Genomic DNA, 54,343 nt, shown 5'->3' on the forward strand with positions numbered 1-54,343 from the left:
ACTCAACGACCAGACGGGGGTCGTACCGCTCCCCCATCGCGGCCCGGAATCCGGCCAGGCGGTCCTGGCCCGAGTCGCGGTCAAGGGCGCTGGCGATCATGCCGACGCGCCGGCGCCCGGTGCCGAGCAGCCTGCTCGTGATCGCGCGTGCCGCCTCGACGTTGTCAATCGCGGCGTACGGCAGGTCGGGGGTGCCGTCGGGATGCCCGACAAAGGCGGCCGGCAGCCCGATATCGGCGACGGCGGCGGCGATGGGATCCGAGGCGCGGGCCGACACGATGACGGCGCCGTCGATCAGGCCCCCGCGCAGGTGGTCGGCGACCCGGTGGCTGTCGCGGTCGGAGTCGATAATGAGGGTCACCAGCTGGTAGTCGGCCTTGGAGAGCGCCTCGTTGGCCCCCAGCAGGATCGAGCCGATGTTCGGGTCCTCGAACAGGAGCGAATGCGGCTCGTGGATGATCAGGCCGATCGCCCTGGACTCCTGGGTGACCAGGTTCCGGGCCGCCGTATTGCGCACATAGCCCACCTGGGCGATCGCCGCCTCGACGGCCGTCCGAGCCTCCGCCGAGACGTATTTCTCCCCGTTGACCACCCGGGAGACGGTGCCCCGGGACAGCCCCGCGGCGTCGGCGACGTCGTTGATCGTGGCGCGCCGTGCTCGCATTCGGGTAAGGGACATATCTGTACTGTAGCCGAGCCTCCGACTACTCGGAGGTAGCTCAGCCGTTGACAGCTTTCGGGGCCATTGCTACGCTGTGAACGCTCCCAGAGATTGCAGAGGACTTCGGTTCCGCGGTTTCTGGGAGCGTTCACAGAGCGTTCAAGGCAACGAGGCCCTCCTCGTCTTGCACGTGCAGAGCAAGCCGAAGGAGCAGGGTTGAACCTGAACAAATATCCAGTCACGGAGCTGTCCGGAAACGGAAAGCTCGTCTATGGCTGCGACTACAACCCCGAGCAGTGGAGCCGTGAGGTCTGGCAGGAAGACGTCCAGCTGATGAAGCAGGCCGGCGTGAACCTCGTGGCCATCAACATCTTCGGCTGGGCCGAGCTTGAAAGTTCGCCCGGGAACTACTCCTTCGAACGCCTCGATGAAATCCTCGACCTGCTCCACGAGCACGGAATCGGCGTCAACCTCGGCACCGGCACCTCCTCCACTCCGGCCTGGCTGACCACCCTGCACCCCGAGATCCTCCCCCAGTCCGCCGACGGAGTCCGGGCCTGGCCCGGCGGACGGCAGGCCTGGTGTCCAAGCTCCCCGGTCTACCGCGAGCACGCCCTGCGCCTGGTCGAGCAGGTCTCCCGCCGCTACGGCGCCCACCCCGCCGTCCGGCTCTGGCACGTCTCCAACGAACTCGGCTGCCACAACGCCCTGTGCTACTGCGACGTCTCCGCGTCCGCGTTCCGCGGCTGGCTCCGCAGCCGCTATGAGAGCCTCGACGCGCTCAACGCCGTCTGGGGCACCACCTTCTGGTCGCAGCGCTACTCCGGGTGGGACCAGGTCCTTCCTCCGCGCACCACCATCTCCGCGTACAACCCCACCCAGGTCCTGGACTTCCACCGCTTCAGCTCCGATGAACTGCTCGGCTACTACTCGGCCGAAGCGGAGATCCTGCGGCAGCACAGCACCGTGCCGGTCACCACCAACTTCATGGTCACGGCCCACATCCGCACCCAGGACTACTGGTCCTGGGCGCCGCACATGGACGTCATCGCCAACGACCACTACCTCGACCACCGGCTCGAGGCACCGACCATGGAACTGGCCTTCGCCGCCGACGCCACGCGCGGACTCGCCCAGGGCTCGCCCTGGCTGCTGATGGAACACTCCACCTCGGCCGTGAACTGGCAGCCGCGCAACATCGCCAAGGCACCCGGGGAAATGATCCGGAACTCCCTCACCCACCTCGCCCGCGGGGCCGACGGCCTGTGCTTCTTCCAGTGGCGCGCCTCCGTCCAGGGCAGCGAGAAGTTCCACTCCGCGATGCTCCCCCACGCCGGAACCGACTCGCGGGTCTGGAAGGAAGTCGTCGAACTGGGCGGAATCCTCGAACGCCTCACCGAGGTCGGCGGCAGCACCGTGACCGCCGAGGCCGCCCTGGTCTTCAGCTGGGAAGCCTGGTGGGCCTACGACCGGGAGTCCCACCCGTCCTCGGATATTGCCTACCTCGATCAGGTCCACGCCGCCTACAAGGCCCTGTGGGAGGCAGGCATCACCGTCGACATCGTCGCCCCGGGTGCCGACCTCTCCGCCTATAAGCTCGCCGTCGTGCCCGGCCTGTACCTGGTGCGGGACAGCGACGCCGCGGCGCTGGCCGACTACGTTGCCGGCGGCGGCCACGCGCTCGTGACCTTCTTCAGCGGCATCGTCGACGAAAACGAGAAGGTCCGCACCGGCGGCTACCCCGGGGCGTACCGCGAACTGCTCGGTATCCGCACCGAGGAATTCCGTCCCCTGGCCCCCGGCGACACGCCGGCCCTGGACAACGGCTCCGCGGCGTCGCTGTGGAGCGAGGCACTGCGCCTCGAAGGAGCCGAGGCAATGGTCTCCTTCACCGGCGGCCACCTCGCCGGCACCGCCGCCGTCACCCGCAACCGGCACGGCGCCGGCACCGCCTGGTACCTCGCCACCGCGCTCGAGGCGGCGGCGCTGCGCGAAACCCTCACCCAGGCCGCCGCCGACGCCGGGATCACCGTCGCGTCCTCCCCCGAGGGCCTGGAGACGGTCGTCCGCTCCAGCGGGGACCGGAGTTACGTCTTCCTGATCAACCACTCGCACGAAGAACACAAACACGCAATCCAGGGCCAGGAACTGATTGTCGGTGAGGAAGTCGCCGACGTCGTCGTGATCCCCGCAGGCGCCGTCCGGGTTGTCCGCACCTCCACCCCCGCCCACCCAACCAATGGCCTCCCCACAGGCTCAAAGGATGTTGAAAGTGACTAGTTCAAGCATTTCTCCGGCACTGGCCAAGGGGGCGCAGAAACCCCGGAGAACCAAGACCTTCGCGGCCCAGCGCCGCGCTGTCCTCCTCTTCATCGCGCCGTTCGCCGTCCTGTTCCTGGCGTTCTACGCCATCCCGATCGTCTTCGCCGTGGTTCAGTCGCTCCTGACGGTGGAGCGGGAGGGCACCTTCGGGGCACCGCAGGAGGTCTTCGGCGGTTTCGTCCAGTACCAGCAGGTGTTCCAGAACACCGAGTTCTGGCGGTCCGTGGGACGGGTGGTCCTCTTCGGCGTCGTCCAGGTTCCGATCATGCTCGGCCTGGCCCTGCTGTTCGCCCTGCTGCTGGACTCCCCGCTGCTGAAGGGCAAGAAGTTCTTCCGCCTCGCGTTCTTCGCCCCCTACGCCGTTCCCGGTGTCATCGCCGCGATCATGTGGGGTTTCCTCTACTCGCCGACGCTCTCTCCGTTCGGGCTGATCACCTCGGAGGTCAACGTCCTCTCCGCGGAGCTCGTGCTGTGGGCCATCGCCAACGTCGTGACGTGGGTGTACGTGGGCTACAACATGCTGATCATTTACTCCTCGCTGCTGGCCATCCCCACCGAAATCTATGAGGCGGCCAAGCTCGACGGCGCCAGCAACATCCAGATCGCCTGGCGCATCAAGATCCCCCTGGTCGTGCCGGCCATCATCCTCACCGGGGTGTTCTCGATCATCGGTACGCTCCAGCTCCTCGCCGAACCCCAGACGCTTCGCAGCTTCAGCTCGGCCATCAGCAGCACCTTCACCCCGAACCTCGCGGTGTACACCACGGCGTCGGTTCCCAACTACCACCTTGCCGCAGCGTTCTCCGTAGTGCTGGCCCTGGCAACGTTTATCCTCTCCTTCGTCTTCCTCAAGGCAACCCAGCGGAAGGTCAGCCAGTGAGCGCAGCAGCAGCGGCCCCAGTTTCAACCCGAAAGTCGATGCGCAGGGGAAACACCCCCCGCGGGCCCCGGCACAGCATCATGTCCCGCACCGCGGCGATGCTCATCATGGGCGTCTTCACCCTGTACTTCCTCACCCCCATCTGGTGGCTGCTGGTCTCCTCGACCAAGACCGGCGGCCAGATCACCGGCACGGCGCCGCTGTGGTTCACCATGGAGTCGATCCCGACGTTCTTCAGTAACATCGGCCGGCTCTTCACCTACAGCGACGGCGTGTTCGGGCGCTGGCTGCTCAACAGCGCGATCTACGCCGGTCTGGGCGCGCTCCTTGGCACCATCATCGCCGCCATGTGCGGCTACGCCCTGGCCAAGTACGAGTTCAAGGGCCGCGAGGCCATCTTCAACATCGTGCTCAGCGGTGTGCTGGTGCCGGCCACGGCCCTGGCCCTGCCGCTGTTCCTGATCTTCAGCGAGGTCAAGCTCACCAACACCCTGTGGGCCGTGTTCCTCCCGAGCCTGGTCAGCCCGTTCGGCGTGTACCTCGCCCGCATCTACGCGGCGGCCAGCGTCCCCGGCGAACTGCTTGAGGCCGCCCGGCTGGACGGCTCCGGGGAGATCCGGACGTTCTTCACCGTGTCCACCCGCCTGATGGCGCCGGCCCTGGTGACGATCTTCCTGTTCCAGTTCGTCGCGATCTGGAACAACTTCTTCCTGCCCCTGATCATGCTCCGCGACCAGACCCTGTTCCCCGTGACCCTGGGCCTCTACGCGTGGAACAGCCAGATCAGCCAGATTCCCGAACTGAGGGTCCTCGTGATCGTTGGAGCCCTCGTCTCGATCCTCCCGCTCATTGCAGCCTTCCTTGCGCTTCAGCGCTTCTGGAGCAGCGGGCTCGGTGCCGGAAGCGTCAAGTAGCTTCCAGCACCAACACCTCCACCAACCTGCCCCGCGGCAACCGCCGCGGGGCACCCCCCACCGATAGGAAAAGAAAATGCGCGCGCATTACGGAAAAGCCACCGCAGCCTTTGCCATGGTCTCAGCGCTCACCCTCGCCGGCTGCGCAGGCGGCGGCGGCGACTCCACAGCCGGCGGTGAAGGCGGCAGCTCGTGCGAGCCGTCGTCCGGCCCCGTCGACCTGACCTTCACCACCTGGGTTCCGGGTATGGACAAGGTTGTCGACCTGTGGAACAAGGAAAACCCCGACATCCAGGTCAAGGTGCAGACCGGGCCGAACGGCAACTCGGGCACCTACCAGAACTTCTTCAACCAGCTGCAGGCCGGCAATGCGCCGGACCTCGGCCAGATCGAATACGACGCCCTGCCGAACTTCCGCGTCCAGGACGGCCTCGAGAACATCGCGGCCTGCGAGAACGTCTCCGACGCCGAGGACCAGTTCGTTGACTGGACCTGGGGCCAGGTGACCTTCGGTGAGGACGACGCGGTCTACGCGGTGCCCCAGGACAGCGGCCCGATGGCCATGTTCTACCGCAAGGACCTCTTCGAGCAGGCCGGCATCGAGGTTCCCACCACCTGGGAGGAATACGCCGCCGCAGCCGAGGAGATCAAGGCCCAGGGCTCCTACATCACCAACTTCCCCCGCGGTGACGTGAACTGGTTCGCCGGCAATGTGTGGCAGGCCGGCGGTCAGTGGTTCTCCAACGACGACGAGGGCTGGGATGTGAACCTCACGGGTGAGGAGTCCGAGCAAGTCGCCAACTACTGGCAGGGCCTGCTCGAGAAGGACCAGGTTTCGACCCTGCCCTCCTTCTCGGACGAGTGGAACGCTTCCTTCAACGAGGGTGACCAGTGGACCTGGATCTCCGCGGTGTGGGGTGCCTCGACACTGGCCACCGGCGCCCCCGACACCTCGGGCAAGTGGGCCGTTGCGCCCATGCCGCAGTGGGAAGACGGCGGATCGGCCGCAGGCAACTGGGGCGGATCCTCCACCGCGGTCCTGAAGGGCTCGGAGCACCCGTATGAGGCGGCGCAGTTCGCCCTGTGGCTCAACACCGACCCCGAAGCCCTGGCCCTGGCGAACGAACTCGGCGGGCTCTACCCCGCCGCGAAGTCGGCCACGGACCTCGAGGCCTTCAGCGGTGGCGTTGAGTACTTCGGCGGACAGAAGATCTACGACGTGTTTGCAGAGGCCTCCTCGAACGTCGACCCCAACTTCACCTGGGGCCCGACGATGACCCAGACCTACACCGACGTCTCGGACGGGTTCGGCAAGGCCATCGGCGGCGACGGCACCCTCATGGATGCCCTCGCCTCCGGCGAGGAAGCGACCGTCGAGTCCCTGAAGTCGCAGTCCATCCCCGTCAAGGAGTAACGACCGGCCGCCCCGCGGCCAGCTCGGCAGGCAGGCCCCGCTCCCGGGGCCTTCCACCCACCCGGATCACCACCTCCGCCGCACCGGCGGGGGTGGTGATCTTTTTTCCCGGCAGGTTCCCTGCCGAAACCTTTCCCCGCGGCCCTGCCCTATCGGGAGCACCTCCCCTAAACTGACATCTGTGGTGACGCGCCGCGATTTTCTTCTGGGGGCCGGCCAGTGTGCGCTGCTGACAGCGGTTTTTGGATGCGGACCTCCGGGAGGAAGCGTGCAGAATCAGGAAAACCCGGCGCTGCTTTCAGCGCGGCCCGACCCGGATGCGCAGCACGACCGGACGATGAAGGGGGTCCACCCCCTGGGGCTTGAGCCACGGCGTGATCCACTCGTGTACGTGCCCGAAGGCCTGCAGGCCGACCGGCCCGCTCCGCTGCTTCTCGCCCTGCACGGCGCGGGGGGCGACGCCGCCGGCGGGCTGGCGCTGCTGCGCCGCATCGCGGACCAGTACAACATTGTGATCCTCTCCCCCGCCTCCCGGGGCTCCACCTGGGACGCCATCCGAGACACCTACGGGCCCGACGTCGATGTGATCAACCGGTCCCTTGAAGAGGTTTTCGACCTGGTCGCCATCGACCCGTCGATGGTCGGGATCGGCGGCTTTTCCGACGGCGCCTCCTACGCCCTGGGGCTGGGCCTGGCCAACGGCGACCTGTTCCGGCGCATCGTCGCCTTCTCCCCCGGCGTCATCCCGCCGGCCCCGCGCAGCGGCGAACCGGCGATGTTCATTTCGCACGGCACGGGCGATACGGTGCTGCCGATTTCATCGACGAGCCGTCGGGTTGTCCCCACCCTCGAGCGGGAGGGATACGAGGTGGTGTACCGCGAGTTCGACGGACCCCACACCGTCCCGGCGAATATCACCCAGGAAGCCGCCTCCTGGCTCAACTGGCGCCAGCGCGTCTAGTGGGATCAGGGACGTCATAAAGTTCTACTGCGGCAGGGAGGCAAGGCCATGAGCGGGGATCAGCGGCTTGAAGCTGTCGTTTCCGGTGAGGTGCAGGCGGTGGGCTTCCGATACTGGACACGGCTCCAGGCGGAGCAGCTCGGCCTCGTCGGCACTGCGGTGAACCGCGACGACGGCTCCGTTGACATTGTCGCCGAAGGACCGGAACCGGCGCTTCGGGAGCTGCTGCGCCGGCTGCGCTCGGGGAGCACCCCGGGCCGGGTGGCCGGCGTCGACGCGGTGGTCACCGCCCCCTCCGGGGGACTGACCGGATTCCGGGGATCCTGACCGGCAGCTATCGCCCGCACGCCCACCGTCATTCCACGCCCGCCCGATCAGTCGTCCGCCGAGCCCTCCGGCCTATCGGCCTGCCCGGCCACGGGAGCGGGCCGGTGCAGCGCCCGCACCAGGGAGAGGAAGCGTTCGTTCTCGGCCAGTTCATCAAGCAGGACGGCCCGGCCCCCGGCGTCGGCCAGCGGGATGCGCCAGTTGGGGTATTCATTGTTGGTTCCCGGCTGGTTCTGCGTGCGGCGTTCCCCGACAGCGTCGGCGAGCGCCACGCCGAGCAGTGCCGACGGTGACTGCGCGATGAACGCGTGGAGCGCCTCAACGGTCTCCTGGACCGATGCCTCCCCACGGGGCAGCAGTCCCCGCTCGCGGAGCAGGGCCAGGAAACTCTTCTGGACCGCCTGATCCGCGGCGCGCTCCTCCTCGACCGGGCGGCTGAGCAGCCCGAGGGACTCGCGCAGCACGACGTGCTCACCGACCAGGTAACCGGCCGACGGCGGGAGGTCGTGGGTGGTCACGGTGGTGAGGCAGGCCCTGCGGTACTCCTCGGGGTGCCGCGGCCCGCTGCCGGTCTGCTCGAACCACAGGATGGAGGTGCCGAAAATGCCGCGCTCGGCCAGGTACTCCTGGACGCCGGGCTCGAACACGCCGAGGTCCTCCCCGACAACGAGCGCCCCCGCCCGCTCCGCCTCCAGGGCGAGGATCCCGATCAGGGCCTCGTGGTCGTAGTACACATAGGCTCCGCCGCCGGGTGCGGCACCGGCCGGGATCCACCAGAGGCGGAACAGGCCGAGGATATGGTCGACCCTGATCCCTCCGGCATGCCGGAGGATATTGCGCAGCATGTCGCGGAACGCGGCGTAACCGGATTCGGCCAGCCGCTCGGGGTGCCACGGCGGCTGGCTCCAGTCCTGCCCGTGCTGATTGAACATGTCCGGCGGAGCCCCGACGCTGATCCCCTGGGCCAGCACGTCCCGCAGCGCCCACGCATCGGCGCCGCTGGGGTGCACCCCGACGGCGAGGTCGTGGACAATTCCGATCTCCATCCCCGCATCGGTGGCCTCCAGCTGGGCCTCCTGCAGCTGCTCGTCGCACAGCCACTGGAGCCATTCGTGGAACTCCACCCGGGCCGCCAGCCGCTCCCGGGCCCGGCGGGCCGCCGGGGAGCCCGGCCGGCCCGCGTCCTCCCACTCGGGTGCCCCTGGTTCGAGGGTTTCGGCCAGGGCGGACCAGAGCGCGAAGTCCTCGAGCCCCTGGTCTTGCCCGGCACAGTAGTCCTCGAAGTCGGACTGCCGCTGGGCGGGCCGTTCCACCGCGAAGATCAGCTCGAGCGCCGTGAGCTTCGCCGTGAAGGACGCGTCGCGGTCCAGCAGGTCAGTGGTGGTGTTCGCGGCTCGGAATCCGGCCGCGAGCCCGTCCACGATCGGGCGCGATTCCGCGTCCAGCCGCGCGTACTCGGGGATGGCCTCGATGCGCAGGTACATCGGATGGAAGAACCGCCGGGTGGTCGGCAGGTAGGGCGAGGGTTCGACCGGCGGCGCGGGCTCGGCGGCGTGAAGCGGGTTCACCAACACGAAGCCGGCGCCCTGTTCGGCAGCCACCCCGGCGAGTTGGCCCAGGTCCGCCAGGTCGCCGATCCCCCAGGAGGTTGAGGACCGAACGGAATACAGCTGCGCCATCAGGCCCCAGTTCCGTGAGTTCAGCAGCGCGGCGGTTCTCGACAGCCGGTCGGGTGTGACCACCAGCGTGCAGGTTCCGGTGCGTTCGCCGGCCCGGGCGTGGAGGGTGTGCCAGCCGAGCGGCAGCGAGTGCGGGAGGGTGGCGTTGACCCGCTCAAGGGGGACGCCGTCGAGCGTGCGGAACCCGGCAGCGCCGCCCTCCACGCTGCCGGTGTAGCGGAGCCCGTCCTCGGCGTCGACCCACACCTCGACGTCGGCGCCGGCCGGGATGGAGAGGGGAACAGGCTCGACGGCGCTGGCAGGGACGACGACGACCGGGGGCAGGAGCCTGCGCCAGGGCGCGTCCTCAGCCTCGGCGAGTGAGGCGTCGACAGCCTCGGGGGTGTTGGCGGCAACCCCGAGCGCGGCAAGGACCGCCACGAGGGTTTCGGGCTGGACCTGCTGAAGCGTCCCGTCCCAGCCCTGGAACGTGGCTCCCACCCGGTGCGCTTCGGCCAGTCGCTGCAGTGGGGTGGGTGAAGGCAGGGGGACCGTTTCGGATGGACTCATTGTCCCAATGTAGGCGGGCGGACCCGGCCTGCTCCAGCCGACACAGGAGTTTCATCAGTCGACTTAGCATTTTCCAATACACTTCCCTAGTGACCATTTCTGAGCTACGCAGCGACACCCCACTCAAGCGCGCCGTGACCGGGCGGCTCCTCTTCTTCTTCATCCTGGGGGACATCCTCGGCGCCGGCGTGTATGCCCTCGTAGGGGTGATTTCCAAGGAGGTGGGTGGAGCTCTCTGGGTGCCGCTGATGGCCGCACTGGGCCTTGCACTGCTCACGGCAGGCTCCTATGCGGAGCTTGTGACCAAGTACCCCCGTGCCGGCGGAGCGGCCGTGTTCGCCGAGCGGGCTTTCCGCCGGCCGCTCATCTCCTATCTGGTCGGATTCTGCATGCTCGCGGCCGGGGTCACGAGCGCAGCCGGTCTTGCCCTGGCGTTCACGGGGGACTACCTCGCCGCCTTCGTAGATGTCCCGGCGGCGCCGGCCGCCCTCGTGTTCCTCGCACTCCTGGGGTTGCTGAACGCCCGCGGGATCCGGGAATCGGTGAGGAGCAACCTTGTCATGACGGTCATTGAGGTGTCCGGACTCCTCCTGGTGATCGGCCTGGTGGCGTTCTTCGTCCTGGCCGGCGGCGGCGATGTCTCCCGCGTGAGCGAGTTCACCCCGGGCGTCAATCCGGCAGCAGCGGTGCTTGGGGCATCGCTCATTGCGTACTACTCGTTCGTCGGGTTCGAGGTGTCGGCCAACGTGGCCGAGGAGGTGCGCGGGATCAGCCGCGTGTATCCCCGGGCCCTCTTTGGCGCCTTGCTCACCGCCGGGGTCGTCTACCTCCTGATTGGCCTTGCGGCCTCCGCCGCCCTGCCGGCCAAAGACCTCGCAGGGTCCTCCTCGCCCCTGCTCGACGTCGTCGCCGCCACCGGGGCGGGCATCCCGCCATGGCTCTTCGGCCTCGTGGCGCTTGTCGCTGTCACCAACGGCGCGCTGCTCGCGCTTGTCATGGCCAGCCGCCTCACCTACGGAATGGCCGGGCAGGGCCTGCTTCCTTCCGTGCTGGGACGGATCCTGCCGAACCGGCGGACCCCTTGGGTCGCGATCCTCGTCACCACGGGCGCTGCCATGGCACTCACGCTTACGGGAGATCTCGCCTCCCTTGCCGAAACGGTGGTGCTGCTGCTCCTGTTCGTCTTCCTCTCCACCAATATCGCCGTCCTGGTGCTCAAACGCGACCGGGTGGAGCACGGCCATTTCAGCATCCCGGCCGTCATCCCCTACCTCGCCATCGGCTCCTGCCTCCTGCTGCTGAGCCAGCAGGACGGCGCGATCTGGCTGCGTGCGGCCATTCTGCTGGCGGTCGGGCTGGTGCTGTACGCCGCCGGGCGCCTCGTCCGGAACCGCCGCAACCTCCCCGCCTGACCGCCCGGGTGGATGCGGTTGTAACCAGCACGGGCCGCATCCCTACCCGGCGGTAACTTATCGGCCCAGGTCCTTGCTAAGTTACTACCCAGTAGTTTACAAATGTAACTTGAATCACATTGGTTCACCGTGAACGTCACCGGCCCCCGGTTCGGGACGTGCATGGACCGCTCAATGACGAGCGCACCCGGCACACGATCCATCCGTCCGCGCCTCGTCATCGGCTCTCCCGATTCGAGAACGGACTTGTCGCACATGCTCAGATCCATCGCGCCCACCTCCCACCACCGCCTGCACGCGGTGGTGACGGTCTTCCTTTCCCTGCTCCTCGTGGCACTCCTCGCCTTCTTTGCCCTCTTCACCGGCAAGGTGGCGAATGGGGCCGGCCAGCTTTCCGAGGGGGCGGGGCGGGCCAACGACGGCTCGGCCGCACTCAGTGCCGGGGCGGCCTCGGCGCGCGACGGATCGAAGAAACTGGCGGAGGGAACGGCGTCCCTCGACGAGGGAACCGGCGAGCTCTCCAGCGGGCTGAAGAAGGCCGGAACCGGGGCCGCGTCCCTGTCGACCGGCGCCGCCGACCTCAACGAGGGAGCCGGCTCACTGAGCGCAGGTGCTGGTGCTGCGGCAACCGGAGCGGCCGAGCTGCAGGCCGGCACGGCACGGCTGACCGTCGGCGCGCAGAAGCTTGCCGACGGCACCGCCCAGGCCCAGGCCGGCGCGCAGCGGGCAGCCGACGGCGCCTCACGGCTCGCCGCAGGGGCCGGCCAGCTGGCGGAGGGCACCCGGAGCGCCCTCGAGGGCTCCGCGGCCCTCGGCACCGGAGTCTCCGACATCATGGCCGAGGTCGAGATCTCCATCCCAGACTCCGCCCTGCTGGCCGAGGGCGCCGCCAAGACGGCGGCCGGAGCGGCGGCCCTGCGTGACGGCGCCGTCGAGCTCGACGCGGGCGTGGACCGGCTCAACGCCGGCACTATCCAGGCCCGGGACGGATCGGCCCAGCTGGCCGCAGGCACCCATGACCTGGTGGCCTTCGCTGAGGCCAATCCGCTCGTCCCCGTCGGTGCCCTGCTTGAGAAGCTGAAGGCACTCGATGCCGGTGTAGGCGGCCTCAACGCGGGCCTGGTCGCGCTCAGCGCAGGAAGCGGGGAGCTCGCACTGGCCACCGAACACAAGGTGGTCCCGGGCACCCAGGCCCTGGCCAACGGCACGGTCCTGGTTCACGAGGGCACCCTGAAGTCGCAGGCGAAGCTGAACCGGCTCTACACCGAGGGACTGACCCCGCTCAAGGCCGGAACGGACAAGCTCACGGCCGGCATGCAGCAGCTCGACGCCGGTTTCCAGGGATCGCCGGACCAGCCCGGACTGCTCGGCGGAGCGGGCCAGCTCGCCGCGGGCACCACCGCGCTCAACGGCGGACTGATGCAGCTGAACTCCGGATACCAGGGAACCACCGTTGAACCTGGGCTCCTCGCCGGGGCCGGCCGGCTCAACGAGGGTGCGGCCGCGCTGAGCGGCGGCAACGCGCGCCTTGCCGAAGGCGCGCTGCGGCTCGCCGAGGGCTCGACCCGGCTTGCCTCGGGCACCAGCAACCTCAAGGACGGCATGGGGAAGCTCACCGAGGGAGCCGCACGCCTCGATACCGGCGCCGGCGACCTCAATGCGGGTGCGGCTCAACTGGCCGACGGCAACGCCAAACTCGCCGACGGCGCCGCCCAACTGGCCGAGGGCAACGGGAAGCTCGCCGAGGGGACCGAAAGGATGTCCGCCTCCACCTCGGCGATGACCCCGGCGTCCGTCGCCACCTCGCCCGGGATCCTTGCCGTGGCCCTGCCGCTGCTGATCCTGGCCGCACTGGTGGCCATGATGCTCGCATCCCGTCCGCGCCGCCACTAGGCCCGGCAGAAAGAGCCTCCAAAGCCCGGCAGGGAGGGGACGGCAAGCGTCCCCTCCCTGCCGATCGGCGTCCGGCGCCAACAGCTCCGAATGCCAGGACGTCCGCATGTCAGGCAGTCCGCAGTTCAGGCAATCCGTAGTTCAGGCAACCCGCATGCCAGGAAGTCCAACCCGTGCCGGTCCCGCGCCGCCGCCGACAGGGCGGCGGCGCGGGACCGGCGTCGAAATTCTGCCCTCAGGCCGCCCAGGAATGGGGCGCCGGGCGCCGGCTCCCCGGCAGGGCATTGTTCAGCCTCCACTGGTGGATCCAGTCCGGAAGCACCAGGTCGGCCGGTGGGCGCCCAAACTCCTTGAGGATCTCCTCGTTCTCGACCGGCCCGCCGGCGGACACCAGCCGGGTGGCGATGAAGGCCCGGGCATAGATTTCGCCGTCCGCCACCATGCGCTGCTCGAAGTAGACGGCCCGGTCGTCAAGGCCGATGATCCTCGTCTCGATCGAGTACCGCTGGCCCAGCCGGAGCGACTTGCGGAAGCTGATGGTCTCCCCGGCCGCCACCGGGCTCCAGCCCCTGCGCCGCATCCTTGACCAGACCCCGCTGCGGACCATGAGGTCGAAGCGGCCGAGGTCCATCAGGGAGAAGTACATGCCGTTGTTGACATGCATCGCGATGTCGATGTCCGTCGGCAGGACGCGCAGCGGAAGGGAGGACTGCCCCCAAACATCCAGTGCGGGCCGGCGGCGTGAAGTCAGGAGCTGGAGGAGGGTGCGGAGGAGTAAGTGCATCGACTCATATTACTAGCCGGTAACATCGGGGGCCACTGGTCCAGCGGAGGAACTCTCCGGGTCCGGCCGACCCCCGGGAGACGGAACAAACCGCCGCCTCCATCAGTTGCCCCAGAGTCGACCCCGTCCATCCCAGGGAGCCCATCCATGACCACCAGTACCCAGGTCCAGCTGATTGCGCGGCCGGCGGGAACCCCCACCCCCGACGATTTTCGCATCGTCACGGAGGAACTGCCCGCCCTCACGGGAGGCGAGGTGCGGGTCGGCAATGAATTCATCTCTGTCGACCCGTACATGCGGGGCCGGATGAATGACACCCCCTCCTACATACCGCCCTTCCAGCTCGGAGCGGCGATGACCGGCGGCGCGGTGGGACGGGTCGTCGAGTCGACGGCGGACTCGCTTCCGGTGGGCACGCCCGTCCTTTCCTTCCTCGGCTGGCGGGACGTCGCCCAGGGCCCGGCGGACCAGTTCACTCCCCTGCCCGAGACCGCCCTTCCCCTCTCCGCCTACCTTGGCGCAGCGGGCATGACGGGGCTGACCGCCTATGCCGGCCTGCTGCGGATTGCGGGGCTGCGGACCGGAGAGACAGTGTTCATTTCCGGGGCGGCGGGAGCCGTTGGCTCCGTTGCCGGGCAGGTTGCCCGCCTCCTGGGCGCCTCAAGGGTCATCGGATCGGCAGGCTCGGCGGAGAAGGTGGCCCTGCTCAAGGACAGGTACGGATTCGACGAGGCGTTCAATTACCGGGACGGAGCCGTTGGCGACCAGCTCCGTGCCGCGGCCCCGGACGGCATCGACGTGTACTTCGATAATGTGGGCGGGGAGCACCTGGAGGCGGCCCTTGACGTCCTCAACCGCGGGGGCCGGGCCGCGCTGTGCGGGGCCATCTCCGCCTACAACACGGAGGGCGAGCCGACGGGACCGCGCAATATGGGGAACATCGTGACCCGGACCCTCCGCCTCGAGGGGTTCCTCGTCGGGCAGCACCAGGATCTCCAGCCCGAATTCGCCCAGCGGATGGCCGGGTGGCTCAGCGACGGGAGCGTCGTCTTCGATGAGACCGTCGTCGATGGCATCGAGAACTCGGTCCAGGCCTTCCTGGGCATGATGAAAGGGGCCAACACGGGCAAGATGGTGGTGCGGATCTAGCCGGCCTCAGGGCCACAGCCGGTCGGTCCGCCAGGAATCCCCCGTGCGGGTGTAGCGGAGCCGGGTGTGCCGCCGTTCGGGGTCCGCCTGCCAGAACTCCACGGCTTCCGGTTCCACGGTGAACACGGCCCAGGTCTCCGATCCCAGCCCGGGTTGGGCCTCGAGCTGCTCCAGCTGCCTCCCGACGGCGGCCTCGACCTCACCGGGGGTCCCGAGCACCTGGCTTTGGCGTCCGGCAAGCACCAGCGCCCGGGCCGAGGGGTGCCGGCGCTGGAAGTCCTTGTCGTTTTCCTCGGGGCCGGCGACGCGGACAGCCCCGCGCACCCGGACCTGGCGCCCCAGCTCGGGCCAGAAGAAGGTCAGCGCCGCGGACGGATTGGCGGCAAGCTGGCGGCCCTTGGGGCTGTCGGTGCTTGAGGCGACCGACCACCCCGACGCGTCAACGTCCTTGAGGATCACGATCCGCGCGTCCGGGAGCCCGTCCTCGCCGACGGTGGCAAGGTTGACGGCGTGCGGGGCAAGAATGCCCGACCGCACGGCGGCCTCGAGCCACTCAAGGAAGAGCGGCAGGGGCGACGCCGGCGCCGACGCGGGCTCGAAGGACGGCATGTCCTGCGGGAAGACAGGAGCAGTGCGCAGGAGGTCGGCAGCGGGGGTCGAGTCGGTCATGCGGCCAGCCTAGCGGCACCGGCGGCACCCGGGGCAGGAGTTCACCGCGGCGGATCCGGCGTGCCAATCCTTCCGTACCGTCGCTAGAGTCGAACCATGACCCCGGAGGAGAACCAGTACGTCGGCCCGAGGGACGTGACCCGCTGGGCCACTCCGGCGGGCCAGTGGCTCGTGCGGATGATCTCACCGCTGGCGCGCTGGGTCGGACCGCACTGGGCCCTGCTGCTGGTGCTGCTCATCGGCGGGGGCGTGGCCGCCGCCCTGACGGCGGCCTCCTCCGAGGTGTACGAGTCCGTCGTGGAGTCCGATGGTGTGGCGGCCCTCGACCAGCCGGCCCTTGACCTCGCGCTGTCGCTCCGCGAGCCCTGGCTCGACGCGCTCATCACCGGCTATTCGCACATCGGCGGCCCAGTCGGCATGCCGATCCTCACGGTGGCGGTCATGACGCTGCTGGCGCTGCGCCGCCGGTCCTGGACCCCGGTCATCATCATCGCCGCAGCGGCGTTCGGGTCGCTGTTGATGACCATCGCTGGCAAGGAAGCCGTGGGCCGGCTCCGGCCTCCCCTGGACGCGGCGGTTCCACCGTTCGAAAGCTCCCCGTCCTTCCCCAGCGGACACTCCCTCAACGCCATCGTCATTGCCGGGGTAGTGGCCTACCTCCTCGTCCTGCGCCGGTCGCGGGGACCCCGCGCCCCCATCCTGACCGTCGTCGCGGCCACCCTCTTCGCCGTCACCATGGGTCTGAGCCGGGTCTACCTTGGCCACCACTGGCTCACCGACGTCGTCGTTGCCTGGACCCTCGGCCTGGCTTGGCTCGCAGTGGTGATCACCATGCACCGTCTGCTGCTGACGGTGCGCCGCCGGCGGGCGCCGGCAGAGCCGTGACCGGCTCGGCCGACTCCCTCTTCCCACGGGAGCGCAAGGAGATCGCACCCGGGGCGGTGCACGTCCCGGACTGGCTCACGCTCACGCAGCAGCAGGAGCTCGTGGCAGCCTGCCGCGGCTGGGCGGCAGGCCCGGTCCCCATGCGCGCGGCACGGATGCCCACCGGAGGCGCAATGTCGGTGCGGACGGTATGCCTGGGCTGGCACTGGCAGCCCTACCGGTACAGCCGGACGGCCGACGACGCCGGGGGCGGCCAGGTCGCACCGTTCCCCGATGCCCTCGGCGTGCTGGGGCGCGCGGCGCTGGACGCCGCATACGGCCCGGGCAGCGGGGACGCCTACTCCCCTGACGCCGCACTCATTAACTTCTATGACGCGGCGGCGAAGATGGGAATGCACCAGGACAGGGATGAGCGCTCCGACGCCCCCGTGGTGTCCCTCAGCCTGGGCGACGAATGCGTCTTCCGTTTCGGCAACAGCGAGAACCGGAACCGGCCCTGGCAGGACCTGGTGCTCGCCTCGGGGGACCTCTTCGTCTTCGGCGGACCGTCACGGTTTGCCTACCACGGGGTGATGGGGACCCGCGCAGGCACCGCCGATCCGCGCCTCGGACTCACCGGACGGCTGAACATCACCCTGCGTGCCACGGGGCTTTAGCGCCGCTGACGGGCTGGAGAGGTCTCCTCGGCAGTCGCTGCGCGCGGGTACCGAAAAGTTACCGCCGGCCTTCCTGCGCCGCTGACTTGGCGGCAGAAATGACCTTGAAACGGCGGCGCTGCCTCGGCGGAAGCAGTGCGAGGTAGTGGGGGTTCGCCCGAAGGAATTCCTGGGCCTCGGGGCAGTACGGCGTAATAGCCAGGCGGCGCCGGTGGGCGTTGAGCAGGACCGACTGCATGAGGAAGGGCTCAAGGCCCAGCTTGCGGAAACGCGGGTCGACCACCGCGTGCAGCAGCAGGACGTCACCGCCCCTCATCTCATACTGGACGTAGCCGGCCATCACCCCGTTGCGGTAGAGCTCAAACCTGGAGAACAGAACATTGTCCCGGAAGACCTCCCGCATCCCGGCGGGCTCGGCCTGCGCCTCAACGGCGGACTCCCTCCGCTGGAGTTCCTCGACGAGCTCCTCGTACCGGTCCCGCGTCTCCATGGTCGGGTAATCGCAGTCAAGGAGCTGGTAGATCCGGTTGCACAGCGCACGAAGCTGGCGCGTGGGTACCTCGGAAAGATCGGCGGGGTACTCCGCGTCGTCCACCTGACGCGTGGCACCGAGCGCGAGCCTGGAAATCCGCGGAAGCGACCCGGGGTCCGAGACAGCCGGGCGGGTGCTGCCGGGGTGATCCAGTACTTGGGCGTTTTCATCCATGGTCTGCTCCACTGTGGCGGTTCCATGGCCTCCTGCTTGACCAGTCCGTGCAGTCTAGTGGAGAACCGGGAAAAGGGAAACCTCAGGGCACTGACCGTCTTTTCACCGTCTAAACGACCCTTGGCGGGGGCACCGCCCGCCCCTCGGACCGACGTTGCGCGGGCTCGGATCCCCCACGTATTCTCTGGTGCCCAGCAGACGGCCCGGCACCAGCAAAGGCACTTCCATGCAGCCGAACACTCCCCCCGCCCTTCGACGCCGCATCCCCCGCACGGCCGACCTCGCCCCGCTCCTGCAGTTCCGCCGGCCGCAGTTCGGCACGGCGTCCCGGCTCCGTCGCGCCAACACCATCGAGGACCTGCGTGCACTCGCCAAGCGCCGCACCCCGACCGCACCGTTCGACTACACGGACGGAGCGGCGGAGGCGGAGATCTCCCTGGCCCGGGCCCGCGACACATTCCTTAACCTTGAGTTCCGGCCCTCCATCCTGCGCGATGTCGGAACGGTCAGCACGGCCACCCGGATCCTGGGCAGCACAGCCGCCCTGCCCTTCGGCATCGCGCCGACCGGTTTCACGCGCATGATGCAGTCCGAGGGCGAGTACGCCGGCTCCCGGGCCGCCGAAGCCGCGGGGATCCCCTACACGCTGTCCACCATGGGCACCGCCTCGATCGAGGACGTCGCGGCGGCCGCCCCCGCGGGGCGCAACTGGTTCCAGCTCTACCTCTGGACCGACCGGGGACGCTCCCGGGAGCTGATCGACCGGGCGGCCGCCGCTGGCAATGACACCCTGATGGTCACCGTCGATACCGCCGTCGCGGGAGCGCGTCTCCGGGATGTCAGGAACGGACTGACCATCCCGCCGGCACTGACCCTTCGAACGGTCGCCGACGCCTCCTACCGGCCGGGCTGGTGGTTCAACTTCCTCACCCACGAGCCGTTGTCCTTCGCCTCGCTGTCCCACTATCCGGGAACCGTCGCTGAACTGATCAATTCGATATTCGACCCGACCCTGACCTACGAAGACCTCGATTGGCTGCGCGGGGTATGGAAGGGGAACCTCGTGGTGAAGGGCATCCAGACCCTTGAGGACGCCCGCCGGGTGGTCGACCACGGCGCCGACGGCATTGTCCTGTCCAACCACGGCGGACGGCAGCTCGACCGGGCGCCGGTCCCCCTTCAACTGCTCCCGCAGGTGGCGGGCGAGCTGAAGGGCAGGACAGCCATCATCCTTGACACCGGCATCATGAGCGGAGGCGACATCGTTGCCGCGCTTGCCCTCGGCGCGGACTTCACCCTGATCGGCAGGGCCTACCTCTACGGCCTGATGGCCGGGGGCCGCGCGGGCGTGGACCGGGCCATCGAGATTCTTGCCGCCCAGACCGTGCGGACGCTGCAGTTGCTCGGCGTGAACCGGGTTGAGGATCTCGGTCCCGAGCACGTGACACTGCCGGCCGGAACCTCCACCGGGCAGGAAGGTCTCAATTCAATCTCGAACCTCCGAAACCCGGGACGAGGCCGCTAGTATTCGGAGGGTGGCCCGTGGGGGTGCGGGCCACACCAAAAGTCTGGGGAGACACAATGCAGCGTGAACGGGTGCGGTATCCGTTGAGCTACCGGCGCGCCCGCACCGCACTCTTCGCCGTCGGGCTGTTCTGGCTGTGGCTGGGGCTGGGCAGCGCGGACTTCATCGCAGGCCTTTCCGAATCCCCGATCCACGCCTTCATCGCCATTTATGCCCTGGCGGTGGCCGCCCTGGTCTCGCTGCCTGCGGCACTGCTGGCCGGTGCGCGGATGCTGCTCACTCGGCCCCGGCGGGCCGGCGAGGTTCTCCACCTTCCGGCGCGCGGCGAGGCCTCTGACACGGCCCCCGCCCACTGGTGGTACGGCGCCAAGGCCTCCTAACAGCACGCCTCACCCGAGACGTGGCCGCTAGCCTTCGCATTCGTTGCAGTAGGCCAGGCCGTTCTTCTCGAGTGCGATCTGGCTGCGGTGCCGGACCAGGAAGCAGGAGGCGCAGGTGAACTCGTCATCCTGCGGCGGAATCACCTGGATGAGGAGTTCCTCGCCGGAGAGATCCGCCCCCGGCAGGTCGATTCCCTCCGCCGTGTCACCGTCCTCAATGTCAACGGAGGAGGACTGCGCACTGCTTCCACGGTTCGCCTGAAGCGCTTCGAGGGACTCCGCTTCCTTGTCCTCGTCGTTATTGCGGGGTGCGTCGTAATCCGTTGCCATGGTGGAGCCGTTCTGATGGGGGTGTCGGAGCTGGGGAAGCGTGTTGCAGCATCCGAGTCTAACGGGAAATCGGGATGGCTTTGACATGATGGGTGCTTTATGCCGGGAGCCTTGTCATATTTACGTAGAACGGGCCAGAACAGTTCCGCGAAGCACGCCGCTGCAGGGGTGAACAACGCCCTCCCGGGGGCGATCCCGGGATGCGCGCCCGCGGAATGGACACCTCGGCCCCCTCGTTACCAGATGGTCTAGCATTGCGCTATGGCACAGCAGCGTTCCAGACCTTCATCCGGATATTGGTACGCCCCGGAGCCGGAGCGGGGGCTGGCGGTGCTCAACGCGCTCAGGGACTACCGCAGCGCAGAGACCGCGATGCGGCGGCGGACCCGGGACTCCATGGGGATGAACGAAACCGACCTGCTCGCCGTCCGGTTCCTCCTTCAGGCCGAGCAGGCCGGTGAGCGGATCGGCCCGAAGGACCTCGGGACGAAGCTTGGCATCTCCTCCGCCTCGACGACCACCCTCATCGACCGGCTCGTAGCCAGCGGGCACGCCCTCCGGGAGGACCACCCCACCGACCGCAGGGCCCTGGTGATCCGGCCGACAACAGGCTCCGACGCCGAAGTCCGAGCCACCCTGGGCGGAATGCACGCCCGCATGATGGCGGTGGCCGCATCACTCAGCGACGGTGACGCCCGCGCGGTCATCGACTTCCTCACCAAGATGCGCGAGGTCCTCGATCAGGACGAGCACCAGTCCCCTCCGGCCGGGACCAGTCAGGGCGCCGCGGGGGGCGCCGGCCCCTCGGCCTGACCCCGCCGTATCACCGGAATCGGGCCCTGCCGCCGGCCGGCGCTGTGCCGGAATCCGGCAGCCGGCCGGGCCACCGGGACGCGTACGCTTAATGAGGAGCCCGGCCGCTCCTACCGGAGCGGGCGGCCGCATTCATCAGCGAGGGGGCATATGGAATCCGAGACGACCTACGGCGTCGAACCGGGCGAAGGTTTCTACACCTGGCCCCGGCCGCTGCCGCCGCCGACGCTGCGGGTCCTTAAGAAGGGGCTGCTGCTGGCGGCCGCCCTGCTCACCGTCCATCAGTTCATCCCGGCCGGCAGCGCCGGTTCCCTGGTGAGCGAGGTCTTCACGATCGCACTCGTGATGTCCTGGCTGGCTCCACTGGGCCGGATGTACACCCGGCTGGCCGGACGCCGCGGCGACCGTTCCGGCTAAGCAGGACAGCGCGCCGCGCGCACCGCATGGGCCGCGTCCGGGACCGGCTCAGCCGGGATCGGCCACCACCAGCAGCTCGCCCACCTGGCAGTCAAGGGCGTCGCATACCGCGGCCAGGGTCGAAAAGCGGATCGCTCGAGCCCTGTCGTTCTTGAGGATCGAGAGGTTGACCAGGCTCACTCCGACCCGGCGGCTGAGCTCGGTCAGGGTCATACCCCTTGCCTCGAGCAGTTCATCGAGGCGGCAATGGATGCGTTCCTCGGACTCGGCGGGCATCAGACCAGCCCGACGACGTCGTCCTGGAGCCGCCGGCCGCGGTGCACGATGGCAGCGAAGAGCGCCATCACCAGCCCGATGACCACCGGGGTGGGGCTGAACTCAAGGAAGAAGACGGTCCGGCCGTCCGCCCCGGGGAACAACCCCGAATACCCGACAAGCCGGTCCCTCCCGGCGGAGCCGAGCGCCTGGGCCAGCGTGCCGGCGACCGCCACGAGGATGCCCACGACGCCGATGGCCCCTTCCGCACCCCGGGTGAAGGTCCGTTCCGCCGCGATCCGCCGGCACAGGACCCACACCAGCACGCACACGGCCACAACGATCAGTGCGTTGAGTCCGGCCGAGACGGCGAGCAGCAGCCCCTCGGTGGGGGGCACCGACTCGAAGGCCACCTCGACACTGCTGTAGCGTGCGCCCCGCACTTCCTCGACGACGCCGTCGACCCGGGGTACGGCAATATTCCCGAGGGGAAGGTCAAGGGTCACCGGCCCCGTAAGGAGGGCGCGGATCTCGGAAACGGCGAGGGCCGTGGCCACCACCGCGACAACGGCCGCCACGACCATCAGGAACACGGCCTCGGCGCGGGACATGACCGGCGTAACAGCCCGCTTCAGCCGGGATGGAGATCTTCCGCTTCTGGGTCCCATAACGTCGTCCTTTATCGAGAATCGTTGTTAATGATTTTCGATAACTTATCCCCGCCCGCCCGGGTGGTCAAGAGCGGCGCCCCGAACCGGCTCCTGCTTCGGTCAGGGCTTGGCCAGGTACTCGTTGCGGACATCGATGAGCTGCTGAAGGTAGGCGGCAAGGAAGATCCGCTCGGCCGCCCGCCCGAGGAGGCCCAGCGGCGCCGAGAACTCGATGCGGTCGATCATCACCGACCCGCCGTTCTCCCCGCGGAATTCGTGCTCGTGCCGGAAGCTGCGGAACGGTCCCCGGACCTGTTCGTCAACGAACCGGTGAGGCGGCTCCATCTCGGTGATGCGGCTGGTCATGGAAAAGGGGAGGCCGAAGTGCCACGCCCGCCACGTCACCTGCTCGCCAAGGGAGATCGTCCCTGAGGTCACCCCTGCCACGGCCCGCTCCCGGGAGCGCGCCATCGATTCCCGGTGCGCGTCGATGCTGCGGGACCGTTCAAACAGCTCCGTCACGGGCAGCGGCGAGCGGGTGGTGCGCTCGAAATAGACGCTCATTCCCCGAGTATTGCATTCCATCCCCACAGATTCCGACGTGCCTCAGCACCGGGATTCCCAAAGGGCGCCGGCCGGTAACGGTGAGGACCGCATCCCGGCTGCCACTAATCAGACGAATTGGCAAGGGCTCTCCAACAGCGAATACTTGGTGCGTTCCCTGGACCCTCCGGATAAGGTAAGGTCTGCAGGGCGGAGGCCCCTGCAGTCTGGGGAGTATTCGGTGCGTAAGGCTGAGAGCTGGCTGAAATCGGCGGCGGGAGCGGTGGCGCTGAGCACGGTGATCCTCCTGGGATCACCCGGTGTAAGCGCGTACGCCGTCCAGGTGACTGCGGAAAAGGACGGACACGTCCCGCCCGGGCAGCAGAAGGGCCAGCAGGAACCCCCGCCGGGCGAGCCGGAGCCCCAACCCACGACGAACCCCCCGCCCACCGTCCCGGTGGAACCGACGACTCCACCGCCACCGGAAGTCCCCACCCCGGAGCCGACGCCCGAACCGACGCCCGAACCGACGCCCGAACCGACGCCCGAAGCGCCGCCCGCCCCCGCCCCGGTGGCACCGGTGGCCCCGGTGGCACCGGTGGCACCGGTGGTGCAGCAGCCGCCGGTCTTCGTACCCGTGGCTCCCGCTCCCCAGGTCCTCCCGCCAGCACCCGCCGCGCCCAAGGTGGTCGTCCCGCCCAAGCTCAAGCCCAGCGCGCCCAAGTTCTCTACCCCGCCCTTCGCGACGGCGCCTTTCGCCAGCCAGCTTCCCGAAGGATCAGCGGCCCCTGCGGAGGAAGAGGCCGCCGAAGCGGCTGCGCCCGACACTGCGGCCGCCAGCACGGCCAAGGTCAGCCGGGTGGCGGGGATCGCAGGGACACTCATCCTGCTTGCGGGCGCCGTCGTCGCCTTCGCCCGCCACAGGCCCCTGGACTGACCCGCAAGTATCCGCAGGCGGTGAGGCGCTGGGCCTAGGCGTCGATTTCCTGCTGGGCGAGGGCCGCGAGGGATTTCAGGTTGGCTGCGTCGGTGTCGCTGAACGCCCGCGGTTTGTCGTCGATGACGCACAGGCTTCCGATCCTCCAGCCGCCTGGACCGGTCAGCGGGTGTCCCGCATAGAAGCGGATGTGCGGCTCCCCCTGAACCAGCGGACTCGAGTTGAAGACGGCGTCTTTGAGCGCATCCGGAACGACGAGCATCCTGTCGGCGCGAATCGTCTGGTTGCAGAAGGCGATGTCGCGGGGCAGGTTCTGGCCGATGGGTCCGGCGAGGGACTTGATGAACTGGCTGTCCCCGGTGATCAGGGCGATCGAGGACGAGCTGACACCGAACTCGCGTTGGGCGCGCCGGGTGATCCGGTCGAACCGCGGCTCCCCCGGGGTGTCGAGAAGCCCGGTCCTGCCCAGCGACTCAAGCCGCCGCAGCTCCGCTTCGCGTTGAATGGCCTGGATCGCGCCGGCGGCTCCGAGCGTGCTGAGGGCCGGATCGAGCCAGCCGCCGAGCTGGCCTGAATAGCCGGCGGCCGCCGACACCTCGCCCGTACTGTAGGGCGCCGGCTGGACGGAGGACCCGCGGTCCTCGAGCATCTCATTGATGGCGTGGGCGACCAGGTCCCGCTCCAGGGAGGGCAGCACCAGGAGCCCGTAGAGGTAGGCCTCGACGTCGAGCGGATCGAGACGGCCACCCATCCCGGCGTAGTTGAGCCACAGGTCATAGGAGTCGAGCCCGGCGGCCGACGCGCTTTCGATGCTCAGCCACTGCTGGGCATACCTGTCCATTGCAGGCACCCGCCATCCCACCTTTCACTCCAGTAAAGTTTTGTCTATCCGTCAACCGTAACTGAAATAGTGCGGACGGAGGAGAGAAAGAGAGAACGCGTCGTGGCCCGTTCCGCCGGCCCGGGGCCATTCCTGCCGAGACGCCGCGGAGCCGCCGGAACCGTCAACTCTAGGGCTCGCACACGGAGCGGTCCATGACTTTCCTTCCCAGCTCCGGCATGTACTCTGGTGCAGCGTCCATTCCTAGAAGAAAGCAATTCCCCCATGGCAACCGATTACGACGCCCCCCGCGTCGCGCAGGAAGACCAGCCGGCCAACGAATCGCTCGAGGCGATTCAGGCCCAACGCAGCGCCACCACGCAGACCGCGTTGATCGACGTCGAGGACGGCGATACCGCCGAAGGCTTCGATCTTCCCGGAGCTGTCGTCGATGACGAACTGCTCGTCGAGGTCGTTCCCGTTCAGGAGGACGAGTTCACCTGCATGTCCTGCTTCCTCGTCCACCACCGCAGCCAGCTGGCGCTGGACAAGAACGGCGCCAAGTACTGCAGGGAGTGCGAAGGCTAAAGGCGGAGCTTCCCCGACCGGCCCCTTACGGCGTCGGACCCGCGCCCATCCGGGGGCGGGTCCGGCGCCGAATTGTCAGTGGCAGCACATAGTCTGACTACGACGTTCAGGCCGGGCCACCGAGGAAAACCATGAACACCGCCGTCCTTCCCGCACCGCAGATCTTCGATCGTCCCTGGACACGCGAGCAGCTTCTTGGCGCCGCCGAGGCCTCCCGGGAGTCCGAGGAACACACCGACTACCACGGGGCCGCCCGGGCGATGGCCGGCCGGACCCGGTTGGTGGACCTGCCCCGGATCAGGGCCCTGGTCAGCGCCGTCATGGGCGGCACCGATGGGATCTACTACATCTGCTGCTCCCTCTACGGCGCCCATCTGGCCATCAGCTTCCCCGAAGTCTTCACGGACCGCCAGCGCCAGCTGCTCCTGGCGCCGCTTGCGGCCGCCGAGGCACTCGCGGGCGCAGGCGCACTCGACCGTGCGGCTTAGTGGGCCACGAACCCTTCCGGGTGTGAGGCCGGCACCGTTTCCGGCACCGTTTCCCCTCCCTTTCCGGGGCCCTTCCCGGGGCGGGAACGTCAGGCCCGCGGCGATCCCTTCGAGGGGCGGGCACCAAAGCTTTCGGCCAGGTCGAAGGTGAAGTCGATGAGCAGCCCGATCACGTAGACACAGTCCCGCCGGTCCTCAAGCTCACCCTTCATTCTGGTCAGCGCGGCCAGCAGGTCCTCATTGGACCGGCCGTCCTCAAGGTAGCGGTCGACGGCCGCGGCGAGGGCGTCCGCGCCGCCACCCTCTTCGAGGAAGCGGTAGGGCTCCCAGTTGAGATGGTCCCACTGTGAGGCCAGCTCCTCGGACATCCACGGCACCCCGGCCTCCTCAGCCCGCGGCTGGACAGCGGTTTCGAGGATGTCCCGGGTGCTGCTGACCTCGGCCATGATGCGTTCCGGATCCGGCGGCGTGAACGCCTCGAAGCGGTCGAGCGCCGTCCGAGCCTCCTCCACCGCCAGGCGCAGCCTCTCCTCGAAGCTGGGGCCCTCGTAGGGAGCCCGCCCCGACCCGCCGAGGTCCAATACCAGGGCGGAGACGTCGGCGTAGGCGCGGTCTAGCCGGTGGTGCACACCGGCGACGTCCTGGTCGCCCCCGGCAAGTTTCCAGGCCTTCTCGTGAAGCGTGACGGCGGTGTCAATAGCCAGCATCCTCGCACTCGCCGCGATGGCCTTCTTCGCCCTGCGCCCGGCCAGCAGCCGCACGCCGACCAGCCCGGTCGAAATCACCACGGTCAGGACCGACAGGGCCAGGACCCCGGGATCGCTGTCCTGCTCCCGCCCGGCGCTTCCGGTTTCGCTCAACCTTGTCTCGGCCACGATGCCTCCTCGGGGTTTGATTGCACATTCTTTCACGCAATTCCATTACCCGGGAGGGAGTGCCCGGAAGCTTCAGCCGGGGCGCGATCCCGTCCGGTCAGGCCGGAGCGACGACGTCGACGATCGCACTCCTCGTGGCCTCCTCCTCGAACGGCGGGGACCAGACCAACACTCCATAGCGGCCCGGGGCGAGGTTGGCCCCGGCGGACGCCAATATGCCGCACGGACGCATGCGCGGCGCGCATCCGACCACCACCGAAGGAATAGGTGGCCGCCGTCGTTCCGTGCTCGGTATGGTGACGCTGAATGGTCCAACGAGAGGAGATCCCATGCCTAGGGGAGACATCGAAACGTTCCACGAGGTGGGCTTGTGGATGAACCGGCGCCAGGCGGTCGATGACAAGCCCTGGGGTCTTTCTGCCACCAAGGAGGAGGCCGCCGGGATCGGCCGGAGTGTCGCCAAGGCGGAGAAGGTGGAGCACATCATCAGGAATATCGACGGGACCATCGGGGAACGGAACTCCTACGGGAACGACCCCAGCAGCGTCAGCGGCTGAGCGCTGCCGCCCTCATGCTGCACGGCCAATCCTGACGGGGCGGGCACCGCCCGTCACCTGAGGGTAAGCTCCTGCTGCATCGCCATTTCCTGCCTGAACTTGTTGACGTGCTGCGGGCAGAAGGACGCGACACCGGCCCCGGAAATGGTTCTCAGTTCCTCGGTCGTGTACGAACCTGTAGCGTCGCCTGCACGGATCAGGCTGCTCGCATCCTGGGCTGCCCCGCCCTGGTCGTACATCCTGCAGAAGCTCATGGCGATGGTGATGATCTGGTCGCCCTTCATGAACTGCAGGTCGGGATGTTCCCGGCGGACGTAGTCGAGGAATGCCTTTTCGTGAAGTTCCTCGTCCGTCAACGCCGAGACGGCCACCTTCACCCCCGGTGTGAGGTAGTCGGCAGTCGCGTCTGTCCGGGCGTCGGTGCCGCACCCGGCGAGGAGAAGTCCCGCGATGCCGAGCACTACAACCGCAGGGTGTTTCAAGGGTCCCTCCTAGGAAGTATTCGACTCTGATTCTAGTGCCCGGTCAGCGCGCTCCCGCCGCGGTGACCCTGTCCAGCAGGCCGCCGCCGATACAGGCGACGGATGACACGCAGCGCGAGAATCGCGGCCGGCAAGAGGGCGAACAACGTCGCCAGGATGAAGTACTCAGTGACGATGATCGTTTCGGCCGTGCCGGCTTCCCAGAACCGGCATTCAACGCCCAGCGGAAAAACCAGCTCGTCGCCGCTGCCTTCGTAGGGACCGGCCAAGCCCGGGTCCCACCCCTCCGGCAAAAACTCAAGGCAGTAGAGCCGGGTTTCAATGAAGGCTTGGCGGATGAATATTTGGACAAGCTCTCTGACCAACAGGTACCACAGTGCGCATCCTGCGAGTCCAAGAACGACAAGCTTGAGCAGGCCTGTCCCGCCAGCCCCCTCGGCGGTATTCGCCATTTGTCCCCCAAGTTCTTTGAACTAGAGGTCAGGCTACACGGGTCGAATCCATAGCCAGGACTGGGGGTGGCTGCCAGACGATCGAGCCGTGCTGGCAGCTACCCTCCGGCTTTTCGCAAAAAACTTTCACTCAGGTTTCGTGTCGAGGACTGACTCACTGTGTGACATGGGACACGCTGATCTTTCACCCCGTGTTCCCTGAAGGAGATCCGTGAAATCCCGCCACGCCACTGTCGTCGTGCTGACCGCACTCGTCGCCAATTCCGCCGCGTCGCTACCCGCCCACGCCGCCCCGAATGACCCCGGCTCCCCTCCCGCCGTCGCGCAGCACTCGCTGCGCACCGCCGTCACCGATGAGAACTTCTACTTCGTCATGGCCGACCGCTTCCAGAACGGCAGCACGGCCAACGACGACGGCGGACTCGGCGCCGATCCCTCCGTCTCCGGATTCGATCCGACCCGGAAGGGCTACTACAACGGCGGCGACCTCCAGGGCCTGCTCAAGGAACTCGACTACATCCAGGGAATGGGCACCACGTCCATCTGGCTGACCCCTAGCTTCAAGAACCGCGCAGTGCAGCCCGAGGACAACTCCGCGGGGTATCACGGCTACTGGATTACGGACTTCACGCAGATCGACCCGCACCTCGGCACCAACGAGGACCTCAAAACGCTCATCGACGCCGCGCACTCACGAGGCATGAAGGTCTACTTCGACATCATCACCAACCACACCGCCGACGTGATCGGCTACGATGCCGGCGAGCGCGCGCCCTACATCTCGAAGGACGAGGAGCCGTACCGCGACGCCGATGGAAACGAGTTTGACGACCGTGACTACGCGGGCACCGGCACTTTCCCCGCCCTCGACCCGGCGACCTCGTTCCCCTACGTGCCCGTGGTGCCGGAGGCCGACCGGGACCTGAAAGTCCCCGAGTGGCTCAACGACCCCACGCTCTATCACAACCGCGGAGACACGACCTTCACCGGGGAGGACTCCCACTACGGCGACTTCTTCGGCCTCGACGACCTCTCCACCGAGAACCCCCGCGTGGTCGACGGCATGATCGACATCTACAAAACGTGGATCACCGACTTCGGAGTGGACGGCTTCCGGATCGACACCATGAAGCACGTGAACGACGAGTTCTGGCAGGCGTTCGGCCCCGAGGTGCTGACCTATGCCCGGGAGCAGGGCAAGGACGAGTTCTTCATGTTCGGGGAGGTCTTCGACACCACCAAGTCCTTCACCTCGCAGTTCACCACCCGCAACCGGATGCAGTCCGTGCTCGACTTCCCGTTCCAGGCCGCCGCACGCGGCTACGCGTCGCAGGGCGCGCCGGCGACCGACCTCCAGAACTTCTTCGCCGGCGACGACTGGTACACGGATGCCGACTCGAACGCCTACAGCCTGCCGACCTTCCTCGGGAACCACGACATGGGGCGCATCGGCAGCTTCCTGGCGGCGGACAATCCCGGGGCCCCGGAGGACGAATTGGTGGCCCGGGACACCCTGGCCCACGAACTCATGTACTTCTCCCGCGGCAACCCCGTGATCTACTACGGCGACGAACAGGGCTTCACGGGCCCCGGCGGTGACCAGGACGCGCGGCAGACGCTGTTCGCGAGCCAAGTGCCCGAGTACCTGGACGATGACCTACTGGGCACTGCTGCGACGCACGCCACCGACAACTTCGACGCAGACCACCCTCTCTACCAGAGCATCGCCACGCTGGCCGAGGTCACCGCCGACCATCCTGCGCTGCGGAATGGCGCGCACCAGCACCGGTACGCCTCCGACGGCCCGGGCATCTACGCGTTCTCCCGCGTGGACTCCGACAACCGGCGCGAGTACGTGGTGGCCCTCAATAACAGCACCGAGCCGCAGACCGCGGCGATCCCCACCTATGCGGCCAAGCGCAATTTCGGCCTCGTGTACGGCGACGCCCCGAAGCGCGCCCGGTCGGCCGCCGACGGCACCCTCAGCGTCACCGTGCCGGCCCTGTCCACCGTGGTGTACGAGCTCTCCGGCGCGATTCCGCACTCCAGCAAGGCCCCGGGCATCAGCCTGCAGCAGCCCGCTCCGGCCGCCGAAGACAACGGCCGCATGAGGGTCGCCGCCGACGTCGCCGGTTCCTCCTTCTACGAGGTCACCTTCGAGGCCCGCACTCCCGGCACCGGGTGGACGAGCATCGGCACGGATGACAACGCCCCCTACAGCGTGTATCACGACACGAGCGGGCTGGCGGCGGGCTCCACCGTTGAGTACCGCGCCGTCGTCCTCGACAACGGCTACCACACGCGGACCTCCCCGCCGGCGTCGGCGGCTGTGCCCGCACCGAAGCTCACCATGGGGCTCCCAGCCGAGGGCACGCAGGTGCAGGGTGACGTCGAGGTGACCGCGACCGCGAGCCCGGAGGACTCCGACCACGCCGTGACGCTCGAGCGGAGCGTGAACGGCGGTGCGTGGACCGCGATCGGCACCGACGACTCGTCGCCGACGTACACTGCCGTCGACGACCTGGCGGCGCTCGGGCTCCCCGAGGGGACGCAGGTGCGGTACCGGGCGGTGCTGGGCAGCTCCGTCAGCGACATCAGGACCGTGACGGTCGGGTCCGTCGTCGAGCAGCCGGACACGGTGGCGGTGGCCGGTAGCCTCAATTCCGAACTGGGGTGCGGCGGGGACTGGGATCCGGCGTGCGACCAGGCGCAGATGAAGTTCGACGATGCGTCGCGGACCTGGATCCTCGAAATCGCCGACCTGCCCGCGGGCAACTACGAGTACAAGGCGGCCCTCAACCGCAGCTGGACCGAGAACTACGGTGCCGGCGGCGGCCGTGATGGCAGTAACATCGCCCTCAACCACGCCGGTGGTCCGGTGACCTTCACCTACGACCACCGCACGCACGTGATTACGACGCACTGACCGAAGTGGACGACGGCGGCCGGGGCCTAGGGGTCCCGGCCGCTGTCATGTCCGAGCTCCCAAGCGCCAGCCCCTGCGCTTGAGCACCCAGGAGAGTCTTGATCCCACACCGACCACAAGGAGGAGGGCGAGGGGTAGCCGAGGGCCCGCGACAGTTTGGCGCACAGGAGCCACGCAAGACGCAAAATCCTGGGAACAGTGGAGCTTAGGGGAATCGAACCCCTGACCTTTTCTCAGGGGACGGCTTATTTCGATACTTGCCAAGGCCTGTCATTCTGCCAATAATCCGCGGAATCTAGGCGTTTTTAGTGACCTGCGAGGTCCATCAGATGTCATCGTATTTCATCGTTTCCGTGTGGTAAACGTGTGACCGACTACGCACTCCTCTCACCGGACGCACCCAGGAAGGCAAGAGCAGAGATCCCATCCGGTGCGTATTACACGGGCGGCCCGCTGATGGGAGCGGACGGCCACCGGACGCCGATTCGCTGGATACTGGGATTCACCGATGGCGGTGTCGACTTATACCTACGAGAGCCTGCCGGCCGCGGAGCAGCGTGCCCTGCCGGTAGCCGATGAACTCACCGCAGCCTTCGATTAGATCGGCGCGGGGAGCGGGGATTAAGAGCATTGTCACCATACCTTGACATAAGCACTATTATCGGCGGCTATACGAAAAGCCTCCAATACAGCTGCGTGGAGGTCAACACAGCGCTGCTCAAGTGTTGTGTTGATAATCGCCGTAGTAAATCTCGGACGCGTACAAGACACAATCTTTTATAGGTGCTGTTTTGTTGCGGGGACAGGATTTGAACCTGTGACCTCTGGGTTATGAGCCCAGCGAGCTACCGAACTGCTCCATCCCGCGGCGCATGGATGACCCCTACTCACCGCATGACGAATACACCAATCAGAGGCATCTGCGGCCTAGACGGGTTTGCTAGCCCTTCATACCTGCGGTGGGGTGGGCGAGTGGCACAGCTCGAGAACGTGACGTCCCTGGGCGTTGATCCATGTATCTGGCATCGCGTCTCGACCAAGCCGATCGGCAATGGCGGGGGCAGCCCAAAGAACTCACCGGGATGATGAATCGGACCCATAACCGGCAGGGATGCGTCCGCGCGGGACTGCTGGACCTCGTTCCAGGCAATCAGGGAAGGCTCACGCGGGCTGGACTCTTGTCAGGGGCCCCAACCACCCCACCTACACTCTTGTTCCTAAAAAGCTCGGAGTGTCAGTGGTGCGCGCGATTATGTAATTGAAGCCAAACACATAGAGGGAGCCGCCACCGTGGAAACGCTCATTGCCGGAGACACAATAACTGTCCAGCCATGGCTCATCCCCACTGATGCAATGCCCGTCGAGAAAACCCATGCGGATCCACTGCTTTGCCCGGCATCGGAAGAGGAATTTGAGTGGATGGCCTATATGACTGGCTGTCGAACTGATTGGTACGACCTCAAATCGCTGGACCGGTTCGTCGAAGTGATCAACATGACATCCCGGAACGGTGACTGGTCGGTCATCCAATCCAAAAATCTCGACCACCGGACCTCTGGCCGCTACGTGCAGGTGATGAATATAGGAAGTGCGTACCACGTGGAAGTGGCATCCAAGGAAGACGAGATTATCCGCAACTGGCGGATTGGACTGGGTACGGAAGCGGATGACGCCGGAAACGAGCCCTACTCTCCCGCCGTCCCAACACAACAATTACCCTTCACCGCAGTCACCGAGGTACTGGACTCGTGGCTGCGAGGGCACGGCATACCGCTTGGCTATGGGGCAGCACTGCACGTCTACGGATGAATACCACCCAGCTGGTCGCATGCGGGCACAAAACCGCCTACAACCACACCAGCGCTCCTCCCCTAGCGGAAACGAACCACCGAGCCCGAACCGCACGTTCCCGGTTCGATACGAGTGCAGCCTCAGGTGTCTAAGCCCCCGGTGGACTCCACAACATAAGGGTGTGCTGCTATGGACGTAGAGCGGGTGACGTGGGTGACCATCCTTCGTTGTACCCCAGCACTGCAGGTCCACTCCCTCGCGTCGGAGAACCTCGAAGACCTGCTGCGCTCTAGTCCGGGCGAAACTGTGCGCTCCCCATGCGGCCACCATCGTGGTGCTCGTCCGAGCTGCATCCAGGATGTAACTGTCATTCTCAGGGCCAACAGCGTCAGGCACCGGCTTTAAACCCTCAGGGTCAGTGCTGCGCAGAGCAAACAGATTGACGACCCGCAGACCATCCGCACCTGTTGCATCAGCAAGGGAAATGCAGCGCCGGACAGTGCGGTCGTCCTGTAACGCATCAGCGACCGATGGGTTGAGCATGATCACCGTCAGAAGCGACCGGTCATCCCTCTGCTTCCACTGACGGGTGAGCTGATACCGGAAGGAAGCTGTGCCAATAGCGGTTCTCAGTGGGTCTCTCAAGGACATGACGATCTCGGACATACAAGAATCTTGCCCCACTACCCGTGGGCGCAACCGCAAGGGTCTGCTGTACGGGTAGGTGACATCTCATATGGCTTGCTCAAAGCCTTACCCATGAATATGGGGCAGCAGACACGTCTCGCCACGTTGCCTTGAGCAGCTCAAACGAATCAACGCTGACATGCACCTGAATCCCGAAAGCGTCCAGGTTGCGCCTCACAGTCGCCAAATTGGTCGCTACCCTCCTAATCCTGGCCACCGTCCGCGCCCGGCCTGACTGCTCTAGCCCGGGTATCTCGGTTACCCATCATTTGCTTTCTCCGCGGGCGGCGACGTTGGCGCAACGCTTCAACACGGGCTTCCGGAGGTCCCTAGAACCGCCGGGTGCCGCGACTAGAGTGCAGCATTAACCAGCTTCAGATGTGAGGAATCGTAGATGCGTCCGGACGACAAATTGTCGGAATTGTTGCGGGCTGCGTACCTGCCCTGTGGAAATTTCGGCATCTGCAGCGAAGCACGGTGGGCACCGGAATCCGGGCATGTACCGCGCGGCTTCCTGGGCGCAACGGGTGCGCTCAAGGACGTAGAGCTCGTGATGGTCTTCGCGGAACCGGGGCATCCCCACCCTTCGGAGGTCTATAACCCTCAGGACGGCCCGGATACGTTGCTTGAAAATGGAATGCGTCATGCTTATCAGTCCTTCGCGGAGGGAACCGATCTGTTCCACCGCAATGTCCGCTGGTTCATGGATCAGCTGTACCCCGATCTCACATTCGATGAGCAGCTTCGACACGTTTGGCTCACCGAGGGCCGCCTGTGTTCAATCGATAACGAGATCGGCGGCCAGAGAGACCACCGATGTGCGCAGCGCTACCTCCGGGCCCAATTAGAGATGCTCCCAAACGCGACAGTCGTCGCCTTCGGAGGGAAGGCACGTGATTATGTTCGGCGCTTGAAAGTCGAACCTGAACACGTAGAGGCGTACGCGTTGGCGCCTCCCGGGGCCAACCACAAGCCAGCGCGGCCGAGCTGGGAAAGGGCGATCGAACTCATCAATTCTCGGAGGGCAGAGGGTTGATGTGTTCGATCGCCAAGCACGAGCCGCGGCCTCTTTTGCAGTAACCGACTCTCCTTGGCGTCATCAGGTGCCCGCGCAGGCCGCCCGAAGCCAGGTTGGAGATTTTCGTAGCCGGCACCATAAGCGGCGCGGTCCTGTGTCGGTGTGCTGGCAGCGGTTAGCGGATACTGATCCAGCGCGTGGCCTGTTCTGCAGTGATGCCGACGTACAGCTGATCGGGCACCTTCAAATAACGACCCGAGATGGCCACCAGCGGCCACATAGGCGCCCCGGCGATGGGCTCGTGTTCCCAGGTGGGCACTTCCGGGTAGTGCTTCCTGAGGTGAGCTCTGATTTTCCGGCATGCGTCGCGCCAGGCACTAACCGGGATCCCCGTCTTCGCTGACACCTCCTCGGTCGAGAAGATCTCTTCCGGGTTCCGTGCGCAAAAGTCCATGACGGTGGCCCACCGTTGCGCGGTGAGCGTCGACCCTTCAGACAAACGCTTCAACGCAGGCACCGGCCACGCTTGATGTCGACCGAAGGCGCCGCGCCGCACCATGTCGACAACCAGTCCATCCCCGCTCAGTTCCTCCAGCGAGGGCGAGGGCGCCTCGCCACGCTGCAGCTGTCGGTACTCGACCATCTCCTTCAACTCCGCGTGATCCTCTTGCGGTACCGGAAGCAAAACCCACTCAGTTGCCATTCTCCCAAAACCTTCTCATTGTTTTTACTGATTGCTACTCCTTCATGTAACCCCATAACCTGATATTTGTACGGTGGATGCTCCTGCTGACTACTTCTTTCTACTCATCTCTTAACCGTTGGGATGTGAGACGCCAAGATGAGACCTCCATGACCAGAGCCCTACCACGGTCGGGTCGACGGAGTCGCTCGGAGGTACGGCCTGACCAGCGTGATGGCCTTACTACAGTGTCTGCTACAGCCACTCGGGATGAATAAGGTCGAGCACATTGCCATCGGTAAGGGCGCGCTGCTCACCGACGGTTGCGCACTGGGACTGCGTCAGGCTGCGTTGCCGGACGCTGCGGGCAAGATTTAGTCGTTGGAGATTGACCTCCGGGTCATCGAAGAAACGTCCGTCACTCAGGCGCTTCTTCACGGTTTCTACCGAGACCCCCAATTGCGTAGCAATCTCCGCTCTAGTTTTTCCTTCGACCTGGAGGCTAACTACATCGTGGCAGTCGGCAACCCGTTGAAGCATGCTTGCGCGTGACCACTCGTTCAGTCCCGAACTGTTTTGGGTCGTAATACCTCGTCGGCGTAGCGCGGATGATACCGCACTAACGCTGATACCGACCTCCTCGGCAATTACAGCCTTAGACCGCCCCTTCTCAGCGAGTGCTACTACCATCTCGTCCTGAGACTCATCAATCCGTTTCCGAAGAGTCGTTACACCGGCCTCTTTCATCACCTTACGAATACGTGTCTCCGAAATAGCTAGTTCCTGACTAGCATCGCGTACGCTCGATCCGCCGCGGATCAGTTCGAGTGCCTGCGCGTCGAGTTCCCGCGCCTGCCGCCGCATAACCGCGTGCCACTCGTGGCGGGCATTTCGGAGCATGAGTTGGACGGGGCGCGGCATTGCGTCCGCATACGGCAGAGTGGGCAGTCCGACGTCTGGAAACTGCTCTTGCAACTCAAGGATCTCTTTTGCGGTCGCATCGGTGAGGTGAAAGCCATCACCGCTGATTCTCTCTCGCACTTCATCACTAAGCGCTGCCCACAGTCCACCAAGACGTTGTGCCTGTGCTTCTTGATCCTCCAGCTTCGCGTTGTAAATATGCGAGCTAGGTTGCAGCACCACAACTTCGAGGCAGTCCCGCTCAGCAACCGGATCAAAGGTGGACCGATAGTAACCGGGAACCATGACGCGTTGCCCTAGTACGTTCAGCGAACGGACCCTCCAATGATGATGAGCAGCGTAGCGAGCACCAAGGTATCCGATACGATCCCCGTTCATGTCAACGGCGAGAGCAGTGTGATCATGAGGATTACCCGGCTCAGGTACTAGCTCGAATTCGCCCTTATAGATAGTGCCCGAGTAACCGCGGCTCTGACCGGACTGCTCATACTCAGTGCCACGCACGAATGACCACGACCCTGCTATTTCATCGAAAGGGCGGTCGTCGTAAGGTTCGACCCCGTCAGCTTGCTTCCAGGACACCAACATCAAACTAGAGCTCACCCGAATGTACTCTCCAGGTAGGCGTCGGTATCTTTGAGCGCTTCGCTGGCGCCACTCTTGACGAGCGTTGGCTAGTTCGGCTTTGGACATTCCTGCAGCAATAGACATCCAACGTGGATTGCCAAGGAAGCGCTGCGATTCCGTCGAAGTTGCGGTGGGCATTCCAGGATCATATACCGCCTATGTCATAGGCCTACCGATTCCAATCCGAAGGGTCTGCCAAGCATTGCCGGCAGTCGGAACCCGCCAGAACTTTCGCAACGAGCCGTTGCTGACACCAGGTTCAACCGGCTACAAAATCGCAACTTCGAGTGGGCTGCCTTGGGGCGTGGGACAGCACCACTTACGATGCGCCCGTCTTGCAACCGGTGGGTTGCAACACGCTTGGTCGAGACATTATGGTCTTCACCGTCATGGCAGCCCTCGCTCAGATGGAACTCGAAATCAAACGAGAACGCGTCAACGACTCCAACACCAAACGCCGCGACGCTGGCCTGGACCTCGGCGGACGGCGCGTGGTCTTCTCCGACAGCCAAATCGCCAACGCCCACCGCCTTATCGAACAGGGACAACCCGCCTCTCACGTCGCCCGCGACCTCGGCATGTCACGGGCCACCCTTTACCGGCGAATAGCCAACCTGGACGCTCAACAATGGCTTTCAACCCAACAGTCCGGTTGAACCGCTCATCTCATATCTAGACGTAGCCTGAATACTTCAGCCGTCATGACCGAGGAAGTTCCATGCGCCGCATCAACGCTCTGGCCACAATGGCCCTAGCCACCACTCTTTCGCTCGTGGGGTGTTCGTCAGACTCGACAAGCGACGATGCGCCGACCAGCGTCGGCAGCACAGTGCCTTCGGCTACCGCGGAAAACACCCCGGAGACGTACGAGCTCGGCCGAAGCTTCACAGCGACAACCTCCTACGGAGCAACGCTGACCCTCGAGATCCCTAAAGCCGGACCACCCGAAATAGAGCAACTACGGACCGACCTGAAAATCGACCCCGTCAGCTACGCGAAAGTCGGCATCGACAACAGGCAAGGCACCGAAGACGTGTCCGTCTACCTCGTCACCGTTTATGACGAGGACGGTACTGCCTACGAGTTTCAGGACTTGTCCGTCTACCACATAGCCGATTGGGGCCCCGACTACACGGACGCCCTCGGCGGTGTCGAAGGTCAGTACGGATACACGTTGGCTGACGGCACAGTGCTCGATGAAAATGTTGGGGATGACCTGAGCAGGATGTCCACCGAACTTCACAACCAGTACCTTAACGGCACGAATGCTTCGAAGCTCGAGGTCTCCACTGGGTGGCTTGCTTCCAGCACGACCGAGCTACCGGACCGGATCACTGGTATCACCATCCAGCCCTACGGCCTGAGCGAGGAAGTAGCCATGGCACCAGGCGGAACGATGCCCTCAGTCAAGGCAACTCCGGTCCCAACCGCCGGTCCGACAGTTCCGTCTGCCCAGCCCACCACTCCTCCAAGCGAACCGACTCCGGCTGAGGACCCTACTACTGATACGAGTTCGGCTGAGAAGTTCACCTACGAGGAAGCGCTGGCAGCTCTCAACAACGGCATGCCGTACTACGAAGCTTTCTGCCTTCGCTATGAACCGACAACCGACGGAGGCAGATCCCAATGCAAAGGCATCGAAGCCGGCACCGTCGACCCCGTCACCGGGGAATACCTCGGAGGGTGAGTCTTCCGTACGGCACTCGCACCGATATTCTCGGCAATAACAACTGGTTGTGGGGTGCCTGTTGCTCCAGAACCAAAATCCTTAGCCATGTCTCGTACTTAGATAATCCGGCTAGGATTCAGCTAGTTCCGGAAACCGAGGAGTAAGTCATGTCGAATCCACTCGACCTCAGTAGTGCCCAATACCCAGAGGGAGAGAGTCCTCTCGTGTTGGAGCCACCGAAGCCCGTGGTGGAGGTGACTATCCATGAGCCGGAGAAAGTCGGCGGCATGGTTCTGGTAGATGCGGACGCTCAACGGAAGCATGCCGAGACCGCAAAGAACTTCCTTGATGACCTGTTGGCGACTCCATTGCAGAGCCCGGAGTTCCAGACGAAGATGGCGCAGCTGACGCGTTTGGGCGAAGGCACGATGCAGCAAGCTGGTGCCGCTTCCAACCGCATGCTGAACAGACCAGCAGCTGCCCTCGCCGCCACGGGCGCGGACCCTGCATCGCGTACAGGCAACACCCTGGTGGAACTGCGCCAGATCGTCACAGCACTGGATCCGAAGCGGCACGACCTGGCCGGTACGAAACGTATGTTCAGGTTCCTCCCTGGAGGCAACGCGATCGAACGGTACTTCATGAAGTACGAATCAGCCCAGGCACAGCTCGATGCCATCACCAAGGCACTGAAGGGCGGGCAGGACGAACTGCGGCAGGACAACGCCGCGATCCAGACCGAGCGCGATGCTCTCTGGGCGGCCATGGGACAGCTGGCCAATTATGCGGTGCTCGCCAATCACCTGGGAAACGGGCTCGAGGAACGAGTCGTGGGACTACGCAACCAAGGGAAAACGGACGACGCGACCACGCTTGAGTCGGATGCTCTGTTCTACGTCCGCCAGCGCCACCAGGATCTGATGACCCAGATGGCCGTCTCCATACAGGGCTACCTCGCGCTTGATGTGGTCAAGAAGAACAACACGGAGCTCATCAAGGGTGTGGACCGGGCACTAGGCACCACTCTCGCCGCGCTGCGGGTTGCTGTCATCGTTGCGCAGGCGCTGGCGCAGCAGAAAATCGTTCTCGCACAGATCGATGCCCTGAACTCGACGACTGCGGACATGATCGTCTCGACCTCGGAGCTGCTCCGCTCTCAAGGCACCGCAATCCACCAGAACGCAGCCAAGGCGACCATCGACCCCGCCAAACTGCAGCAGGCGTTCGACAACGTATTCCAGGCCATGGACGAGGTCGACCGGTACAAGGCCGAAGCAGCACAGTCGATGAAACAGACAGTGCAGGTCCTTCAGGGCCAGGTTGACCGGGCCCGCCTGCAACTAGAACGCAGCCACGCCTCCGACGCCGCCACGATCCTCCCCCCGAGAGGCCAACAATGACACGCTTTACCGCCGGAAACGTCCTCAAGGCACTACTGGCCCTCCTCTTCAGCATATTTGTCGCGTTCTTCGTGCTCCTCATCGGCATAGGCGCGAAGAACAAGAAAGTGATGATAGAGGGGGCGATTTATGCAGCCGTGTTCATCCTGGCCTTCTCCCTCACAGGCCCTGAGGACAGTGCCCTTTCTAACCTGTTGGCTTTAGCGGGTCTTGGGTCGATGGCAGTGGCAGCAGTGCGCTGCTTCATGCTTCGCGACCTATGGCTGCCCCGAAAAAATCGCCAGCTCCCGCCGGAGATAATGAATCAGCAGCACGCACCCTTCCAGCCCACCTACCAGCAAGCCCCGCCCGCGCCGGGACCGGGGCCCTCGTTCAGCCCACCAGCGAGTGATTTATCTCCGGATCTGGCCTGGATTGCATCGTACGCAAAGCAGAACAAGCACCGTCTCCCATCAGACGCGTATGTCACCATCCTTGAAACATGTCAAACCCTGGACGCGGTGATCGACGTGGAGACGCGGCAGCCCTCAAAGGACGCCCGTTTCGAGTACGAGTTGGCAGCCATCGTCCGCGAATACCTCCCGGCAGTTCTCCGCGGATACCTCGCCGTACCGCCTGCAATGGTCGAGAACCGGCAGCCCAACGGAAAGACCGCCAACGAGGAACTCAACGAACAACTTCAACTCCTCTCCCGTCAGGCCGAAACACTGCACTCCAGCCGCCACCGCCAGACATCTGCAGAACTGACCAGCACGGGCAACTTCCTCAGAGAACGCTTCGGGCACCACCAAAAAGGTGAATTCGACTTCGGTATCGAGTGAAGCCACGCTCGAGCCGCACGGAGCCAGACATGACTGCGAGCATGGCTATGCCCATCGGCCCCGTGCTATTGACGCCTTTGGCAACGCTGCGGAATAGCACTCCCCTATGGTCCACCAAGTGCTTCAACCGCCGGCGCGCTCCTTGTGCTTATCAAAGGATCGTTTCTACTTAGGCGAGAATTACCGGCAGAGACACATTGCTGAGACAAACCAGGGACATGGAAGTCCCCGCCGATGCTGGGAACGCCCGGACTGGTCGGCAAGCTATCAGTCCGTCCTACCAAGGGATCCTTTGCTAGGACGACCGAAAGCGAATCAGCTCCCGGATCAGCGTCCGCACACGGCGCCCTCACCGGGCATTAACTCGCGCAGGTCCTATGGGAAGGGAGCCAGCCAGACACGAGTAGAGCACAGCGACTCGCGGGACGTTAGGGCTTGGCGTTCCGATGAGGGACCGGCGGGTTAGGCCAAACCCGACATCAACGATCAAATGGTTCCGTGACCTTGCTCAAGCTGTCGAACTTCATCCCGGCTCAGGAAGTCCGGGCTGTCGATACGCCGATCCCAGGTTCGATTTCGCGAGTCTGTGTACCGAAAGAAGTAAAACCTGTCGAACTCCCTGAGGTCCGTTGTCATGGCCGGCACCGATGCGATCCCCATGTCATTGGGAAGGACGACAGGATCCCCCGTTTGGGAGGAGCGGGCGAGCACCGGTCGCCACATGGTGCCATTCCAGTATCTTACTTCGACCGTGCGCAGTGGATGTGGCGTCGCGTTGTAAATCGAAATTTCGTACTGGAAGGGAACGTTCATCCCACCCAGAAGTCGATAGTGACTTGTTACTAGTCGAGCCTCTTCTTTACGCTTGCGGGCAGTACGGACACACCACACGACGAAGCCGATGACAGCGAGCAGAACGGCAAGTCCGAGCGCGAGCCATCCAACACCATCGCTGAAGTCGAGCTTTTCGAGGAGATCACTGGTCGATTCCAAGCTGCTCGGTCGTGACTGAAATCCAAGAGCTACCAAATATCGCACTCGTCTACGATAGCGTCACCAGCATGAGGTCGCCCACGACGGACCGACTAACGGGCACTGGTGCAATGCGGATGTCGGAGGACTTCGATAAAGTCCTTCCTACCTCCACCTACGCCGGCCTGTGTCACTAGCACGTCGGATGATAGACGAGGACCGCCGGCCGGTGATGGCCACGGACATCGCAGTTCTTAGGGGAAAAATGACCGAGACGTCCAGTGCACTAGTTGGATTCGCCGTACTACGGGCTAATTACATCGCGGACGCTCCGAGCTACGTAGACAATTTTCGTGGATTCATTTTGGGAGTCCTGGCGGAGCACTCTCCGTCAACTCTTACGCGAGAATCGATTGCAACGGAGATTCACGAGAAGTTTGGAATAAACATTCCCGACTTAGTTGTAGAAAAGATTCTCAAGAGAGCTAAGCGCACCAAGCATATTCAAGGAGACGTGAAGGGCTACTCCCTGACTACCAGCGGCGAGAAGATCGCCCCTAATGTCACAAGTTTGAGAGATAAGTACCTTCGCCAGCAAAGAAGCTTGGAAGAAAGATTCTACTCCTTTTTGTCAGTCGAGTTCCCCGATCACGCGGAGTTGGCTTCTACGCACATCGCTAAGGAACTAGGTGACTATCTTGAACGCCATGCCATCCCAGTTATCGCAAGCTCCGTCGCTGGTCGGGCAATCGTAAGACCGGAAAATACCCGCACTGAACGCCCTTTCGATTATGTGATAGCGAGATTTGTCGCCCACTTGTACGAGCGAGACGATGTGGGGTTTTCATACTTGGAAGAAGCCGCTAAGGGCGCCATACTCTCAGCTGTCATCACTTTGGACACCTCATCGTTTCAAAACTCCCTCAGCTCACTGCACGTATACCTGGACACTCCAGTTCTCATCGACCTGCTCGGCTACTCAGGCGAAGCCCTAGAGAGAGCGTCCAAGCAGCTGATTGAGTTAGCAAGGAGCCAAGGCGCTCAACTTCGGGTGTTCGAACACACCCTCCGGGAAATGGAAGGCGTGTTACGAAGCGCCGAAGCTTTTTCTAAGAGCAGCAGAGGGCGGGATGCACGTCCAATCGATCTTTATTTCCAAGATCAAGGGTGGAACTCCGCAGACATCTTACTTGCATCACAAAAGCTGCCCGATGCAGTAGAGGCGATGGGTATCAAATTAGTACCGAAGCCTGACACCTATCACGCTTTCGGGCTTGATGAAGAAAAGCTAGAGATAGCCCTGCAAGAATTCGTTGGTTACAGATCCGCATCAACACGGGAGTTTGACTTGGAAAGCTTGTCTGCGATCCACAGACTTCGGAGGGGTCGTTCACTTGGAGCTCTCGATCGATGTGGCGCAGTACTGCTTACCGACAACTCCGACTTGGTTCGCGCGTCTCGTCGGGTGGAGGGCGAGCGGCACGAGTGGCCCTTAGCGATGACCGATTCGGCCCTGGCTGGCATCATTTGGGCTCGAAGCCCTTCCGTAGCTCCTGATCTTCCCAGAAACATGATTGTTGCATCGGCTTATGCAGGAATGCAGCCAGATCCGTCGCTCTGGTCGAACTATGTGCACGAAGTTGGCTTGCTCGAGGCTCGCGGGACAGTATCCCCTGACGAAGCAGTTGTGTTGCGTTCAACCACGGTAGGCCGCAATGCTCTGATGGATGAAACCCTTGGCCGCGGGTCTGCCGTTACTTCCGATTCCCCCCTAGCGGTACTGGAGCGCCTTCGTAACTCCATCGAAGAACCTATCCAAGTGAAGTTACGAAACCGCGAGACAAGCGAAGCTATGGCTAGCGCGTCAGCGGACACAGCTGCAGCTGCGTATATAGAAACATCTGAGGTGGTTGATCGCCTCTCCGGAGAGCTTACTTATGAGCGAAGTGCTCGCACTGAAGCCCAGCGGCGGCTCCGAGAAAGAGAGGAGGCGGACAACCGGCGGCGGAAGGAAATTGAAGCCGCGGCCGAACGCCATTCAAAACATCTCCTCAGGACCCTCGTTTGGGTGATAGCAGCTTGCCTTGCGGGACTCTCGGTGGTCAACCTTGCAAATCCTGAGTGGCTATCCGAGCTTCCTCTACTAAAAAACGCTGTATGGGGGGCGACCGCCATCGTTGGAATATTCGCGGTCTTGGACACGATGGGGCAGGGAACTGTTGCTCAATGGATCAAGCCGGTTGAGTCGAAGCTTGCAGACAAGTTAGCTGAACGCGCTTTGCTTCGCGCTAATCTATTGAGTACGTAGCTCGGCATTCACATTGCCATTTTCTCTATTCAAGACTGAGCACATACCAGCAATATGGAGGAGGCGTATGGAGCAGCCATGAGTGTTCCGGGGAACCAGCCCACTTCCTCGACCCGACCCCCGAGGCGGTCGCGGAGCTGATCGACAAGGTGGTGAACCAGCCGTAGCCGGAGGACCCGGAGCAGTTCGGCGCGTATTTCACGAGCATCGGTTGTACCTCCGGGCCCTTGTGGACGCATCCGGACGACCTCCCGGAATTCACGCACGGCGTGCTCGGCCACCGGCACTCATCCGACGGCGAACCAGAACCGAACTGGATGAAACCCCGCATCCCAGCGCCTCGGTTACATCCCCTCCAAGCACTGACCGGGATCCCCCGTCCCACTGCCGTATTGGACCCGCCCACGAAAGTGTCCGTTGAGGGATCCCTGAGTGAGAATCACTGTCTACGAATGCTCCGGACTTCCCAAGGAGCGAATATATGCCGCGCTTCCACTGATAGCGGGCGTGTAGCGCCCAGTATCAGAGGTGAGAACGAAGTCCACCGCTTTATCGAGAAGCGAGGCAATGGCTTCGTCTGGCTGTCCCGCAGCATGAAGAGCGACCGCCGCTATACCTGCAGCCCTCGCCCGGCCAGACGATGCATCCAGCCCTAGCGCACCAACCACCTCACACCTCTGGCATCCAAGGCAATCGCCGTGAGTGCCGACTCACGGCCAGTCATATCGCACGGTGGATTGCACCCGTCCCGAGCACGTGCAGGGCCCCGGCGGTGCCGCTGGCGGCAAGCTTTCATGTGTCCGTCATGCCGTCCCGACACCCTGCTCCCATGAACGGGGAACAGACCTTGCCCTTGGGCCGGCATCTACGACAGAAAGAATTTCATGACCACCACCCCAGAAAGCAGCAACACTGAAGAAGGTGGCGACGATCAGTGGCTGACCCCAAAGGACATTTGCACCCAGCTAAAGATTCCAGAGCAGACGTTCTACCAGTGGCGGGTCAAACACCTCGGCCCCCGCGCGTATCGAATCGGAAGGCATCTCCGAATCAGCCGCACCGACTACGACTCCTGGCTGTCTTCCCGATTGGAAGCCTAAATGTCTCCCAGGCCTCCTCTACCGCTCGGAACCTGGGGGAAGATCAGCCGGAAAAAACACCCGAATGGCCGCTGGCGTGCGACGACAAGATACCGCGACACTGACGGCATCACCCGCACCGCGGAAGCCTGGGGAACCAGCGGAGCCTCCGCCGAGCGAACCCTTGTCACTTCATTCCAGGATCGGCGGGCCCCTCTCTCAAGTGAAATTACCAGAACTACTCGGCTATCCGAGCTCAGCGATCTGTGGTTCGAAGAAATTGAGAACAATGGTCGCGCGGGCCGAAGGACCATCGATGGCTACCGTGACACCTACAGGCGTGTCATCGAACCCGCACTGGCCGGACTCCGGCTGCACGAGCTGAGCACCGGCCGTATTGACCGGTTCCTCAAAGACGTCGCCGCAGACCACCCTGCCACCGCACGTCATTCCAAAATCGTTCTGACCGGCATGATCGGCCTCGCGCTCCGGCACGATGCCCTGCGCAGCAATCCAGTCCGGGATGTCGGTGCCATCAAAATCGCCAGGAAGGACGTCAAGGCACTGTCAGTCGAAGACGTTCAGAAGCTCCGGACTGTCATTGCCGGGTGGCAAGAGGACCCCGCCCACCAGGGGCGGCCACGCGCGGCAGACCTACTGGACGTTCTCGATATCTTCCTTGCCACGGGCGCCCGCATTGGTGAGGTCCTGGCCATCCGTTGGCAGGACGTCGACCTCCAAGCGGAACCGCCCACCATCACCATCTCGGGAACCGTCGTCATGGAGAAAGGCCGCGGCGCCTACCGGCAAGACCATCCGAAGACAAAAGCGGGCTTCCGCACGATGAGGGTGCCGCCCTTCGCCGTGCAAACACTTCAATGCAGGTATTCGGCCGAGCAGCCCAAACCCGAAGACGTGCTGTTTCCGTCCTCCACGGGGACAGTGCGCAGCCCCCACAACTTCCGCAGACAATGGCGGGACGCCCGCGCGGGATCGCCCTACGAGTGGGTAACCCCGCATGTCTTCCGTAAATCAGTTGCCACTCTCATCAACCAGGAATACAGCTCCAGGCAAGCTGCCGCCCAACTGGGTCATTCCGGGACGGCAATCACAGAGAAGCACTACATCGCCAAGGCGACCGAGTCACCGGACCTCACGGCGACCCTCCAACAGTTCGGTACGGAGTCGCCACTCGGTCCGGAACATTTGTCCATGTGAATGGCGGCTACTACAACGAAAGTTCGGGACGGACGGACTCAACGCCACCGGCCCAACCCAAGTTGGACGAAAGCGTGTGGTTTCCGTGTGGTTGAGCCTCCGAGAGCCAGGAGAAAGAACCTTCACGCCGGCGTTTCCGCAGGCCAAAGGGCCTTCGTAGTGGAGCTTAGGGGAATCGAACCCCTGACCTTTTCATTGCGAACGAAACGCTCTACCAACTGAGCTAAAGCCCCTGACCCTCTCACTCTAGCGAATAGTTCCCGCTTTGCTCAAAGCCGGCCGTAAAGCGCCCGCCCGCGGTACCCGCTCCCGGCTTCGACGTCCGATGCCGGCGGGAAGGTGCTTGGGGAGTCGAACCGGAAGGCGGCCGTCCAATTTCTACACGCTGTAGAAATTGGCTAGAGTTGAACCAGTCCCCGCGCCAGCCGACGCCTCCGCGCCGCTCCCGCCCGGCCCCAAGGACCCCTGCGGTCCGTCGTTCGCGTCGAAGGAAGAAAACACCAATGTTGTCGGATCAGTCTCGCCCCGTGATCGCCGCCACGCTTCCAGTGGTCGGAAAAAACCTCGGAGAGATCACCCAGCGGTTCTACACGCACCTGTTCGAAGCACACCCCGAGCTGCTCGACGGCGTCTTCAACCGGGGAAACCAGGCCGGCGGCCGCCAGCAGAAGGCCCTTGCGGGCTCGATTGCCGCCTTCGCCGGACATCTGCTGAACAAGGCGGACGAACTGCCCGACCAGCTGCTGGCGCGCATCTCACATAAGCACGCCTCCCTGGGAATCCTCCCGGAGCAGTACAGCGTCGTGCATGAGCACCTGATGTGGGCCATCGTCGACGTCCTGGGGGAAGCGGTGACCCCTGAGGTCGCGGCGGCGTGGGATGAGGTCTACTGGCTCATGGCCAACGTCCTGATCAATCTGGAACGCGATCTCTACCGGACCGCCGGACTTGCCGCCGGGGAGGTCTGGCGCGAGTGGACGATCACCCGGAAGACCGCCGAGACCGAAGACGTGGTCACGCTGGTGCTTGAACCGTCCGACGGCGGCACCGCCGCGGCTTCACTGCCGGGACAGTATGTCTCGGTGCGGATCCCCATGCAGGACGGGCTCCTCCAGCCCCGGCAGTACAGCCTGTCCCGGGCCGACGACGGAACCTTTAGGCAGATCACCGTCAAGCGCGAACGCCCCGCGGCGGGCCCCCAGGGTGAGGTGTCGGCCGCCCTCCATGACCGCTTCAAACTCGGCGACCGCGTGCAGGTCTCCGCTCCGTTCGGGGAGGTGGTGCTGCGGCCCTCTGACCGGCCGCTCGTCCTTGCCAGCGCCGGCGTCGGCGTCACCCCGCACGCCGGCATGCTGTCCCATCTGGCCCGGACCGGGAGCCAGCGCAGCGTCACCTTCCTCCACGTCGACCGCAACCCGGGCCCCGCCATCCTCCAGCGCCAGCTCCAGGAGGACCTGGCCGGGCTTGCCTCCGCCCGGTTCGTGGCATGGGACTCGACCAGCGGCGCCTTCAGGGGCGGAAGCCATGACCGCCGGCCGGGGCGCATGAACCTCGATCCGATCGCCCTTCCAGCGGAGGCCGAATACTTCCTCTGCGGCCCCCTGCCCTTCATGCAGAGCATCCGCACCTCGCTCCTGCGGCGCGGGGTTTCGCCGTGGGACATCCACTACGAGGTCTTCGGCCCCGACCTCTGGATCGCCGACGACGTAGCCCAGGCGGCATAGCCCCCGAGGCCGTGGGGCAGGGCGCAGGTCCGCGCCGCCCCCGCCCCGGATGGCGGACCGACCGGACGACGGACCGGGCCCACGGCTGCCGGTGGGCCCGGAAACCGCCGCGGGTTTCGTCGGCGCACAGGAGTAACCTGTGAACCATGCCCCGCGACGAATCGGTATCCGCCCAGCCGACTCCCGAGGGCGGGGACATCCGGCCCTGGCCCGCCCTGTGGTCCCTGGTGATCGGGTTTTTCATGATCCTCGTCGACTCGACGATCGTCTCGGTGGCGACCCCGGCCATCATGGAGGGCCTCGGCGCCACCCTCGACGAGGTCATCTGGGTCACCAGCGCCTACCTGCTGGCGTTCGCCGTGCCGCTGCTCATCACCGGCAGGCTGGGTGACCGCTTCGGTCCGCGCCGGATCTATCTCGTGGGGCTTGTGATCTTCACCCTGTCCAGCGCCTGGTGCGGGCTCGCCGATTCGGTCGGAACCCTCATTCTCGCCCGCGTCCTCCAGGGTCTCGGGGCAGCCTTCATGACCCCCCAGACCATGTCCGTGATCACCCGCATCTTCCCGCCGGAACGGCGCGGCACCGCCATGGGACTGTGGGGCTCGGTGGCCGGCGTGGCCACCCTCGTCGGTCCGGTCCTCGGCGGCATCCTGGTGGACAGCCTCGGGTGGGAATGGATCTTCTTCATCAACCTCCCGGTGGGAGTGATTGGATTCATCCTTGCCTACCGGCTCGTGCCACGGCTGAGGACCAACAGCCACCGCTTCGACATCCTGGGCGTGCTGCTCAGCGCGGCGGGGATGTTTTGCCTCGTCTTCGGCATCCAGGAGGGGGAATCGTACGACTGGGGCACCATCGCCGGGCCGGTGACCGTATGGTCCCTGATCATTGCCGGGCTGGTCCTCCTGACGGCCTTCGTGATGTGGCAGCGCCTCAACCGGGCGGAACCGCTGCTTCCGCTGCGGCTGTTCCGGGACCGCAACTTCTCCCTCGCGAACACCTCGATCACCGCCATGGGTTTCTCGATCACCACCATGGCGCTCCCGCTGATGCTCTACGCCCAGAACGTACGGGGGCTCAGCCCGACGCAGGCGGCGCTTCTGCTCACGCCGATGGCCGTGGTCTCCGGCGTCCTTGCTCCATTTGTGGGCAGGTTCGTCCAGCGCAACAACCCGAAGCTCATGGCGGTGCTCGGCTTCGCCGGGATGTCGGCCGCACTGTTCTGGCTGGGCGCAATCCTTACCCCGGATGTCCCACTGTGGCTGATCCTGCTCCCGGTCTCGCTTCTCGGATTCTCAAGCGCCGGCATCTGGGCCCCGGTTTCCCTCACCGCCACCCGCAATCTTGACCCTTCGCTGGCCGGGGCCGGCTCCGGCGTGTACAACACCACGCGGCAGGTCGGTGCGGTCCTGGGCAGCTCCGCCATCGCGGCGATGATGCAGGCCCGGCTCAGCGCCAACCTCGGCGGCGGATCCGCGGACGCCGGGTCGGCCCTGCCCGAGGCGGCCCAGGCCGGCTACGCGCTCTCCATGGGGCAGGCCCTTTACCTGCCGGCCACTGTCATCCTCATCGGCCTGGCTGCTGCGCTGTTCTATGCGCGGCCGCTGCAGGGCACCGTCTGGACGGGCGAGGCCCCCAACGCCGCCCGGCGTCCCGCCCAACCCGTGGACTCCTAGTGATTGCCTGAATCAACCACGGCTAGGCTCGTGCCATGGCTGATGACCCGACAGGAACCCCGACTCCCGCCGACCCGCCCACCGAATCGAAGGACGTCAGCGACGACTTCGTCTCGCGCGGCCATACCTCGCCGTCGGGCCTGAAGTACACGACGACCACCGGGCGGCTCGTGCTGCGCCGGGAGGAAACCAAGGACGGCCGGGCCGATGGCTTCCGGCCCAAGGCCGAAATCTTCCTGGCCGCCTACACCAAGGACGACGGGGAGCCCGGACGCCCGGTGACCTTCGCCTTCAACGGTGGACCCGGGTCCTCCTCGGTGTGGCTCCACCTGGGCCTGCTCGGGCCCCGGCTGGTGGACGCCGGCGACGTCGGAGCGATGACCCCCGCCCCCTTCGGACTTGCCGACAACCCCGATTCCCTGCTCGAAACCAGCGACCTCGTGATGATCGACCCGGTCAACACCGGCTTCTCGCGCGTCGTGGATGGGGAGAAGACCGACGAATTCCACGCCTTCATCGAGGACCGGGACCTCGTCGCCGAGGTGATCCGCCTCTGGACGACCCGCAACAACCGCTGGCTGTCCCCCAAGTACCTTGTCGGCGAGTCCTACGGCACGCTGCGCGCGGTCGCTGTCGCCGGCCGCCTGTTCGACGCCTATGGGATGGCGGTAAACGGCCTTGGCCTGATCTCCACAGTGCTCAATATGTCGACCCTGCGCTTCTTCCCTGGCAGCGACCTGCCCTACGCCCTCCACCTTCCCACCTACGCCGCTATCGCCCACTTCCACGGCCGCCACGGCGGGCGGGACCTGGGCGAGGTGGTGCGGGACGCCGAGCAGTTCGCCGCCGCGGACTTCGGCTATGCCCTCACCCAGGGCAACCGGCTCACCCAGGCCGAGTACGACGACGCCGTCGCCCGTCTGAGCGCCATCACCAGCCTCGATGAAGGATTCATCCGCCGCACCAACCTGCGCTGGGACTACTCCGAGTTCGCCGCCGAACTGCTGCGCGGCGAGGGCCTGGCCGTCGGCCGGATCGATGGCAGGTTCACCGCCCCTCCCGAGAACCTCCAGAGCTCGGATTCCTGGGACGATCCGAGCATGCGGGCGATCACCGGACCCTTCGCCGCCGCGATGAACCACTATGTGCGCGCCGAGCTGGGCTACGAGAACGACCTCCCCTACGAGATCCTCACCGCCAGGGTGCAGCCCTGGAGCTACCGCACCTTCGAGGGGGCGCCCGTCGATGTCTCGAACGTGCTCGAGCGCCTCCTCATCCACAATCCGGGCCTCCGCGTGCACGTCGACTACGGCTACTACGACGGCGCCACTCCGCACTTCGCCACCGAATACGTCTGGGCGCATATGTCCCTCTCCGACCAGGCTAAGGCCCGCTTCTCGCACCACTTCCATGAAGCCGGCCACATGATGTACCTGAACCCGGAGGTGCGCCGAACGCAGCTGGCGGCACTTCGGGACTTCGTTACGAACGGTCCCTCGACGGACGATTAGTCAGTAGGATTAGTATTGATGCCGATTCCGGCACTGGACGAAAGGACAAACCGTCATGCTCAAGCGAATCCTCTGGGCGCTGGCCCCCATCGTTGTCTCCAAGGTCATGCAGAAGCGCGGCGGCGCGCAGACCCGCCGCCCCGGCTCGATCAACCGGGCCGACAAGACCCGCTACGGGAAGAACTTCGGCAGGTAGCCCACGGCTCCCGGCCGCCCTTGCACCTAAGGAACCCGATGACGACAAACGCACCCGATTTATCGGGTGCGTTTGTCGTTTTCGGGTCCGCTGGGCGTTTTCGGGCGCGTTGGGCGCCGGCCTCAGGCGAAGTGCACCCAGACGCCAAGGATCCAGGTGGTGCCGGCGGCGAAAGCGAAGCCGAGCTCTGCCAGGATGCCCAGCCCGGTGGCCTTCAGTGCCTGAAGGCTTGAGGACAGGGCGGACCGGGCGTTGCGCTGCCGCTGGTATTCGCTGCCAAACAGTCCCAGCGCGAAGCCCAGGAACAGCCCCACCACGGGGACGACGAACATCCCCACCACGCCGATGATCAGCCCGATCGTCACCGAGCGGCCCGGAATCTGCTGGCGTTTCAGGGTCCTTCCGGTCAGGACCAGCCCGGAGAGCAGGCCGGCGACGGCGAACAGGGATCCTAGGACAAAAACCACCCATCCCACGGCGCTTTCGACGGCGAAGGCCCACAGCAGCAGCGATCCAATGATCAGCACACTGCCGGGCAGCACCGGAACCACAACGCCGGCAGTCCCCACCGCAATGAGCAGTCCGCTCACCACCGTCATCAATACCTGGAAGTCCATGCGCCCAGTCTCCCACCCGGGACCGGCGCGCCCCGACACGTAGAGTTCCACCGCGCGGCCTGCAATACTAAGGTGACTGAGTAAAATTTGGTCTTGCAAACAGGAGGACGCATGAGTACGCCAGGAACAGGGGACACCGACGGAGCTCTGCGGCGCCCCCGCGGGAACGACACGCAGCACTCCACCGGCGCGAGCAGCGTCGGCGAGGCGCCGTCCGACGACACCGCCACCCGGGAACACACCCCCGCGAACCGGGTCGGCGACACCGGAGCCGACGACACGGCCACCCGCGCACACACCCGCGCTGTCCCCGTCAGTGCGACCAAGGACTCCGGGTCCCACTCGCTGGATCCCGACGAGGATCCGCACCGCAACCGCGCCGACCGCCCCTCCGTGGCTGACGACGCCATCCCGGCTGCCGCCGACCGCCGCGCCCTTCACCAGCGAGAAAAGGAAGAGTTCGGCGGCATGAAGTTCGGCTCCGCCTTCTTCGGCTGGCTGACGGCCACCGGCATGGCGGTGCTGCTGACCGCCCTGCTCGCGGCAGCCGGCGCCGTGTTCAGCCTCTCGACGAACACCAACCTCGATGAAGCCGCCGACCAGGCATCCCAGGACGCCCAGACGGTAGGGGTCACCTCCGCCATCGTCCTCCTGGTGCTGCTGCTGGTCTCCTACTTTGCCGGCGGGTACGTCGCAGGGCGGATGGCTCGGTTCGACGGCGCCAAGCAGGGGATCGCGGTGTGGCTGTGGGCCCTTATCATCGCCGTCGTCGTGGCCATCCTCGGCGTCATTGCCGGCAGCCAGTTCGACATCCTCGCCAACCTCAACAGCTTCCCGCGGCTGCCCATCAACGAGGGCGATCTGACCACTGCCGGAGTTATCTCCGTCGTGGTTGCCGCCCTCGCGGCGCTGATCGGCGCGATCCTCGGCGGCCTCGCCGGGATGCGCTACCACCGCCGGATCGACCGCGCGGACTACGACGAGCTGCGCCGCGGCTAGGCCGTCACGGGGCCGGCTTCGGCCGGACGCCGCAACAGCAGCACAAAGCCCCGGGTTCCCAAGGAGCCCGGGGCTTTTGCGTGCCTCACACCGCTAGGCGCTCAGGGCGAGGGCATTCCGCCGTTGACGTTGAGGGTCTCCCCCAGGACGAAGCTTGACTCCGCGGACGCCAGGAAGACATACGCCGGCGCAACCTCGGTGGGCTGGCCGGCCCGCCCGAGAGGGGTGCTCTTTCCGAACTCCGGCAGGGCCTCCTTGGGCTGGCCGCTGGAGACCTGCAGAGGCGTCCAGATGGGTCCGGGTGCCACCGCGTTGACGCGGATGCCCTTCGGCGCGAGCTGCTGGGCCATTCCCTTGGTGAAGTTGTTGATCGCGGCCTTCGTGCTGGCGTAGTCGATCAGGGTCGGGGAGGGCTCGTAGGCCTGGATGGAGGTGCTGTTGACGATCGTCGAGCCCGGCGGAAGGAATTTCAGCGCCTCGCGCGTGATCCAGAAGAAGGACTGGATGTTCGTCTTGTAGGTGTGCTCGAGCTGTTCGTCCGAAAGATCCTCGAGTGAGTCGACGGCCACCTGCTTGGCCGCGTTGTTGACGAGAATGTCCAGGCCGCCCAGCTGATCGGCGGCCTGCTGCACCATTGACCGGCAGAAGTCGGGGTCCTTCACGTCGCCGGGGAGCTTGACGCCCTTCCGCCCGCTCTCCTCGATCAGCCGGATCACCGTCTCGGCGTCGGCCTCCTCCTCCGGAAGGTAGCCGATGGCGACGTCGGCGCCCTCCCGCGCGTAGGCGATGGCGACGGCGGCACCGATGCCGGAATCCGCGCCGGTGATCAGGGCCTTGCGGCCCTCCAGCCGGCCGGTGCCGCGGTAGGAGGTCTCCCCGCGGTCCGCGTGGGGCTCGAGGTCCCGGTCCAGTCCTGGCTCGGGTTGGTGCTGCCTGGGCGGAGAGATGCTCTCGAACCGCGTCACGGGGTTCTGGAAGGTGTACTGGTCGCTGGTTGCGGACTGGGAATTCATTTTTCCTCCGTTGCCGATTGGGTCCCGGGTCTCCGAGGCAACCCGGGGAAGGCATGAAGCAGAAACTAAGCCTGCTTACTACCCTAGGCTTCCCGGGAGGAGGGGGCAGGCCGCTAAAGGACGGCGGAGAAGAACCCTGCTCCCACGCTGAGGATCAGGGCCACAACGAGGAGCCAGACGATGGGGGTGCGGTACTTGGCAATGGCGCGCATAGCTCCCCAGTCTAGTGCGCACTTCCTCGCCCGGCGCCGGACCGAAATTTCCGCATAGCAGTGGCATGGTGCAAAAGCAACCAAAGTGAAATAGCACAGCCTCTGCACCGGGAGTACGCGTAGAGTGGAGGAATCTGCGGGGCTCGCCCCATCGAAGGCTGGGAAGCCGACCCAACCCCCAGGGATATTCATGAGCGTCACAGCCGCCGGCCGCAAAGTCCGGATTGCCAAGCCCAATGACGTTGTTGCGTCCTATTCGGTCCTCCTGAAGCAGGTCCGGAAGGAGGGGCTGCTGACCCGGCG

At 65.3% G+C, this 54,343-nt stretch carries 52 protein-coding genes, 2 tRNA genes and 1 pseudogene (1 of these 55 running past the window's edge); 34 read left to right on the forward strand and 21 right to left on the reverse strand.

Translation table 11 applies throughout. From position 1 onward, the window contains the following. On the reverse strand, positions 1-679 hold the 5' portion of the coding sequence (locus tag I6N91_RS04895; protein ID WP_198811152.1) for a LacI family DNA-binding transcriptional regulator. It extends 338 nt beyond the left edge of the window; the window shows 679 of its 1,017 coding nt (coding positions 1-679); its start codon is at positions 677-679; its stop codon lies off the left edge, out of view. A 198-nt stretch (positions 680-877) separates the two neighbouring features. Between I6N91_RS04895 and I6N91_RS04900 the strand changes: the two genes are divergently transcribed. The 6 genes from I6N91_RS04900 (at position 878) to I6N91_RS04925 (ending at position 7,479) form a co-directional block, all read left to right on the forward strand. Further along, the gene (locus tag I6N91_RS04900; RefSeq protein WP_198811154.1) at positions 878-2,941 is read left to right on the forward strand and encodes a beta-galactosidase; all 2,064 of its coding nucleotides are present in this window, start codon (positions 878-880) and stop codon (positions 2,939-2,941) included. After that, positions 2,925-3,863, forward strand: coding sequence for a carbohydrate ABC transporter permease (locus I6N91_RS04905; RefSeq protein WP_133403618.1), 939 nt, complete (start codon positions 2,925-2,927; stop codon positions 3,861-3,863). The genes I6N91_RS04900 and I6N91_RS04905 overlap by 17 nt, the downstream gene beginning before the upstream one ends. Positions 3,864-3,943: 80 nt before the next feature. Next, a complete protein-coding gene (locus I6N91_RS04910; RefSeq protein ID WP_198811310.1) occupies positions 3,944-4,777 on the forward strand; it encodes a carbohydrate ABC transporter permease in 834 nt (277 codons plus the stop codon). A gap of 76 nt (positions 4,778-4,853) precedes the next feature. Continuing rightward, the gene (locus I6N91_RS04915) at positions 4,854-6,191 is read left to right on the forward strand and encodes an ABC transporter substrate-binding protein (RefSeq protein ID WP_198811156.1); all 1,338 of its coding nucleotides are present in this window, start codon (positions 4,854-4,856) and stop codon (positions 6,189-6,191) included. A 268-nt stretch (positions 6,192-6,459) separates the two neighbouring features. Beyond that, positions 6,460-7,152: an alpha/beta hydrolase gene (locus I6N91_RS17350; RefSeq protein WP_198811158.1), complete on the forward strand. Its 693-nt coding sequence runs from the start codon at positions 6,460-6,462 to the stop codon at positions 7,150-7,152. A 48-nt stretch (positions 7,153-7,200) separates the two neighbouring features. Then, positions 7,201-7,479, forward strand: a complete 279-nt coding sequence (locus I6N91_RS04925) for an acylphosphatase (protein WP_198811160.1) — start codon at positions 7,201-7,203, stop codon at positions 7,477-7,479. A 47-nt stretch (positions 7,480-7,526) separates the two neighbouring features. Here I6N91_RS04925 and malQ read toward each other — a convergent pair whose 3' ends face one another. Continuing rightward, on the reverse strand, positions 7,527-9,707 hold the full coding sequence (gene malQ, locus I6N91_RS04930; RefSeq protein WP_198811161.1) for a 4-alpha-glucanotransferase: 2,181 nt from the start codon (positions 9,705-9,707) through the stop codon (positions 7,527-7,529). A gap of 89 nt (positions 9,708-9,796) precedes the next feature. Between malQ and I6N91_RS04935 the strand changes: the two genes are divergently transcribed. Then, positions 9,797-11,119, forward strand: a complete 1,323-nt coding sequence (locus tag I6N91_RS04935; protein WP_307843238.1) for an APC family permease — start codon at positions 9,797-9,799, stop codon at positions 11,117-11,119. Between the two features lie 255 nt (positions 11,120-11,374). Continuing rightward, a complete protein-coding gene (locus tag I6N91_RS04940; protein WP_198811165.1) occupies positions 11,375-13,012 on the forward strand; it encodes a hypothetical protein in 1,638 nt (545 codons plus the stop codon). 235 nt (positions 13,013-13,247) lie between these two features. Here I6N91_RS04940 and I6N91_RS04945 read toward each other — a convergent pair whose 3' ends face one another. After that, positions 13,248-13,796 (reverse strand): acyl-CoA thioesterase, encoded by a 549-nt coding sequence (locus I6N91_RS04945; protein WP_198811167.1) that lies wholly within the window; start codon positions 13,794-13,796, stop codon positions 13,248-13,250. Between the two features lie 147 nt (positions 13,797-13,943). On the opposite strand from I6N91_RS04945, the gene I6N91_RS04950 reads away from it, so the two are divergent. Further along, positions 13,944-14,945 (forward strand): NADP-dependent oxidoreductase, encoded by a 1,002-nt coding sequence (locus I6N91_RS04950; protein ID WP_198811169.1) that lies wholly within the window; start codon positions 13,944-13,946, stop codon positions 14,943-14,945. Positions 14,946-14,951: 6 nt separating this feature from the next. Here the strand turns inward: I6N91_RS04950 and I6N91_RS04955 are convergent, their stop codons facing one another. Then, complete coding sequence (locus tag I6N91_RS04955; protein ID WP_198811171.1) at positions 14,952-15,614, reverse strand: pyridoxal 5'-phosphate synthase; 663 nt, start codon at positions 15,612-15,614, stop codon at positions 14,952-14,954. Positions 15,615-15,710: 96 nt separating this feature from the next. Between I6N91_RS04955 and I6N91_RS04960 the strand changes: the two genes are divergently transcribed. Further along, a complete protein-coding gene (locus I6N91_RS04960) occupies positions 15,711-16,499 on the forward strand; it encodes a phosphatase PAP2 family protein (protein WP_198811173.1) in 789 nt (262 codons plus the stop codon). After that, on the forward strand, positions 16,496-17,155 hold the full coding sequence (locus I6N91_RS04965) for an alpha-ketoglutarate-dependent dioxygenase AlkB (protein ID WP_198811175.1): 660 nt from the start codon (positions 16,496-16,498) through the stop codon (positions 17,153-17,155). Before I6N91_RS04960 ends, I6N91_RS04965 begins: the two co-directional genes overlap by 4 nt. A gap of 58 nt (positions 17,156-17,213) precedes the next feature. On the opposite strand, the gene I6N91_RS04970 is transcribed toward I6N91_RS04965, so the two are convergent. Further along, entirely contained in the window at positions 17,214-17,861 is a 648-nt protein-coding gene (locus tag I6N91_RS04970; protein WP_133403606.1) for a GNAT family N-acetyltransferase, read from the reverse strand. A 226-nt stretch (positions 17,862-18,087) separates the two neighbouring features. On the opposite strand from I6N91_RS04970, the gene I6N91_RS04975 reads away from it, so the two are divergent. Continuing rightward, positions 18,088-19,386, forward strand: coding sequence for an alpha-hydroxy acid oxidase (locus I6N91_RS04975; RefSeq protein WP_198811177.1), 1,299 nt, complete (start codon positions 18,088-18,090; stop codon positions 19,384-19,386). 56 nt (positions 19,387-19,442) lie between these two features. Continuing rightward, positions 19,443-19,766 (forward strand): hypothetical protein, encoded by a 324-nt coding sequence (locus tag I6N91_RS04980; protein ID WP_198811179.1) that lies wholly within the window; start codon positions 19,443-19,445, stop codon positions 19,764-19,766. Positions 19,767-19,793: 27 nt separating this feature from the next. Here the strand turns inward: I6N91_RS04980 and I6N91_RS04985 are convergent, their stop codons facing one another. Then, positions 19,794-20,096: a DUF4193 domain-containing protein gene (locus tag I6N91_RS04985; protein WP_133403603.1), complete on the reverse strand. Its 303-nt coding sequence runs from the start codon at positions 20,094-20,096 to the stop codon at positions 19,794-19,796. Between the two features lie 261 nt (positions 20,097-20,357). On the opposite strand from I6N91_RS04985, the gene I6N91_RS04990 reads away from it, so the two are divergent. Both I6N91_RS04990 and I6N91_RS04995 read left to right on the forward strand, forming a co-directional pair. Beyond that, the gene (locus I6N91_RS04990) at positions 20,358-20,909 is read left to right on the forward strand and encodes a MarR family winged helix-turn-helix transcriptional regulator (RefSeq protein ID WP_198811181.1); all 552 of its coding nucleotides are present in this window, start codon (positions 20,358-20,360) and stop codon (positions 20,907-20,909) included. A 150-nt stretch (positions 20,910-21,059) separates the two neighbouring features. Beyond that, positions 21,060-21,326 carry a hypothetical protein gene (locus I6N91_RS04995; RefSeq protein WP_198811183.1) on the forward strand — a complete coding sequence of 89 codons (267 nt, stop codon included), beginning with the start codon at positions 21,060-21,062 and terminating at the stop codon, positions 21,324-21,326. 48 nt (positions 21,327-21,374) lie between these two features. Here the strand turns inward: I6N91_RS04995 and I6N91_RS05000 are convergent, their stop codons facing one another. The 3 genes from I6N91_RS05000 to I6N91_RS05010 all read right to left on the reverse strand — a co-directional run bounded on the left by I6N91_RS05000 (position 21,375) and on the right by I6N91_RS05010 (position 22,795). Then, entirely contained in the window at positions 21,375-21,602 is a 228-nt protein-coding gene (locus I6N91_RS05000; RefSeq protein ID WP_198811185.1) for a helix-turn-helix transcriptional regulator, read from the reverse strand. Next, positions 21,602-22,249 (reverse strand): DUF2975 domain-containing protein, encoded by a 648-nt coding sequence (locus tag I6N91_RS05005; RefSeq protein ID WP_198811187.1) that lies wholly within the window; start codon positions 22,247-22,249, stop codon positions 21,602-21,604. The genes I6N91_RS05000 and I6N91_RS05005 overlap by 1 nt, the downstream gene beginning before the upstream one ends. A 102-nt stretch (positions 22,250-22,351) precedes the next feature. Then, positions 22,352-22,795, reverse strand: coding sequence for an SRPBCC family protein (locus I6N91_RS05010; RefSeq protein WP_198811189.1), 444 nt, complete (start codon positions 22,793-22,795; stop codon positions 22,352-22,354). 220 nt (positions 22,796-23,015) lie between these two features. Here I6N91_RS05010 and I6N91_RS05015 point away from each other — a divergent pair, with 220 nt between their 5' ends. Further along, positions 23,016-23,711 carry a hypothetical protein gene (locus I6N91_RS05015; RefSeq protein ID WP_198811191.1) on the forward strand — a complete coding sequence of 232 codons (696 nt, stop codon included), beginning with the start codon at positions 23,016-23,018 and terminating at the stop codon, positions 23,709-23,711. Between the two features lie 34 nt (positions 23,712-23,745). On the opposite strand, the gene I6N91_RS05020 is transcribed toward I6N91_RS05015, so the two are convergent. Further along, positions 23,746-24,552: a GAF domain-containing protein gene (locus I6N91_RS05020; RefSeq protein ID WP_198811193.1), complete on the reverse strand. Its 807-nt coding sequence runs from the start codon at positions 24,550-24,552 to the stop codon at positions 23,746-23,748. 264 nt (positions 24,553-24,816) lie between these two features. Here I6N91_RS05020 and I6N91_RS05025 point away from each other — a divergent pair, with 264 nt between their 5' ends. Next, complete coding sequence (locus I6N91_RS05025; protein ID WP_120167448.1) at positions 24,817-25,119, forward strand: DUF4193 domain-containing protein; 303 nt, start codon at positions 24,817-24,819, stop codon at positions 25,117-25,119. Positions 25,120-25,250: 131 nt separating this feature from the next. Beyond that, entirely contained in the window at positions 25,251-25,607 is a 357-nt protein-coding gene (locus I6N91_RS05030; protein ID WP_198811195.1) for a hypothetical protein, read from the forward strand. 89 nt (positions 25,608-25,696) lie between these two features. On the opposite strand, the gene I6N91_RS05035 is transcribed toward I6N91_RS05030, so the two are convergent. Further along, a complete protein-coding gene (locus tag I6N91_RS05035) occupies positions 25,697-26,482 on the reverse strand; it encodes a hypothetical protein (protein WP_198811197.1) in 786 nt (261 codons plus the stop codon). A 329-nt stretch (positions 26,483-26,811) separates the two neighbouring features. On the opposite strand from I6N91_RS05035, the gene I6N91_RS05040 reads away from it, so the two are divergent. Beyond that, a complete protein-coding gene (locus tag I6N91_RS05040; protein WP_120167438.1) occupies positions 26,812-27,039 on the forward strand; it encodes a DUF2188 domain-containing protein in 228 nt (75 codons plus the stop codon). Between the two features lie 53 nt (positions 27,040-27,092). On the opposite strand, the gene I6N91_RS05045 is transcribed toward I6N91_RS05040, so the two are convergent. Beyond that, complete coding sequence (locus I6N91_RS05045; RefSeq protein WP_198811199.1) at positions 27,093-27,521, reverse strand: DUF732 domain-containing protein; 429 nt, start codon at positions 27,519-27,521, stop codon at positions 27,093-27,095. Between the two features lie 32 nt (positions 27,522-27,553). Next, positions 27,554-27,973, reverse strand: coding sequence for a hypothetical protein (locus tag I6N91_RS05050; protein ID WP_198811201.1), 420 nt, complete (start codon positions 27,971-27,973; stop codon positions 27,554-27,556). Between the two features lie 211 nt (positions 27,974-28,184). Here I6N91_RS05050 and I6N91_RS05055 point away from each other — a divergent pair, with 211 nt between their 5' ends. Beyond that, positions 28,185-30,899: an alpha-amylase family glycosyl hydrolase gene (locus I6N91_RS05055; RefSeq protein WP_307843239.1), complete on the forward strand. Its 2,715-nt coding sequence runs from the start codon at positions 28,185-28,187 to the stop codon at positions 30,897-30,899. Positions 30,900-31,693: 794 nt separating this feature from the next. Here I6N91_RS05055 and I6N91_RS05060 read toward each other — a convergent pair. Next, positions 31,694-31,767 (reverse strand) — tRNA-Met (locus tag I6N91_RS05060). Positions 31,768-32,189: 422 nt separating this feature from the next. Between I6N91_RS05060 and I6N91_RS05065 the strand changes: the two genes are divergently transcribed. Further along, entirely contained in the window at positions 32,190-32,708 is a 519-nt protein-coding gene (locus tag I6N91_RS05065) for a hypothetical protein (protein WP_198811203.1), read from the forward strand. Here I6N91_RS05065 and I6N91_RS17550 read toward each other — a convergent pair. Then, positions 32,613-33,356: a DUF1643 domain-containing protein gene (locus I6N91_RS17550; protein WP_198811205.1), complete on the reverse strand. Its 744-nt coding sequence runs from the start codon at positions 33,354-33,356 to the stop codon at positions 32,613-32,615. The genes I6N91_RS05065 and I6N91_RS17550 overlap by 96 nt on opposite strands. 415 nt (positions 33,357-33,771) lie before the next feature. Between I6N91_RS17550 and I6N91_RS05075 the strand changes: the two genes are divergently transcribed. Then, complete coding sequence (locus I6N91_RS05075) at positions 33,772-34,413, forward strand: hypothetical protein (protein ID WP_198811207.1); 642 nt, start codon at positions 33,772-33,774, stop codon at positions 34,411-34,413. A 157-nt stretch (positions 34,414-34,570) separates the two neighbouring features. Here I6N91_RS05075 and I6N91_RS05080 read toward each other — a convergent pair whose 3' ends face one another. Together I6N91_RS05080 and I6N91_RS05085 are read right to left on the reverse strand one after the other, a co-directional pair. Continuing rightward, a complete protein-coding gene (locus tag I6N91_RS05080) occupies positions 34,571-35,098 on the reverse strand; it encodes a hypothetical protein (RefSeq protein WP_198811209.1) in 528 nt (175 codons plus the stop codon). Between the two features lie 234 nt (positions 35,099-35,332). After that, positions 35,333-36,709 (reverse strand): sigma factor-like helix-turn-helix DNA-binding protein, encoded by a 1,377-nt coding sequence (locus I6N91_RS05085; RefSeq protein ID WP_198811211.1) that lies wholly within the window; start codon positions 36,707-36,709, stop codon positions 35,333-35,335. Between the two features lie 290 nt (positions 36,710-36,999). Between I6N91_RS05085 and I6N91_RS05090 the strand changes: the two are divergent. The 4 genes and pseudogenes from I6N91_RS05090 to I6N91_RS05105 form a co-directional block, all read left to right on the forward strand. Continuing rightward, positions 37,000-37,281 (forward strand): annotated as a pseudogene (locus tag I6N91_RS05090) (helix-turn-helix domain-containing protein); the annotation flags it as partial. 62 nt (positions 37,282-37,343) lie between these two features. Further along, positions 37,344-38,312 (forward strand): hypothetical protein, encoded by a 969-nt coding sequence (locus I6N91_RS05095; protein ID WP_198811215.1) that lies wholly within the window; start codon positions 37,344-37,346, stop codon positions 38,310-38,312. 206 nt (positions 38,313-38,518) lie between these two features. Further along, on the forward strand, positions 38,519-39,694 hold the full coding sequence (locus tag I6N91_RS05100; RefSeq protein ID WP_307843240.1) for a toxic anion resistance protein: 1,176 nt from the start codon (positions 38,519-38,521) through the stop codon (positions 39,692-39,694). After that, positions 39,691-40,515 carry a hypothetical protein gene (locus I6N91_RS05105; RefSeq protein WP_198811219.1) on the forward strand — a complete coding sequence of 275 codons (825 nt, stop codon included), beginning with the start codon at positions 39,691-39,693 and terminating at the stop codon, positions 40,513-40,515. The genes I6N91_RS05100 and I6N91_RS05105 overlap by 4 nt, the downstream gene beginning before the upstream one ends. A 486-nt stretch (positions 40,516-41,001) precedes the next feature. Here I6N91_RS05105 and I6N91_RS05110 read toward each other — a convergent pair whose 3' ends face one another. Next, the gene (locus I6N91_RS05110; protein ID WP_198811221.1) at positions 41,002-41,553 is read right to left on the reverse strand and encodes a hypothetical protein; all 552 of its coding nucleotides are present in this window, start codon (positions 41,551-41,553) and stop codon (positions 41,002-41,004) included. Between the two features lie 139 nt (positions 41,554-41,692). On the opposite strand from I6N91_RS05110, the gene I6N91_RS05115 reads away from it, so the two are divergent. The 3 genes from I6N91_RS05115 to I6N91_RS05125 all read left to right on the forward strand — a co-directional run bounded on the left by I6N91_RS05115 (position 41,693) and on the right by I6N91_RS05125 (position 46,092). Then, on the forward strand, positions 41,693-43,795 hold the full coding sequence (locus tag I6N91_RS05115; RefSeq protein ID WP_198811223.1) for a hypothetical protein: 2,103 nt from the start codon (positions 41,693-41,695) through the stop codon (positions 43,793-43,795). Between the two features lie 884 nt (positions 43,796-44,679). Next, positions 44,680-44,895: an AlpA family transcriptional regulator gene (locus I6N91_RS05120; RefSeq protein ID WP_198811225.1), complete on the forward strand. Its 216-nt coding sequence runs from the start codon at positions 44,680-44,682 to the stop codon at positions 44,893-44,895. After that, entirely contained in the window at positions 44,896-46,092 is a 1,197-nt protein-coding gene (locus I6N91_RS05125) for a site-specific integrase (protein WP_198811227.1), read from the forward strand. Positions 46,093-46,252: 160 nt separating this feature from the next. Here the strand turns inward: I6N91_RS05125 and I6N91_RS05130 are convergent. Beyond that, positions 46,253-46,325, reverse strand: a tRNA-Ala gene (locus tag I6N91_RS05130). Positions 46,326-46,595: 270 nt separating this feature from the next. Here I6N91_RS05130 and I6N91_RS05135 point away from each other — a divergent pair. From I6N91_RS05135 to I6N91_RS05150, 4 genes are all read left to right on the forward strand, one after another. Then, positions 46,596-47,816, forward strand: a complete 1,221-nt coding sequence (locus I6N91_RS05135; RefSeq protein WP_198811229.1) for a globin domain-containing protein — start codon at positions 46,596-46,598, stop codon at positions 47,814-47,816. Between the two features lie 146 nt (positions 47,817-47,962). Beyond that, complete coding sequence (locus I6N91_RS05140) at positions 47,963-49,492, forward strand: DHA2 family efflux MFS transporter permease subunit (RefSeq protein WP_198811231.1); 1,530 nt, start codon at positions 47,963-47,965, stop codon at positions 49,490-49,492. 35 nt (positions 49,493-49,527) lie between these two features. Beyond that, positions 49,528-51,003: a peptidase S10 gene (locus I6N91_RS05145; protein WP_198811233.1), complete on the forward strand. Its 1,476-nt coding sequence runs from the start codon at positions 49,528-49,530 to the stop codon at positions 51,001-51,003. Positions 51,004-51,058: 55 nt separating this feature from the next. Further along, positions 51,059-51,199: a hypothetical protein gene (locus tag I6N91_RS05150; RefSeq protein WP_198811235.1), complete on the forward strand. Its 141-nt coding sequence runs from the start codon at positions 51,059-51,061 to the stop codon at positions 51,197-51,199. 122 nt (positions 51,200-51,321) lie between these two features. Here I6N91_RS05150 and I6N91_RS05155 read toward each other — a convergent pair whose 3' ends face one another. Then, entirely contained in the window at positions 51,322-51,816 is a 495-nt protein-coding gene (locus I6N91_RS05155) for a DUF456 domain-containing protein (RefSeq protein ID WP_198811237.1), read from the reverse strand. Between the two features lie 111 nt (positions 51,817-51,927). Between I6N91_RS05155 and I6N91_RS05160 the strand changes: the two genes are divergently transcribed. Continuing rightward, positions 51,928-52,815 (forward strand): hypothetical protein, encoded by an 888-nt coding sequence (locus tag I6N91_RS05160; protein ID WP_198811239.1) that lies wholly within the window; start codon positions 51,928-51,930, stop codon positions 52,813-52,815. 101 nt (positions 52,816-52,916) lie between these two features. Here the strand turns inward: I6N91_RS05160 and I6N91_RS05165 are convergent, their stop codons facing one another. Next, positions 52,917-53,828, reverse strand: a complete 912-nt coding sequence (locus I6N91_RS05165; RefSeq protein WP_198811241.1) for an SDR family oxidoreductase — start codon at positions 53,826-53,828, stop codon at positions 52,917-52,919. Positions 53,829-54,343 lie beyond the last annotated feature (515 nt).

The sequence above is a fragment of the Arthrobacter sp. MSA 4-2 genome (assembly GCF_016405885.1).
GTDB lineage: Bacteria > Actinomycetota > Actinomycetes > Actinomycetales > Micrococcaceae > Arthrobacter_D.

What these genes read in the sequence shown, in the direction of transcription:
- I6N91_RS04905 (WP_133403618.1), top strand. Translation starts at nt 2,925, where the DNA reads ATGTTGAAAGTGACTAGTTCAAGCATTTCTCCGGCACTGGCCAAGGGG.
- I6N91_RS04910 (WP_198811310.1), top strand. Translation starts at nt 3,944, where the DNA reads ATGTCCCGCACCGCGGCGATGCTCATCATGGGCGTCTTCACCCTGTAC.
- I6N91_RS04915 (WP_198811156.1), top strand. Translation starts at nt 4,854, where the DNA reads ATGCGCGCGCATTACGGAAAAGCCACCGCAGCCTTTGCCATGGTCTCA.
- I6N91_RS04925 (WP_198811160.1), top strand. Translation starts at nt 7,201, where the DNA reads ATGAGCGGGGATCAGCGGCTTGAAGCTGTCGTTTCCGGTGAGGTGCAG.
- malQ (WP_198811161.1), bottom strand. Translation starts at nt 9,707, where the DNA reads ATGAGTCCATCCGAAACGGTCCCCCTGCCTTCACCCACCCCACTGCAG.
- I6N91_RS04940 (WP_198811165.1), top strand. Translation starts at nt 11,375, where the DNA reads ATGCTCAGATCCATCGCGCCCACCTCCCACCACCGCCTGCACGCGGTG.
- I6N91_RS04945 (WP_198811167.1), bottom strand. Translation starts at nt 13,796, where the DNA reads ATGCACTTACTCCTCCGCACCCTCCTCCAGCTCCTGACTTCACGCCGC.
- I6N91_RS04950 (WP_198811169.1), top strand. Translation starts at nt 13,944, where the DNA reads ATGACCACCAGTACCCAGGTCCAGCTGATTGCGCGGCCGGCGGGAACC.
- I6N91_RS04955 (WP_198811171.1), bottom strand. Translation starts at nt 15,614, where the DNA reads ATGACCGACTCGACCCCCGCTGCCGACCTCCTGCGCACTGCTCCTGTC.
- I6N91_RS04960 (WP_198811173.1), top strand. Translation starts at nt 15,711, where the DNA reads ATGACCCCGGAGGAGAACCAGTACGTCGGCCCGAGGGACGTGACCCGC.
- I6N91_RS04970 (WP_133403606.1), bottom strand. Translation starts at nt 17,861, where the DNA reads ATGGATGAAAACGCCCAAGTACTGGATCACCCCGGCAGCACCCGCCCG.
- I6N91_RS04975 (WP_198811177.1), top strand. Translation starts at nt 18,088, where the DNA reads ATGCAGCCGAACACTCCCCCCGCCCTTCGACGCCGCATCCCCCGCACG.
- I6N91_RS04980 (WP_198811179.1), top strand. Translation starts at nt 19,443, where the DNA reads ATGCAGCGTGAACGGGTGCGGTATCCGTTGAGCTACCGGCGCGCCCGC.
- I6N91_RS04985 (WP_133403603.1), bottom strand. Translation starts at nt 20,096, where the DNA reads ATGGCAACGGATTACGACGCACCCCGCAATAACGACGAGGACAAGGAA.
- I6N91_RS04990 (WP_198811181.1), top strand. Translation starts at nt 20,358, where the DNA reads ATGGCACAGCAGCGTTCCAGACCTTCATCCGGATATTGGTACGCCCCG.
- I6N91_RS04995 (WP_198811183.1), top strand. Translation starts at nt 21,060, where the DNA reads ATGGAATCCGAGACGACCTACGGCGTCGAACCGGGCGAAGGTTTCTAC.
- I6N91_RS05000 (WP_198811185.1), bottom strand. Translation starts at nt 21,602, where the DNA reads ATGCCCGCCGAGTCCGAGGAACGCATCCATTGCCGCCTCGATGAACTG.
- I6N91_RS05005 (WP_198811187.1), bottom strand. Translation starts at nt 22,249, where the DNA reads ATGGGACCCAGAAGCGGAAGATCTCCATCCCGGCTGAAGCGGGCTGTT.
- I6N91_RS05010 (WP_198811189.1), bottom strand. Translation starts at nt 22,795, where the DNA reads ATGAGCGTCTATTTCGAGCGCACCACCCGCTCGCCGCTGCCCGTGACG.
- I6N91_RS05020 (WP_198811193.1), bottom strand. Translation starts at nt 24,552, where the DNA reads ATGGACAGGTATGCCCAGCAGTGGCTGAGCATCGAAAGCGCGTCGGCC.
- I6N91_RS05025 (WP_120167448.1), top strand. Translation starts at nt 24,817, where the DNA reads ATGGCAACCGATTACGACGCCCCCCGCGTCGCGCAGGAAGACCAGCCG.
- I6N91_RS05030 (WP_198811195.1), top strand. Translation starts at nt 25,251, where the DNA reads ATGAACACCGCCGTCCTTCCCGCACCGCAGATCTTCGATCGTCCCTGG.
- I6N91_RS05040 (WP_120167438.1), top strand. Translation starts at nt 26,812, where the DNA reads ATGCCTAGGGGAGACATCGAAACGTTCCACGAGGTGGGCTTGTGGATG.
- I6N91_RS05050 (WP_198811201.1), bottom strand. Translation starts at nt 27,973, where the DNA reads ATGGCGAATACCGCCGAGGGGGCTGGCGGGACAGGCCTGCTCAAGCTT.
- I6N91_RS17550 (WP_198811205.1), bottom strand. Translation starts at nt 33,356, where the DNA reads ATGTCCGAGATCGTCATGTCCTTGAGAGACCCACTGAGAACCGCTATT.
- I6N91_RS05075 (WP_198811207.1), top strand. Translation starts at nt 33,772, where the DNA reads ATGCGTCCGGACGACAAATTGTCGGAATTGTTGCGGGCTGCGTACCTG.
- I6N91_RS05080 (WP_198811209.1), bottom strand. Translation starts at nt 35,098, where the DNA reads ATGGCAACTGAGTGGGTTTTGCTTCCGGTACCGCAAGAGGATCACGCG.
- I6N91_RS05085 (WP_198811211.1), bottom strand. Translation starts at nt 36,709, where the DNA reads ATGTCTATTGCTGCAGGAATGTCCAAAGCCGAACTAGCCAACGCTCGT.
- I6N91_RS05095 (WP_198811215.1), top strand. Translation starts at nt 37,344, where the DNA reads ATGCGCCGCATCAACGCTCTGGCCACAATGGCCCTAGCCACCACTCTT.
- I6N91_RS05105 (WP_198811219.1), top strand. Translation starts at nt 39,691, where the DNA reads ATGACACGCTTTACCGCCGGAAACGTCCTCAAGGCACTACTGGCCCTC.
- I6N91_RS05115 (WP_198811223.1), top strand. Translation starts at nt 41,693, where the DNA reads ATGATAGACGAGGACCGCCGGCCGGTGATGGCCACGGACATCGCAGTT.
- I6N91_RS05120 (WP_198811225.1), top strand. Translation starts at nt 44,680, where the DNA reads ATGACCACCACCCCAGAAAGCAGCAACACTGAAGAAGGTGGCGACGAT.
- I6N91_RS05125 (WP_198811227.1), top strand. Translation starts at nt 44,896, where the DNA reads ATGTCTCCCAGGCCTCCTCTACCGCTCGGAACCTGGGGGAAGATCAGC.
- I6N91_RS05135 (WP_198811229.1), top strand. Translation starts at nt 46,596, where the DNA reads ATGTTGTCGGATCAGTCTCGCCCCGTGATCGCCGCCACGCTTCCAGTG.
- I6N91_RS05140 (WP_198811231.1), top strand. Translation starts at nt 47,963, where the DNA reads ATGCCCCGCGACGAATCGGTATCCGCCCAGCCGACTCCCGAGGGCGGG.
- I6N91_RS05145 (WP_198811233.1), top strand. Translation starts at nt 49,528, where the DNA reads ATGGCTGATGACCCGACAGGAACCCCGACTCCCGCCGACCCGCCCACC.
- I6N91_RS05150 (WP_198811235.1), top strand. Translation starts at nt 51,059, where the DNA reads ATGCTCAAGCGAATCCTCTGGGCGCTGGCCCCCATCGTTGTCTCCAAG.
- I6N91_RS05155 (WP_198811237.1), bottom strand. Translation starts at nt 51,816, where the DNA reads ATGGACTTCCAGGTATTGATGACGGTGGTGAGCGGACTGCTCATTGCG.
- I6N91_RS05160 (WP_198811239.1), top strand. Translation starts at nt 51,928, where the DNA reads ATGAGTACGCCAGGAACAGGGGACACCGACGGAGCTCTGCGGCGCCCC.
- I6N91_RS05165 (WP_198811241.1), bottom strand. Translation starts at nt 53,828, where the DNA reads ATGAATTCCCAGTCCGCAACCAGCGACCAGTACACCTTCCAGAACCCC.